The organism is Streptomyces sp. NPDC005017, assembly GCF_042873115.1.
Lineage (GTDB): Bacteria > Actinomycetota > Actinomycetes > Streptomycetales > Streptomycetaceae > Streptomyces.
This window is the reverse complement of sequence record NZ_JBIALD010000038.1, coordinates 1-53,109: the sequence shown is the minus strand read 5'-3', so window position 1 is coordinate 53,109 and position 53,109 is coordinate 1. Positions and strand designations below refer to the sequence as shown.

At 68.4% G+C, this 53,109-nt stretch carries 27 protein-coding genes and 3 pseudogenes; 12 read left to right on the top strand and 18 right to left on the bottom strand.

Annotated elements, in window-relative coordinates; all coding sequences use genetic code 11:
* The first annotated feature begins 458 nt into the window (after positions 1-458).
* Both ACFYR0_RS35455 and ACFYR0_RS35450 read left to right on the top strand, forming a co-directional pair.
* Complete coding sequence (locus ACFYR0_RS35455) at positions 459-2,951, top strand: Helicase associated domain protein (protein WP_389337717.1); 2,493 nt, start codon at positions 459-461, stop codon at positions 2,949-2,951.
* 1,109 nt (positions 2,952-4,060) lie between these two features.
* A complete protein-coding gene (locus ACFYR0_RS35450; RefSeq protein ID WP_389337714.1) occupies positions 4,061-4,966 on the top strand; it encodes a hypothetical protein in 906 nt (301 codons plus the stop codon).
* A 266-nt stretch (positions 4,967-5,232) separates the two neighbouring features.
* Here ACFYR0_RS35450 and ACFYR0_RS35445 read toward each other — a convergent pair whose 3' ends face one another.
* From ACFYR0_RS35445 to ACFYR0_RS35435, 3 genes are all read right to left on the bottom strand, one after another.
* Positions 5,233-7,272, bottom strand: coding sequence for a hypothetical protein (locus ACFYR0_RS35445; protein ID WP_389337711.1), 2,040 nt, complete (start codon positions 7,270-7,272; stop codon positions 5,233-5,235).
* A gap of 85 nt (positions 7,273-7,357) precedes the next feature.
* On the bottom strand, positions 7,358-9,388 hold the full coding sequence (locus ACFYR0_RS35440) for a hypothetical protein (RefSeq protein ID WP_389337708.1): 2,031 nt from the start codon (positions 9,386-9,388) through the stop codon (positions 7,358-7,360).
* Positions 9,385-9,939, bottom strand: coding sequence for a hypothetical protein (locus ACFYR0_RS35435; RefSeq protein ID WP_389337705.1), 555 nt, complete (start codon positions 9,937-9,939; stop codon positions 9,385-9,387). The genes ACFYR0_RS35440 and ACFYR0_RS35435 overlap by 4 nt, the downstream gene beginning before the upstream one ends.
* A 774-nt stretch (positions 9,940-10,713) precedes the next feature.
* On the opposite strand from ACFYR0_RS35435, the gene ACFYR0_RS35430 reads away from it, so the two are divergent.
* Together ACFYR0_RS35430 and ACFYR0_RS35425 are read left to right on the top strand one after the other, a co-directional pair.
* Positions 10,714-11,598 (top strand): hypothetical protein, encoded by an 885-nt coding sequence (locus ACFYR0_RS35430; protein ID WP_389337702.1) that lies wholly within the window; start codon positions 10,714-10,716, stop codon positions 11,596-11,598.
* Complete coding sequence (locus ACFYR0_RS35425; RefSeq protein ID WP_389337699.1) at positions 11,595-16,196, top strand: AAA family ATPase; 4,602 nt, start codon at positions 11,595-11,597, stop codon at positions 16,194-16,196. The genes ACFYR0_RS35430 and ACFYR0_RS35425 overlap by 4 nt, the downstream gene beginning before the upstream one ends.
* Here the strand turns inward: ACFYR0_RS35425 and ACFYR0_RS35420 are convergent.
* The 7 genes from ACFYR0_RS35420 to ACFYR0_RS35390 form a co-directional block, all read right to left on the bottom strand.
* A complete protein-coding gene (locus tag ACFYR0_RS35420; protein ID WP_389337697.1) occupies positions 16,180-16,395 on the bottom strand; it encodes a hypothetical protein in 216 nt (71 codons plus the stop codon). The genes ACFYR0_RS35425 and ACFYR0_RS35420 overlap by 17 nt on opposite strands.
* A gap of 569 nt (positions 16,396-16,964) precedes the next feature.
* Positions 16,965-18,050, bottom strand: coding sequence for a Wadjet anti-phage system protein JetD domain-containing protein (locus ACFYR0_RS35415; RefSeq protein ID WP_389337694.1), 1,086 nt, complete (start codon positions 18,048-18,050; stop codon positions 16,965-16,967).
* Positions 18,050-22,543 (bottom strand): hypothetical protein, encoded by a 4,494-nt coding sequence (locus tag ACFYR0_RS35410; RefSeq protein WP_389337691.1) that lies wholly within the window; start codon positions 22,541-22,543, stop codon positions 18,050-18,052. The genes ACFYR0_RS35415 and ACFYR0_RS35410 overlap by 1 nt, the downstream gene beginning before the upstream one ends.
* Positions 22,536-23,375, bottom strand: coding sequence for a hypothetical protein (locus ACFYR0_RS35405; RefSeq protein WP_389337688.1), 840 nt, complete (start codon positions 23,373-23,375; stop codon positions 22,536-22,538). Before ACFYR0_RS35405 ends, ACFYR0_RS35410 begins: the two co-directional genes overlap by 8 nt.
* A gap of 13 nt (positions 23,376-23,388) precedes the next feature.
* Positions 23,389-24,861 (bottom strand): hypothetical protein, encoded by a 1,473-nt coding sequence (locus ACFYR0_RS35400; protein ID WP_389337685.1) that lies wholly within the window; start codon positions 24,859-24,861, stop codon positions 23,389-23,391.
* 123 nt (positions 24,862-24,984) lie between these two features.
* Positions 24,985-28,182 (bottom strand): AAA family ATPase, encoded by a 3,198-nt coding sequence (locus ACFYR0_RS35395; protein WP_389337682.1) that lies wholly within the window; start codon positions 28,180-28,182, stop codon positions 24,985-24,987.
* Positions 28,179-29,498, bottom strand: coding sequence for an exonuclease SbcCD subunit D (locus ACFYR0_RS35390; protein ID WP_389337679.1), 1,320 nt, complete (start codon positions 29,496-29,498; stop codon positions 28,179-28,181). The genes ACFYR0_RS35395 and ACFYR0_RS35390 overlap by 4 nt, the downstream gene beginning before the upstream one ends.
* A gap of 136 nt (positions 29,499-29,634) precedes the next feature.
* On the opposite strand from ACFYR0_RS35390, the gene ACFYR0_RS35385 reads away from it, so the two are divergent.
* From ACFYR0_RS35385 to ACFYR0_RS35370, 4 genes are read left to right on the top strand one after another with little or no spacing between them, the layout of a single operon-like run.
* Positions 29,635-30,480 (top strand): hypothetical protein, encoded by an 846-nt coding sequence (locus ACFYR0_RS35385; RefSeq protein WP_389337676.1) that lies wholly within the window; start codon positions 29,635-29,637, stop codon positions 30,478-30,480.
* Positions 30,481-30,528: 48 nt separating this feature from the next.
* Entirely contained in the window at positions 30,529-31,674 is a 1,146-nt protein-coding gene (locus ACFYR0_RS35380) for a hypothetical protein (protein WP_389337673.1), read from the top strand.
* Entirely contained in the window at positions 31,671-33,179 is a 1,509-nt protein-coding gene (locus tag ACFYR0_RS35375) for a hypothetical protein (protein ID WP_389337670.1), read from the top strand. The genes ACFYR0_RS35380 and ACFYR0_RS35375 overlap by 4 nt, the downstream gene beginning before the upstream one ends.
* On the top strand, positions 33,169-34,530 hold the full coding sequence (locus tag ACFYR0_RS35370) for an AAA domain-containing protein (protein WP_389337667.1): 1,362 nt from the start codon (positions 33,169-33,171) through the stop codon (positions 34,528-34,530). The genes ACFYR0_RS35375 and ACFYR0_RS35370 overlap by 11 nt, the downstream gene beginning before the upstream one ends.
* A 97-nt stretch (positions 34,531-34,627) precedes the next feature.
* Here ACFYR0_RS35370 and ACFYR0_RS35365 read toward each other — a convergent pair.
* Positions 34,628-35,442: pseudogene (locus ACFYR0_RS35365) on the bottom strand (3'-5' exonuclease); the annotation flags it as partial.
* On the opposite strand from ACFYR0_RS35365, the gene ACFYR0_RS35360 reads away from it, so the two are divergent.
* The gene (locus ACFYR0_RS35360; RefSeq protein WP_389337723.1) at positions 35,413-35,601 is read left to right on the top strand and encodes a hypothetical protein; all 189 of its coding nucleotides are present in this window, start codon (positions 35,413-35,415) and stop codon (positions 35,599-35,601) included. The pseudogene ACFYR0_RS35365 and the gene ACFYR0_RS35360 overlap by 30 nt on opposite strands.
* A gap of 433 nt (positions 35,602-36,034) precedes the next feature.
* Here ACFYR0_RS35360 and ACFYR0_RS35355 read toward each other — a convergent pair.
* Positions 36,035-37,234 (bottom strand): annotated as a pseudogene (locus tag ACFYR0_RS35355) (IS3 family transposase).
* Between ACFYR0_RS35355 and ACFYR0_RS35350 the strand changes: the two are divergent.
* Positions 37,230-37,979 (top strand): annotated as a pseudogene (locus ACFYR0_RS35350) (ISAzo13 family transposase); the annotation flags it as partial. The pseudogenes ACFYR0_RS35355 and ACFYR0_RS35350 sit on opposite strands and share 5 nt — an antisense overlap.
* Positions 37,980-38,380: 401 nt before the next feature.
* Here the strand turns inward: ACFYR0_RS35350 and ACFYR0_RS35345 are convergent.
* From ACFYR0_RS35345 to ACFYR0_RS35335, 3 genes are all read right to left on the bottom strand, one after another.
* Positions 38,381-38,662, bottom strand: a complete 282-nt coding sequence (locus ACFYR0_RS35345) for a hypothetical protein (protein ID WP_389337664.1) — start codon at positions 38,660-38,662, stop codon at positions 38,381-38,383.
* Positions 38,659-45,246 carry a polymorphic toxin-type HINT domain-containing protein gene (locus ACFYR0_RS35340; protein WP_389337720.1) on the bottom strand — a complete coding sequence of 2,196 codons (6,588 nt, stop codon included), beginning with the start codon at positions 45,244-45,246 and terminating at the stop codon, positions 38,659-38,661. The genes ACFYR0_RS35345 and ACFYR0_RS35340 overlap by 4 nt, the downstream gene beginning before the upstream one ends.
* A 438-nt stretch (positions 45,247-45,684) precedes the next feature.
* Positions 45,685-49,161, bottom strand: coding sequence for a LamG-like jellyroll fold domain-containing protein (locus tag ACFYR0_RS35335; protein ID WP_389337661.1), 3,477 nt, complete (start codon positions 49,159-49,161; stop codon positions 45,685-45,687).
* 638 nt (positions 49,162-49,799) lie between these two features.
* Here ACFYR0_RS35335 and ACFYR0_RS35330 point away from each other — a divergent pair.
* Entirely contained in the window at positions 49,800-50,555 is a 756-nt protein-coding gene (locus ACFYR0_RS35330; protein WP_389337658.1) for a calcium-binding protein, read from the top strand.
* A gap of 16 nt (positions 50,556-50,571) precedes the next feature.
* On the opposite strand, the gene ACFYR0_RS35325 is transcribed toward ACFYR0_RS35330, so the two are convergent.
* Both ACFYR0_RS35325 and ACFYR0_RS35320 read right to left on the bottom strand, forming a co-directional pair.
* Positions 50,572-50,880 carry a helix-turn-helix domain-containing protein gene (locus ACFYR0_RS35325; protein WP_389337655.1) on the bottom strand — a complete coding sequence of 103 codons (309 nt, stop codon included), beginning with the start codon at positions 50,878-50,880 and terminating at the stop codon, positions 50,572-50,574.
* 69 nt (positions 50,881-50,949) lie between these two features.
* The gene (locus ACFYR0_RS35320; RefSeq protein ID WP_389337652.1) at positions 50,950-51,243 is read right to left on the bottom strand and encodes a hypothetical protein; all 294 of its coding nucleotides are present in this window, start codon (positions 51,241-51,243) and stop codon (positions 50,950-50,952) included.
* A 237-nt stretch (positions 51,244-51,480) separates the two neighbouring features.
* Here ACFYR0_RS35320 and ACFYR0_RS35315 point away from each other — a divergent pair, with 237 nt between their 5' ends.
* Positions 51,481-52,263, top strand: coding sequence for a DUF5707 domain-containing protein (locus tag ACFYR0_RS35315; protein ID WP_389337649.1), 783 nt, complete (start codon positions 51,481-51,483; stop codon positions 52,261-52,263).
* Positions 52,264-52,604: 341 nt separating this feature from the next.
* On the opposite strand, the gene ACFYR0_RS35310 is transcribed toward ACFYR0_RS35315, so the two are convergent.
* Positions 52,605-52,940, bottom strand: coding sequence for a hypothetical protein (locus tag ACFYR0_RS35310; protein WP_389337646.1), 336 nt, complete (start codon positions 52,938-52,940; stop codon positions 52,605-52,607).
* Positions 52,941-53,109: the final 169 nt, after the last annotated feature.

Sequence of the window (53,109 nt, the reverse complement as noted above, 5' to 3'; positions counted from 1 at the left end):
GCGCGCTTCGCTCCGCGAAGACGACGCGCCGCCGCTACGCGGCGGTTCCATCCGGCGCTCCGCGCCGGATGCGCCGGGACTCCGTCCCGGCTGCCGGACCACGGAGTGGTCCGGCGATCCGGCTGACACCGGATCAGTCTGTACCGGCCTGCTCCGCAGTCCGGTACAGGATCTGACGCACGCTCCGCGTGCGTCAGAGGGCTGGCTGGAGGGAGGGTCTGCTCGTGGTGGCTTGTCGGATCCCGACGTACTCCGGGGATCCTCTTGGCTGGGGCTTTGTGGTATAGGCCTTGTGTGTCATTCTGGCAAATCGGCTAGACTCTGGGCTCAGAGCGTACCAGGGAAGCCCCTCCGTGGGTCCGGCGTCCTCGGGTGGAGAATTCACTGAATGGTCCTTCTGCGCAGTGTCGATGAAATTCCGTCAGATGCCTTCTGTGTTTGAGGAGAGGGATTCCAGGGTGTCGAAGTTCGAGTTGAGGGCTCATCAAGTGGAGGCCGTGGATGGTGTCATGCGGTATTTGCAGCCCCCTTCCGGTGGGCACATGCCTCCCGAAGGACTTCGGACGCAGGTGATTGCCGCGACCGGGTCCGGTAAGACCCTGATCGCCGTGGAGTCCGCGCGGCGGCTGTCCGCGCGCCGGGTCCTGGTCCTCGTGCCGACCCTGGACCTGCTGACGCAGATGGCCGCCGCCTGGCGCCAGGGCGGTCGGCACGGCGCCGTGGTCGGGGTGTGCTCGCTGCGGGCGCAGGACAGTGAGGGCATCCCCTGCACCACCGACCCGAACGAACTCGTCGTCTGGACACGAGATCTGGAGACGGTGACGGTCTTTGCGACCTATGCCGCTGTCGGGCTCGGGATCCTGCAGCGGGCGCACGAGGGCGGTCTGGGGGTGTGGGACCTGATGGTCGTCGACGAGGCGCACCGGACCAGTGGGGATGCCGGCCGGCCGTGGGCTGCGGTGCACGACCAGGCGAGGGTGCCTGCGGTACGCCGGCTGTACATGACCGCCACCGCACGCGTGTGGGAAGCCGAAGGCGACGCGCCGCGGCTGGTGGCCAGCATGGACGAGGACTCCCCCGTGTTCGGACCGGTCGCCTACAAGCTCAAGCTGTCCGAGGCCATCCAGCGCGGGCTCGTCGCTCCGTACCAAGTAGTGTGTCTGGACATTCACGATCATGAACTGCACACCGCGATGGCGGTCGGCGCGGCCGGCTCCGACTACGTACGCGGGGCACGGCTCGCAGCCCTGCAGACCGGACTGCTCACTGCCGCCGCCCGCGAACGCCTGCGGCGCGTGCTGACCTTCCACAGCCGCGTCGCAGAGGCCGAAGCCATGGCCGCGGGCGTGCCCCAGGTCGCGGCACGCCTGCGGGCCGAGGACCCTGGGACGTTTCCGCCCGCAGAGCGCGTGTGGGCCGACTGGCTGTACGGCGAGCACAGCCCCGCACGGCGCCGCCAGACACTGGAATTTTTCGCCTCCGACTTCATCACCGACGACACGGGCAAAAATTCTGATATCCCGGCTGTACTGCGGGTCCTCAGCTCTGTGAAAGTCCTCGGTGAAGGCGTCGACACCGCTAACTGTGATGCCGTGGCATTCTGCGATGCGCGCGGCTCCATGGTCGACATCGTGCAAATGGTCGGACGGGCACTGCGTATCCAGCCCGACCGGGGAAAACTCGCCACACTCGTCGTACCGGTATTCCTCGCACCAGGCGAGAACCCCGACGAAATGCTGACCTCAGACGCCTACAACACCCTCACGAAGGTCCTCGGAGCCCTGCGGGCACACGACACCGACACCATCGAAGCCTTCGCCGACCCCCGCCCCCGCAGCGGCCGCTACGAGCCTTCCGACGACGAGAACGACGGGCGCGAGGACCAGGAGCAGCCCGAGACGGGCGACGAAGACGCGGGCTCTCCCAGGCAGGCCGCGAGAGAGCTGCTTAGGTTCAGCGAGGAACGCGACCCCGCCGAGATCGCCAGGTTCGTGCGGCTGCGCGTCATCGACCCCGAGAAGACCTACTGGCGGCGCGGCATCCAGGCCGCCACCCGATGGCTGCAAGAGACCGCCAGCAAGCAGCTCCGCGTGCCTTACGAGTACCGGACCCCCGACCACTGGGCCGGATCGGCCGCCGACTTCCCGCTGGGCGCATGGCTGGCCGACCAGCGCCGCTACTACAACACCAGCGACCTCGACCCGAAGCGCGTCGAGCAGTTGGAGGCGCTGGGAATGGTGTGGTCACACCACGACGTCGCCTGGGACGAAGGGCTCGCCGTCGCCCGCTCGTACACGGCAGCACACGGGCACCTGCTCCCGCCCACCCACGCCGTCTGGATGGACTACCCCATCGGCATCTGGGCGAAGAACCAGCGGGCAGCCGCGCGCAAGACCATGAAGAACGCAGAACGACGCGCCTCCGGCGAGACCGTCTCCCACACAGCGGAGCTCCCCGAAAGCCGCTTGAAGGCTCTGGAGGACCTCGATGCGGGCTGGTGCCCCACCGGGTGGGACATTGCCTGGCAGAGAGCTTTCCGCCTCGCACGCGCCCACCTGGAGGCTGGCGGCACCCTCGTCCGGCCCGCGGGCGAGGTCCACGTCCAGGGCGAAGACCTCGGCGCCTGGGCCACCGCGCAACGGCACGGATGGGACAAACTCCTGCCCGCCCAGCAATGGCTCCTGAGCAGCGTCCTTGCACTCGATGCCGCAGGTGCAGACGAACAGCCGAAGCGGCGGACCCAGGACGCCAAATGGGCTACCAACCTCGCCGCGGCGCAGCAGTACCACGCCCGCGAAGGCCACCTCGTCGTACCCAGACACCACGTCGAGCACTTGGACGACGGGACAGAGATCAAACTCGGGGGATGGCTCTCCAACGCCCGCCGCAGAGCCGCCAAGCTCACAGAGCAGCGCCGCGGCGACCTCAACGCCATCGGGATGAAGTGGTGAGGGGCTACTCAGGGGTGCACCCAGGGCGTACCGATCCTTGCAGCACTGTGGTCTGCCGCGGCTGGGACGTCTTGACGTCTTTGCCCGGCCCGTGAGTTGGCCCGGCAATACAGGTGCCGCTGAAGTACCGCCGGGCACCATCAGTTCAGTGAACAATTGTGCACTAAAATACGGCACGCAATACGCCAGCCGGAAAGCTTGGTCCGACATTGCTAATCCGCAAATACCTGCGCAATGTATTTGGGCAGCGGTAATGTAGCCGCGTCTAGTGCACTCCTGAGTGCACTAGGGCGGGGTCGCGCCCAGTGGACTCGGCACCTGCCAAACGGACGAACCCCCTGCGCCACAGTGTCGGCATTGCAGGGGGCCGCCCTCGATGGATCAGCGACCGTGCGTGAGCATCCAGACCAGGACTCCGGCGATGGTGGAGCCACCCACCTCGACGAAGAACCGGTCAATCCGGTGCCGCGCGCGGTCGCTGGCTCGAACGGCCCTGAACCGCACCCGTACAGGCTCGAAGGCTGCGACGCATCGTCGACGCGCCTTCACCCCCGTGGATCGCAGCACCAGGCAGGCGTGCCGCCAAAACGCAAATCGCATAGCTCTCCCCTCTCTCACTTCTTCAAAAAGGTTGCTGAGAGAGGGAGTTGGATCCGGGAGCAGTATGTCGGACTGTCCAGAGCCTGTACGCGATCTACGCGCAATTGTCCTTTTGTGACGAAAAGTGCTCCGGAAATGACATAAGCGAACGGCGTGGCAGGCCAACTCGGTCAGGGCCTTCTCCGGCTGAGTACGAGGGTGTGCCCGAGACTCGAGAATCCGTTCGGGCTGTCCAGAAACGATGTCGCCGTGTCTCGCAGTCCCGGCACCGGAGCACCACCGAAACCCTGCCCGCACCAATCCGGGGCCGTGCTACCCGCCTGCTGGGACAGCTGGCAACAGGAGGCCCGTTACCGCACCGACTTGCGCGACCCGGGATCCACTCCGAACCCATGCATGGAGGATGGTGCCCCGGCTCAGGGAGGAGGAGCCACATCGGCTCCCACGCCGCTGACCGCCCAGTGCCGTGAACAGTCACACGCGCGCAGCCGGCAGTCCATCATCAGGGTGTGACCTCCGACATGACGCCGCATCCCACGACCGACGACACAACCACCCGCCTCCTCGCCGGGCACGCCGCCCCGCGCCTGCGCACGGTGGATGACCACATGTTCTGCGGCAGCGAACAGTATCCGGCGCCCGGCACCTTCCGGCTGCAGCTGTTCACCGCTGTCGGCGTTCGGCCGGTGGCACTCGCAGTCCAGGCCAGGGAGAACGGGCCGAGCCTGGTCAACGGAGCGGAGAGGTACGCCAGCACCGTCTGGCGATGCCACCTGCCCGACGAAGCCGAGCCGCCTCTGTGGATCCAGCGGCAGCTGGACAATCTCGACGAGGAGACCGCTCCCTTGCAGCTCGTGACCTTCGAGGCCGCTGGCAACCACCAGCTGACCAGGCCCCGCTGGCATGCGCTCACCAACGCGCAGGTCGAACAGCTCCTGGGACAGCCGGTCGACGGTGGCCGCGGCGATGGATTCCAGCCGCCGCCCGCTGAACCCGAGGAGGTCCCCGTCTACGAGATCACACCCCTCGCCACCCTGCCCCAGTCCCGCCCCTTCCAGCAGCCCTCCTGCATGCCCGGGCCACGCAGCTGGCAGCGCATGCTGTTCTGGCGCACTCACCCGGCCCGGCCGACAACCTGCTGCTGGTACCACCAACAGGACTGGACGAGAGTGTCCGAGGCAGCCGTCGCCCTGCTCGAGGACGCCCACCGAGACGGTGTCACCGGAGACGGCATCGCCCCCTACGCGCTGGACAAGGCCCAGGCCGCCGGACTCAGCGACGCCGACATCGACGCACTGCGCACGCTGTTCGCGCCCGCCTTGGGCATCTGCGCCACCTGGGCCTTCACCAACGGCCAGCACCGCGTCCAGGCCATGCGCGACCAGGGAGTGAGCCGCACCGTCACCATCAGGTGACACCCACCAGGAACGCCGCCCCTGAACGTCAAAACCCTGTTGATCCACGCCCTTCACGCCCAGCCACGGTCGTGTACGCCGTTCGATATGCGCGCTGCTCCGGATCCGTCCCAAGGAAGCCCTGACCGACGCCGTCCATCTCGATCAACTCGGCTTGCGGCGGTGGAACGATAGGCCCCCCTCGGCAGGACGAGACCGTCCCGGATTCTCCATTCAGCTCGTCACTTGGCGCACGATGTCGGCACTGCCAGACCGTCCCAGCTCCTCTACACGTCGCTGGGGTCTCGTTTGTTGCCTTGGACGCGAACCATGATGAGGGTGCGTGGGCGAGTATCGCCAGCCGGACCCGGCAGGGTACGGACCTCGATGCACGCCGGGATGGCTGCGAGGCCCTGTGGCTTCGAGGTGAGGTCCAGGACCACGAGGAAGTTCACGGGCGGCCCGGCTACCTGGTACGAGACCGCCTGGGGCCCGTAGGTGGTGGCGTACGCGTCCCAGGAGGGGTCGGCCCAGTCCCGCTTGAGCTCAAGGGTGATGAGTTCGGCGTGCGGCTGCCAGGCGATGTCGACGCGTCCGCCGCCGACGTTGGTTTCCTCCATGCGTACGCGCAGGCCCTGACCTCGGAGGAAGTCTCTCAGGTCGCGGCCGAGTTCAGCTTCCCGCGGTTTGTCCTCGTCCTTCCTGAGCTGTCGGAGGTAGGCCCGTGCCTGCCCGCCGTACTTCTGCGTCTCGGACAGCCGCAGATCGACGAACCGGAGCAGGCGCAGGAGCATGCAGTCCACGTCGGCTGCGAACTGGCCGACGTACCCGTCGGGGCACTGTTGGTTCAGCTTGCGGTGGATGTCGCGGAATACCGAGGCGACGATGGGCACCTCGTCGACCGGCTGGGCAGCCTTCCGGGCGGCGAGCATCGCTGTGATCCGGTTGCCCAGTTCAGGCGTGTTTGCCAGCAGGTTCTGCAGGCGCTCGGTGTCTTCCGCGGAGAGTCCGAGCCCGGCGAGCGAGACGGCCGGGCGTTCAGGTTTTGGGGAGGGGGACCCACCCCCGGTTTCCAGCGACTGCCGGAGCCGGGCGGCCTGTTCCCGGACGAGGGGTGTGGTCGGGTCCTGGTCGCCGCCGGGGTCTTCGGCGAGCTCTTCGAGCCATTCGTCCAGGAGGTCCAGTCCGCCTTCGTGCGCGAGGAGGGTGGCCTCGACTCGGGGGGCGAGGAGGGCGTGCAGGCCGTGCGTGGCCACCGAGGTCGCGGATCCCGGCTGAGCGGTGGCCGGGTGAGCCGGGGAAGGGGCAAACAGATCGAGCGTGCGGTGGGCGGTGTAGACGTCCACGAGGTCGCTGATCACGCCGGCGGCGTGGAGCCAGGCGCCTGGGCGGTCTGCGTCCTGCGCGCGGGTGAGGGTGTCGAGGAGGTGTTGCCAGGCGGTGAGAGTGTCCAGGCGTGGGGTGCGCCACCCTGGTGGCAGGCCCAGGAGGTTGAGGCGGAGTTCCAGGACGGCTTCGTCGAGCTGGATTCTGGCTGCGTCGGGCAGGGAGATGCCCGCGGTGTAGGCGAGGATCGCGTCGATGGCCGCGCCGAACGCGGTCGCGTCGGGGCGTTCTTCGTCCTGGTGGGCGTCGCTGAGGCGCTGGCGGGCTTCGAGGAGGAGGGGGCGGGCGCGGTCGGTGTCGTCCGTGTGCAGTGCTTGGCGCAGGGCGAGCATGCCGAGTTCGAACGCGGCGTCCTCGGCGACATCGTCGCGTTCGACCAGTTTGCTCAGAAGTCGGGCGGGGTCGGGCGAGTCGAAGTGTTCGGCGACGGCGCCGGCGACCCTGACGGTGCGCAGAGCGTAGTCGTCATCGATCTTCGCAAGTTCCTGCTGCCGGTTCAGACGGCGCAGCCGGTCCAGGAGACCGTACTCGGCGGCGGCTCCGGACAGCACGATGCGGGCGGTGCCTTCCAGGGCGATACCGCCCAGGAGGTTGCTGTGGCTGCGGCTGGCGTCCAGCCAGATGTCCGCCAGGTCGTCGCCGAGTGCACGGACGGCTTCGGGGCATCCGAGGAGGGAGGTGACGACGCCCTCCAGGCGGAGCGGGTCCCGCGGGGCCTCAGCGGCGGTGAGGAGGAAGGAACGGGCCTCGTCGTCCTGGATCGCTGCCTGGTCGGTGCACAGCAGGGCGACGAACAGGGGCAGCTCGTCGTGGTCGAGCAGGGTGGCGGTGTCCTGCAGGAGACGGCCGAGTCCGCCGAGGTCGTCAAGGGATGGCGCGGGGGCGCCCGTGCGAAGGGCGTCCACCAGCGGTTGCAGCGGATCGGGAGCGCCAGCGGACACCGGTCACCATCTCCTCACTGCGCTCGGCGGCCTGTGGAGCATAAGGGGCCTCGCCGACGCCCGGACACCCGCTGGATTGGAGCGGTCACCACAGGCGTTCCCCGGCCGGGGCCAGGCGCAGCTGGTCCGTGGGGATGACCGAGGCCACTTCCTGGCCGCGGGCGGTGGCGATCACGACCTGGAGCTGCGGGGCCGTCCCGGTGAGCTGGACCAGGCCGTCCAGCATCAGTTCCAAGTCTCCGCGGTCGACCTCTTCGGCTCCGGGCGAGTCGATGATGAGCAGACCCGGGTGCCTGCCGACACCGGTGCGGATGCCGTGCCGCAGGAGTGCAGTGGTGGTGACGATCTTCAGGCGGAGCTGCTCGCCTTCGGTGAGGCTTCCGTAGGGCTGGTGCTGGCCGCCCTTCCACACCTTCAGGGTGGCGTTCGTGCCGAGTTCGACGGCTTCGAGCATCTCCAGTCCGAGCTGGCGGCCCATCGTGACGATGTCGTTCTGCACGGCTTGGAGGACGTCCTTGAGGGCCTGCGTGCGGCGGGCGTGGGCGGCCTTCTCGGCGGCCTTGAGAATGTCCTGGTCGCGCTGGAGCGGAGCGAGGCCGGCCGGGTCGCCGAGGTCGTCGAAACGGCCCCGCCGTTCGTCGAGGGCTCCCGTGAGCCGGGCGACCTCGAGCTCGGCTGCCTGGCGGTCGCCCCCCGCCGGGCGGGCGAGCGCGTCCTCGAGCGCGTCCTGTGCCTGGCCGAGCACGGCCGCGGCTTCGGTGGCGTTGGCCTGCTTGTCGGCCAGTGCCGTGGCCGCCGCGTCGACGGCCTGCTGGACCTGGGCGAGCGTCTCACGCAGTTCCCGGCCGTCGTCGACGTCGAGACCGTCATCGTCGGCCGCGGTGCCGTCGTACTGCACTGCTGCCGGGTGGAGTTCGGAAGTGCACAAGGAGCAGTGGCCTTCGTCTTCCCGGGCCCACTGGGCCTGGGTGACCTGCGCGTCGCAGCGAGGGCACACGGTCGGTTTCAGCGTGTGGAAGAAGGCCTTGGCGAGGGCGGCTTCGTGCGCGGCATGGGCCAGCGAGGCCAGGGACTGGCGCTGCTGTTCGAGTTCGTCGTGCCGGGTACGAGCTGCGGCGAGCTCGCGCTGCGCGGCGCTGGCCGCTTCGGTCGCCCCCGCGAGGGCCCGGTACGAGGTGTTCAGGTCGGCGGCGCTCCGGCCGAGGTCCGGCAGGGCGTCCAGCCGCTGCTGGGCCCGGTGGAGGCTGCCCTCGAGTTCGTCGATCTTGCTCTGCCGTTCGGCCGCGTCGGCCTGGGCTCGGGCCTTCGCAGCGGACAGCTGCGCCGCGACAAGCTTCTGCGCCACCGCGGCCGAGACCATCGTGGCGGCCCAGGGCGCTCCCAGGAAGAGCTCCAGGAGCCGGGTCGGCAGGGCGTTGCGGGCCTCGTTGCCCAGCAGGTGGCCCAGGCCGGAGCGGTTGATGTGCAGGGCGCTGGCGTACGCTGGCCAGGACAACTCGCCGGTCAGCGGCGGTCCGTCGACTCCTTCGGGCCGCTTTTGCTGGGTACGCAGCGGCTCCAGGCCGAGACGCTCCAGCATGAACGCGTCCATCTGCTCTTCGAACGTGGCGGCGTTGTCGAACGAGAACAGCACCGCTCCGGTGTCCTTCGAGACGACGGTCCCCGCGGGCTTGCTGCCGCTGACGGTCATCTCGACGACAAGGGTCTCGTCGTCGAGGATGAACTCGGTGCGGACCCGCCGAAGCCAGCTCTGCACGTCTCGCTGAAGCCCGCTGCGGCCGCGCAGGCACCACAGGATGATCTCCAGCACGCTGGACTTGCCGGCCTCGTTCTTGCCTGACGAGGCCAGACACCATACGCCCGGCCCCGGCTTCCAGTGGAAGCTGAAGCGGTCACCCTCCCCGTCGCCGTCGTGGCCACCGGCCGGCGCGGGGCGCACGCCTTCGAACGACACTTCGGCCACGCGCAGAGCGTGCGGCCTCGGCAGCGCTGTCTGCGGGCGCACGCCGTGCTCGGCGAGAACCGCCCTGACCACGTCCAGTTCCTGGCCGGAGACTTTCGCGATCTCCTCCAGCCACTCCTCGACAGGGCCCACGGCATCGCTGTCTGTGCTCATTGCAGTCCCTCCCGGGCCAGTGCCGCGTCCAGGCGTTCACGCACCCGCTCGGTGATCCCGCCGATCACCTCGTGCACGTGAGTGGCGGCGTACTCCGGCTGCCCGTACTGCTGTGCCTTCAGCTGGGCGCCGGTCATCCCCTCGACCGCGGCCGCCACATAGGCGGTCTGCTGGTCGTACCAGGCGAGAACCCCTTCGCTCTCCCGGAGCCGCTGGGCCTGGTCCGCTCCGGCCCTGAGGAGGAAGTAGTCCCTGCGGCGCACGCTCCCGTCGGACACACGGCCCGCGCGCCGCAGCTGGATGAGCCCCAGGTGGCGCAGCACACTCAGGGAGTTGTCGAGAGGTTCGTAGGCTCCGTGGTCATTGCGGAGCATCCGGTAGGTGTGCAGTTCCGGCTCGCGTTCCTTGAACACGGCACGGGCGTCGAGCAGCCGCTCCTTCGGCAGGCTGCCGTCCGCCCACCTCGAGATGATCAGGTCCGCGAGGTAGTCGGGGTTGCGTACGAGGAAGTCCAGCTTCTGCAGCTTGCGCTGGGACTGAACCGCCCGCACGGCAGTGTCCGGCACCTGCGGCCAGTCGGCGCAGGGATCCCCCAGTCGGTCCAGAATGAACAGAACGCGTACCGCCGTCTGGCCTGGTGTCGGCGAAGGGCCTACCGCCATCACCCCCTTGGAGCGGCCCGGACACCCGGACCGTGTCACTGATTGCTGATCATCCGTCACTCACCCTACAAGCAGACATCGCCCGGAGTCCCTCCCGTGGCGCAGTCCGCTCAGACTCCCAGGAGATTGCCGCTCCCCTGCGCACAACTGTGGCTGTGCCCAGCGCCTCTGTGCCTTGAGGCTCCGGTCCGTCGACGGCAAAGTAGGACCCGGCCGCGGTCCAGAGCCATGAGAAGATCGGGATCGGCCGAGGCGGAGCCCGAACAGCGGCGCCCATCGGCCTGTGCCGATCGAAACGGCATCGGACGGTCGCGGTATCGGGCATGCGCGGGAGTACGGGGCAGGCGCCGATGCCGCGAGCACGGTCTGCGGGAAGCTGGCCAGCATGGCCGCCGGTCTGGAGCGACCACCCGCAACTTGTCGGCCGCGGCGCGGGCGCAGCACAGGGTGCTCAACGCCGTCGAGCACCCTGTCAACTCGGCCACGCTCTCGGCGAGGGACTTTCGGGACTCCGGCCGATCGAGCGACAAGTCCTGTCTGGATACAGCACAATCATAATCCGGCCGACGCCTCGGAAACCCGGACCATGTGCCAATCGTCGACGGTAACCGGCAATGACCGACGGATGCCGACACGGAACGGGCTGGGCAGACTGGGGAACGGATGCGGGCAGCGGAGATCGTCGGGGTGCACGGGATCGGGCAGTCCAGGACCTCAAGGGAGCAGTTGACCCGGGACTGGGGAAAGGCGCTCGGGCGCGGCCTCAAGGAGTTCACGGACCGGCCCCACCGCCTGCCCGTGCTCCGCACCCCGCACTGGACTTCCCTGCTCGCCAAGGGCACGGACCGGTTGGGGCCGCAGGACGACCCCTACAGCGCGTCGATGACGCCGGCGGAGGAACAGTTCGTAGCGGAGGCCCTCGGTGACGTCGTCGGGCCGCAGGACCTAGCCTATGCTGAGGAACAGCCGCTGGCCGTACTGGGCCCGCCGAAGCTCTGGCCGACCCGGATCACCCGACTGCTGATGGCCTATGACCACCGCTTCCCCGGCGGCGGCGGGCAGTTCTTCGTCCAGCGGATGCGGGAAGTCCGCTCCTATCTGACGGAGCCAGACTTGGCCGTCAAGGTCCGCGCACTCGTCCGGGACCACATCACCCCGACCACGTCCGTGGTTATCGGCCATTCCCTCGGCAGCGTCATCGCCTACGACCTGTTCCGCCACGAGGACGACGCCGCGGGGCGACCACCCGGAGATGTCTCCGGGCCCGGCGTCCACACCTTCATCACCTGTGGTTCCCCGCTGGGTATCCCCTCGGTGCGGCGGCTCATGAAGATCGAGGACGGCGACCCCCTGCGCCTGCCCGACCACGTCCGGTGGATCAACGTCTACGACCCGGATGACGTGGTCACCGGCGGCGCAGGGCTGTGCCGGGTGGCGCCGGGGCTGGTCGATGCCTCGGTCCGCAACGGCGTGGGCGACCCTCATAGCGCTGTGCGCTACCTCCGCAGCGAGCCGGTGGCCCGCGCAGTGGCGGGCGGTCGGCCATGACGCCCGATCCGGTCCCCGTCACATGCGCCCGTCGCCTCCTCGTCATAGCCGTCACCGAGTACGACGACGGGACCCCGGCACAGCAGCAGGAGTTCAGCACGGGCGTCTCGACGCAGGTGACCGTCGTGGAGGGCTGGTGGGCCGATCCCGGCCTCGACGACGGGCGCCGCTTCGCCCTCGCCCAGCCCAAGCAGCTCCGTGGCCTGAGGGACCTGCGCGAGTTCCTCCTAGACGAGGAACTCGCCGGGGTGGACGACGACGAAGCCCTCGTTGTCTACGTCACCGGCCACGGGCTGGCCCCGGCCAACTCCCCGCAGCACTTCCTGCGCTTGCCCGACTCCTACGAGGACCGGCCGCTCAGCACCGCCTTCCCGACCGCCGAACTGATTGCGACCGTACTGGACTCCCAGGCCACGCACGTCCTGGTGATGGTCGACTCCTGCTTCTCCGGCCGGCTCGAAACCGAGCTCAAGGCCAACCTGAAGGCGCTCCGAGAGGGGCGCCGCTCGATCGGCTCGCTCGTCGTACTCGCGGCCGGGAACGACGAGAGCAGGCCCCGGCTCGGTCAGTTCACCAACCTGCTCCGGGCCGCCCACGAGCACTGCGCGGACCGGGCCAACGGCTACGCCGGGTCCCATCTCAGCTGGCAGGACTGGAAGGGCATCGTCGGCGCGGTATTTGACGCGAAGACCATGGCCGACGTCCACGAGATCTGGCCGACCCCATCCGCCACGGTCCAGAGGGCGCACCAACGGCCGAGCCCCTGCCTTCCGAATCCTGGCTACGCGGCCGTCGAACCCGTACTCGGTGCCTCCCTCCGCCAGGTCGGGTGGACCCGGACCGAGCTGGACACGTACTGGATCTCGCGCGCCGCCGGTCAGCCGGGAGCCAGCGGCCCCGGCTGGTACTTCACCGGGCGCACCGGGCTGGTCAAGCGGGTACTCGCGTTCCTGGTCGGCACCGAGAACGTACTCGTCGTCACCGGCGAGGCCGGCTCGGGGAAGTCCGCCTTGCTGGCCCGCATCGTGACCCTCAGCGACGCCCGATTCCGCGCTGACCCGGACTACGGTCCGCTCATCGCCGACATCCCCGAGGAACTCGACGTCCCGGTGGGGTCGGTGGACGCGGCCGTCCTCGCCCGCAACTCCGATCCGGACGAACTCGCCCAGACCCTGTACGAGGCGCTCGGCGGCTCCCACAGCACGGCGCGTACGGCACGCACCCGGACGGCGTCCAAAGGGCCGGTGAAGCCCCTGGACGAGGGTCCAGTGGTGGCCCTGTGCAAGCTCGTAGGGGAGCTCGCCCTGCTGCGGGGGCGGCCCCTGACCCTCGTGGTCGACGGCATCGACGAGGCCAGGAACCCGACGCGCGTCATCACCGATCTGCTCCGCCCCCTCACTCAGCTGCACATGGACACGGGCGGATGTCCCGCGGTCCGGCTGCTTCTGGGCGTCCGCAGCCCCAGGGAGTACACGACGGCCGCCGAGGGCAAAGCGCGGCGCCCCTCCACCTCGACCCCCGCGGCCCCTTCCACCGACCTGCTAGGGCTCCTCATCCGGGCCACTCACTCCGGGAACCTGATCCGCACGGACGACGTCGAGGCGACCAGGGGCGACATCGCCGCGTACGTCCGCGCGCTGCTCCGGGCCCCGTACGAAGGCCAGGGCGACACCGAGGAAGGGCGGCCGGAGCTCCCGGGGCTGGACACCGCCCAGGCCCAGCTCCGGTACCAGCACCGCTCCCTGGCCGCAGCGGTCGCCGAAGAGGTGTCCCCGTCCTTCCTGGACGCCCGGATCGCCACCGAGCGACTTCGCTCGATGCCCGTCCTGCCAAGCCCCGACGACTCTCCGTGGCGCCGGACCCTTCACGAGGGGACCGAGGCACTCCTCCGTGAGGACCTCAGTGAGGTGGCCCACTCGCACGACACCCCGGCCGAACACCTGATGGTCGTGTTGCGGACCGCCGCGTTCGGTCAGGGGGCGGGACTGCCCTGGGCCGACATCTGGCCTGCCGCGGTGCGGGCGCTGTGCCCAACCCCCGTGGCCGACCCGGACGCGGTCATCCGCCAGGTGATGGCCAGCCGGCTCAACGGCTACCTAACCACCGCGGTCGAGGACGAGCGGACCGTGTACCGGCCGATCCACGAACGGATCAGCGAAACCCTCCGAAACTCACCGCAGTTCCTCCTCGGTCTGCCGGACACGGACCCGGCGGAGCGTTTCCCCGAGATCTCGATCACCGCCACACACGCGCAACTCGTATGGGCTTTCGGAGAGCTACTCCCCCCGGCCCCGGACCAGCCCCCACACCCGTACCTACGACGCCACTTCATCGCGCACATCGCGGCCGCCGGACTGGTCGACGACCTGCACGTCCCCTGGCGGTTCCTGCCATGGGAGACGAGCGGCACGGTCCGGGCAGCCCTCGGGCTCCCCGCCGACTTCCACACCAGTGCCGCGCACCTCGCCGCGTGGGCCCGTATCGAAGCGTTTCTGGGCGATGCAGGAGCGGCGGCCCGGGCTGACAGTCTCCGCCTGTCCCTCCTGGGCACGGCTGTCGGGCGTGGTGCCGCAGGGAACATGGTCGCGACACGGCCCCTACCCGGCTACCGCTCCGACGTCACACCGCGGTGGAACCAACTGCGGGTGCCCGACAACCTCTTGGCGCGTACATCGACCCCACTCGCCTCGCTGGTGTCCTTCACCCTTCCGGACGGCACCCCGCTCGTCGCGGCGGGCGACCAGGGTAGTGAGGTGCGCGTGTGGGACCCGCGCACGGGAACAGAGTTCGGCCTGCCCTTCCGGCCAGGCCCGTACATACGCGCCCTGGCCGTGCTGACCGCCCCTGGGGAGAACCCCTTGCTCGCGGTGGGCACCGCCCACGGCGTCTGGATCTACGACCCGCAGAGCGGCGATGCGACCCGGCTCCCGGTGACGGGAGCCGTGTTTGCCCTCGCCGCCTTCAGGACCAGGACTGGACGGGTCCGACTGGCCGTCGGAACCGGCGCGGGACTGATCACCTGTGATCCCTTCGACTTGGAGACACCGGTCGTGCCCATCAGGCCCCTAGACGGCGTGATGGGCCCCTCGGTCAAAGCGTTGGCGACGTTGCAGCTCCCCTCGGGAAGGACACTTCTCGCCGCGGGCGGCAACACCAACACGTTGGAAGTCTTCGACGCCGAATCGCTCGATGTCGTCACCGTGGTGCACGGGCAAGGCAGGGGAGTGGTCGCGCTCGCCCTGTACTTCGACCAGCAGGACCAGCCCCGGCTCGCTGCGGCTTCGAGCACGACGCGCAGCGTGCGCACCTACCACGCGCTCACCGGCGATGAGAACAAGGCGGCGCGCATCCCGCGGTCGGCGGCCTCCCTCGGGGTCTACCCCCATCCGGGTTTCGGAATACTGCTGGCACTCGGCGGCGTTGACGGGGGGCCCGTGAGCCTCTGGGATCCGGCCACGGGGGAAGAGGTGTACGCATCCCCGCCCGACCACACGGGAAGGGTCAAGGCCGTAGTCGCGGTCGATACGGGACAGCGGATGCCCTTCGTGGTGTCCGCATCGTTGGACCGGACGGTCAGGATCTGGAACCCTGGCGGGCGCACGTCGGAGCTGGAACTCGATCTGGAGGCGTCGGGAGACGGCTCCCTTCTAGCAGTGCTCCCCGGATCGGACGACGGCCCCAGCCTGCTGACACCCGCCCGTTCAGGTGCCGTCAGCATCCGGTCGGCGGTGAGGGGGCAGCCGCCGCGTACGCGGCTGCATCCCCGGCAGCTGACGTGGCCCGCCGATTGGGGCTGCGACACATTGACCGCCCTGGCCACCCACGTCTGGCCGAACGGGTCGGCGTCCGTCGTAATCGGCCTGAAGAACGGCCTGATCGGCCGCTGGGACGAGCAGCGCGGCTGGTGGTCCCCTCCGGTGGATCAGAGCTGGCATGCGGCGAGCGTGCGCTCTCTCGCCACGCTCTCCCTCCCCGGTGTCGACGACGTCGTTCTGGTCATCGGCACCAGCAAGGGAAGCATCTGCTTCCATGACCTCGCCAGCGGCGAGCAACGCTGGGAGACTGTCCGCGGCGACGCAGCCGTGCGCGCCCTCACGGCTCTGCCGACCGAGACGGGCCCGCTCCTGGCCTTCTCCAGCGGCCGTACCGTGCGGTTCAGCCGTGTCGGAGCGCCGTCGCACCTGCGCCTGCCCGGCCGCACGGGCCCCGTCCGTTCGCTCGCCGTCTGCCCTGCGGAGGACGGCAGTTCCCTGCTGGTCACTGGCGGCAGCGACGGCTGCGTCCGACTCTGGTCCCCGGACGCTCCTCAGACGGAGGCGTACCCCGTACTCGCGGGGCATCACGGCCCGGTCTCCGCCATCGGCCTTCTGCCGCCCACCCCCACCTCGCCGCAGCCGCTCCTCGCCACCGCGGGTTTGAGCGACACCACCGTGCGCCTCTGGGACCCGTGGACCGGGGAAGAGCTCATGCGGGTGGTCACCGGCGCGCCCCTCACTTCCCTTTGCGCCCTGCCCGACGGCAGCATGCCGGACACCACGGACCCGGCGATCGCCTTCGGCGGACCAGCGGGCCTGGCAGCCCTCACCGTCCGCCGCTGAGCGACTCCGCGGCCGTGGCCGCACCGCCGGCCCTTCGGCTGGGATGCGATGTCCGCTGCGGTGGCAGGATCCCGGGCGCGAGTCCGAGATCGCTCTTGCGGAGCAGGCGCAGGGTGTACGGGAGTTCGCGGGCAAAGCGGCGGGCGTCGGAGACCAGGTGAAAGTAGACCAGCACCTTCTTCAGTTTGTGCTCGGTCATAGTGCGCAGGACGGCCAGGTGCAGGACGGCGGTGCAATGCACCCGGCGCATCTGTCGGTGCCGGCCAAATTCCCTCACGGCTGGGAAGCCAACCAGGTCACCGAGGGCCTGCCCGTTGCCGCCGGCGAGAGGAGCGAGCACCTCCCCTTGTGGGCCCGATGAGGTTCGGCGGCAGCCCGCCTACCCCCGACGCGCGCTGCCGCTTACTGACGGGCCGTCAGGCGCCGTGCGTCAGCACGTTTTTACGGCGTACTGACCGCTCACGAGGTTGGCGTTGATGTATCCCGAGCCGGAGCCGTAGTAGACGGGCGAACCAGCGGTTGGTCCCGTTGGACCATGCTCCGTCGGCCCACCAGATGAGGACCACTCCCCCGGAGACGTACCCGCGGTAGCCGTTCTTCCATTGGTCCGAGTAAACGGATGCACCGCTGGTCGAGGCGCCGCTGGCCTGGGCGGGCGCGGCGAGGGCCACTCCTGTGCCGCTCAAAGCGGCGATGGCTGCGGCGGCAGCCACAGCCCGACGAGCGCGGGCGAGCTTCAGCCCAGGAATGCGTAGAAGGACTCGCTCATCACAGATCCGTGCGCCAGGAATGGTCGCGCCGTAGCAGCACGGTTCCAGTAGCCTCCTGGGCCAGCCGATTCCCGGCGACGAGGATGTCAGCTACCGGGCGACGGGCGGTTTTAGGTAACCAGGAAACGCGTCGTTCGGCGACGAGAGGTTCAACTCGCTTCGGGGCCGGTCCTCGGGCGTTGTGTCGGAGAAGGAGCCGGTAGAGGCCGACGGCGGGACGGACCGGCGGGAGTCCCAGTGCTGCGCTGGACACGTTGGCCCGCTGCGGGATTGTCAGTCCGTCATCATCAAGATCGCCGTAGTAGGCGATGTCCGTGACGCCGTCCAGCCTCGCGATTCGGGCGATTGAAGCCTCGAAGGCGTGGCCGCCGCCGAACGCAACCCAGCCAACTCGCCCGCAGTCGCCCGCCAGCAGTGTGCTGACGGTTTCAAAGGTGTCGCTGTTCTCGATCACCAGGAGGGTATCACCCTCACCAACGCATTCGTAGGCCAGTGGCGGCGGGATCCGCTCGGCGAAGAGTGTGGCCAGGGTGAGGCGGCCGGGCGCGAACAAGGTGGTGGCGGCGAGCGCGTCAAGGCGCTTCTCATCACCGAAGATCTCCAGGGAGCGCTCGCGCATGGGGACGATGGTCCGCCGGTCATCGTCGCCGTCGGTGTCGCGCAGCCATCGATTGATCGTCTTGAGGACATCGATCTGAGTGGTGGTCAACTTGTCGGCGCTCGCCCAGGAAAGCTCGCGACGCCAGACGGCTGGTGTCGACGCGCGCGCGGATTTGGACTCTGGCTTGAGCGGTACCGGCAGACGGAGCCAGCGGGGCAGCGGCGGCTGTGCGTCGTCCCACCCGTCACGGCTTCGCGGCAACTCAACCAGGTGATGGTCAGCGAGCTCATCGAGTAACGCGGAGAGGACGGGACGGCCTTGTGTGGTGCCGGCCGTCCCGGGGCATGCCTGGTCGAAGGCTGCAAAGATCGTGGCCTGTTCGACACGGCGTTGCGTCATCGAGCTCAGGGTTGCCGCCAGGCAGGCCGCCGATTCCGACAAGGGTTGCCACTCGGCTTCCTCGGCGCCTGGGTCGTCGCTCATCAATCGTCGTCCATCTCGCTGTAGCTCTCCTGCTGTGTCTCCTCGCCGACGCGGGGCGTGGTTTCGGGGTCGCGTGGTTTCACCAGCAGCCGTGCGGCGGAGACTCGGTGGGTGGCATGGTCCTCGTCCGGCATCGTCTCGTTTGCGAGGCGATCGGTGACGTGCAGGTGCCGTATCCCGGTGCGCTGGTCGGCGTCGTTGCGCAGCCGGATGCATAGGGGGAACGTGGCCAGCACCCGGTCCTCCATGTTCCCGGTGGTGTAGATCAGCTGGACGCCGAGCGCGGCGGCCATGTTCATCTGCAAGCTCAGCAGGTAGTCGGCGCTGGCCTTGCCGATCGGGTTGTCCAGGATGAGCATCCCGCCCAGGCGGCTGGTGCTGCGCGCTCCGGTTCGTGTACTGCTGCGTAGTGCGGCGAGGGTGCAGTACAGCATGATCGCGCCGGTGAGTTCCTGGCCGCCGGAGAACACCTTGCCCATCTCGCTGATTGACGCGTAGTCGGCGCGGCCTGCGGAGTCGGGCTTGAGGATCTCCACCTTGAAGTCACGTGGTACCGCGGCGCCGACACAGCGCAGAAGGAGGTCACGGCCGGGGAGGTTCGGCTGAGCGCGGGCGTTCTCGTCCAGGGTCTCGGCGATCCGTACGGCGAGGACCTGCGGCTCTGGCTTATTGAATCCGATCTTCAGGATCCTGCGTCCGGCCCACACTCCGGCGCCTTCGGGGAGGCGGGAAAGCCGTTCGGCCTTCTCCAGCAGGGACAGCGCCTCGCCGGTGTGGTGCTTGAGCTGGTCGATCAGCAGTTTCCGGTGACGTTCGGAGTTCTCCAGGTCGGTGGTCAGGCTCGCGGTCCGCCCCATCAGCTGGACCGTCCACTGGTCGGCGCGCTGGATCAGCGACGTTTTGTCGATCTCGGTGAGCTGCTTGTAGATCGGCGCCTTGAGCTTGCCGAACCGGTTGTGGTTGGCGATTTCGCGGAATTCGAGAACGGCATCGTCCACGGCCTGGTTTGCTTCGTGCAGCTGGTCGGACGCCGTGCCGTATGTCTCAGTCGCCGTATCGGCAGCCTGCTGCGCTTCGTCGGCGGTTCCCACGAACGGTGCGGAACCGGACGGCAGCTCCAGTTTGCGGACGGCGGAAGCAAGGCCGCGGTGGACGACTGTCATCTCGCGAGCCGCAGCTTCGGCCTGGTGGAGCTTGCGCTCGGCGGTCTGTTGCGTCTCAGAGGCTGACTTGAGCAGAGCCTCAGCGTCCTTCAGCGCGGCGGCTGCCCGTTCGGTGAGCATGGTGCCTTCGGCGGGGTTCGATGGCGTCCAGTCGGCATCCAGGCTGGACCAGGGCATCCCGTTTCGCTGGCCGGCGGCGGTTGCTTCCGCTTGCAGTTGGCCGCTCCGCTCGCTACGCCTGCTGTGCTCGGCCTCCAGCGTTTTCACGGCGCGGCCGAGTTGCCGTTTTGTGGCCTCGATGGTTTCGGTGCTGCCGGCCTGCGGAGAGGAGGCCAGCGCTTGGGCCCGGACCAGGATGTCGGCCGGTTCGTCGAGTAGTTCGGCGTCAAGATCCGATGCTTCCTTCTGCGCCTGGTCGACGCGCCGACGCAGGTCCTCGCCGACTTCCACGGCGTGGAAGCCCTCCGCCGCTTCCTGATAGGAAATGTCCAACGCAGCCAGGTCGGATTCGCCCTGTTCGTGGCTGAGTGGCTGATTCCCGTAGATGACTTTTTTGAGCCGGTCGGCGTATGAGGCGGCGTCACGGCGGAGTGACTCGGCTTGCACCGCGTATTCGGTGGCTCGGTTGCGCAGTCGCTCGGCTTCGCCGCGGCACTCCTGGGCTGCCGCGTGATGTCCTTCGGCTTCCGCTTCGAGTGTGCCGATCTCGGCACGGTTCTCGTCGGCCTCCGCGACATCGGCCGCGAGCCGCCCGAAGAAGTCGGCGATACGGGTAGCGTCGGCTGCGGCCTCCTCAGCATCTGCAGCAACGATGGCACGCTCGTCGAGGGTGTCCACGGCCTGGGCGTAGGCGTCGCGGGCGGCATCGAGTGCGAGCTTGGCCTCGGCGGCTGCGGTTGACGCTGTTTCCGCGGCGGAGCGCAGCCGGTCGGTGTGACCTTTCGGGTGGTCGTGCAGCCAAGTGTCGAGCCGGTTCTCCAGCTGGAAGGCCGCTGTCCGACGTTCGGCGAGTTCGTGGAGGGTGTGTCTGCGGTTTTCGATGCGGGCTTCGGCCTGCTCCCGCAGGCCAGCGGCGGCTGTCGGATCGTGCAGAGCGAGTGTCGCCTCCACGACGAACCCGATGCTGGGTTCGTTCGGTGCTGTCTGCAACGACTCGGCGGTGGTGACGAGCACTGCCGCCGCTGGCAGCAGTTGTGCCTCGGTCAGTGCCGTCCGTGCCTTTTCCAAGGCTTCCTGGTCGGCCACCACGATGCCGTCGACCAGCGCGGGGTGGGCTTGGATGGCCTCGGCGTGCAGGCGAGGGTTCACCAGCTGTTCCAGTGCCCGCCAGCCCGAGGTCGCGGTGATCTCGTGGTCTGCCAGCAGTCCGAGCAGGTTCTCGACGGCCTGACGCGGTGGCATGAGCGCTTCGTCGTCGACGGTGAGGGCCTCGATCAGTCGCTGATCCGCCCGGTTGTCGGCGGTCAACGCGTCCAGCCGGTCCCCGGCCGATGCCTGCGCCGCGGTGGCCAGGTTACAGAGCGCGGATGCGTTGTCTTCCAACCACAGCGCGGGGTCGCCGCCGGGGACATCATCGTCGCCGTCGAGTTCGGCGAGTTCGCGCAGCAGCGTCTGGGCGGCGAGTGCCCCGGCGGCGATTCCCGTGTCCTCGACCGCCCGTACTGCGGCCTTGGCTGCCTGCCGGGCCTTCACCTCGGGTTCGATCAGCTGTTGCGCGGCCTGGTCGAGCCGGCGGGCTTCCAGCTCGAGTTGCTTGTGGGCGTCGCGTTCCCGCGTCGCCTTGATCTTGCTTTCGTCGGCCTTGTTACGCAGGCGGGCTTCGGCTCCGGGAACGGATTCGCCTTCCTCAAGGATGCCGTGATCCCGCGCCTCCTTCACGCGGGAGTCCACGTCCTTGACCTGTTTGGCCAGCAGCTCGGCACGGACGGTATGCGAGGTGGCCTCTCGTTCGTCCTGCCCAGCGCGGCGGTCGGCCTCGGCCGCGTCCGACTTGCCCTTGGCGCTCTTGTGGTCGAGGGCCTCGGCCTGCGTCGCGCACCGCTGACCGGCGCTCTGGAGGGCACCTGCGAACCGAGCCCCGGCCTTATCGCGACGTAGGCGGGCTGCACCTGCGGCCTGTTCAGCGGCATCCAGCAGCTCGCTGGCGACCTGGTACTTCTCGTGCGCGGCGGCAGCTTTCAGCACCTTGGGGACGAGCGCCCAAGCGGCCAGCTCCGTGCGCTCGCCGGCAAGCCGGTTCTCGGTCTCCTTGGCTTCGGCACGCGCTCCGTCGCAGCGAAGGAGGAGGGTTCTGCGCCGCACCTCCTTGTGGAGCAGGTCGGCCTGCTCGCGAAGCTGTTGCCGCCCTGCGGCGTTCGTCTTCGCGGTCAACCGGTCTTCACGGTGCTTGCGCAGCACGTCCTCCGAGCGCTGGACAGACTCCTGCACCGCTGCCGCGAGCTGTGCCAACGCCGTCGCGGCGTTCTGGGCCGCCTTGGCTGCGGCAATCTGCTCGGTGTGCCGTAAGGCAAGGCGCTGGGTGGCTGTCGCCGTTGCTGTGGAGAAGTCGCGGTCCAGCAGCAGTTGTTCGCGCCGCCCGATGTTCCTGGCATAGGCCCCGAAGGCGCTGCCCAGCTCAGTGAAGTTCTCGGCGTCCAGCGCCTTGCTCAGCAGCCACTCCACGAACCGTCGGCCGGTGGTGGTCTTGAACGCCTCGGCCGCGTCCCCCTCGTCGACGTTCATTGCCTGCTGGACCGCGAAGAGATCTGGCTCCAGGCCGAGCCGTCGCAAGTGGTTCTCCCACTCGCCCTGCCGTTTCTCGATCTCCACGTGCAGCGCCTTGTCGGCAGCGTCCAGCCGTTTGAGCGCATCGTGAAAGGAGTTCATCGGCAGCCGCCGCCGGCCCTCGGCAAACGGCAGCGTGGCCAGGGTCGTGACTGCGTTGGGGTTGAGCGAGTAGAACAGCCGCTCGACCCTGTCGTCCGTGGTTGGGGCCAACACCTGTCCGGTCACCAACGTCTCACCGGTGCGGACATTGACCCATTCCAGGACCACATGTGACGGGGCCGCCGCGGACACCACGTAGGCGCGCAGCGCCTCACGGCCTTTACGGGACTGCCGGTCGGGCAGCACCGTGGACAGCAGCATCCGAATGAATACGGACTTTCCGCCTCCGTTCTCCAAGACGAGCAGTGTCGCCAGCGCCGGACGCCTAAACAGCTGGCCGGCCGAGGGGATCAGAGTGCTGGTTGGGATAGGGGGGCCGCCGTTGGACAGATCCAGCAGGACGTCGTCATAGCGGGCCCCGGTCGGGCCGATGTTGTACAAGCGGACGCGGTTGAGCTCATACATTGCTGGGATCAGGCTCCTGGTCAGCTGGCGGCAGAGACGGGGATGCCACGGTGTCGGCCGTATCAGAGGATTCGGCCTCCGGGCTGCTGAACGAGGGCTTGCCGCCCAAATCCACCGTGCCCCCGAGCGCGGCCAGTTCGCCGAGCATCTGCTGTCCGGCCAACTCCCGCACCTGGATCTGGTACCGGGCCGTGGTGGTGTAGGTGCCGCCGTTCTCCCTGCCCGCGCGCCGCAGCATCCCGTTGTCCGCGAGGTACTCGGCGACCCGCTTGATGATCGCGTGCCGGCTCTTGGAGTGGGCTCGGTCGTCCTCAGTGAAGGCCACCGGGTTGCGCCGCTGGTAGTAGCGCCACAGCTGGATGAGGTCCGGGTGGTCGACCGGAACTCCATCGTCCGTGTCGGTTTCGGCGGCCCGGCGCTCCAGCTCCTTGGCAGCCTGCTCGACCATCGCGTCGACGTGACGGACCGTGACGCGGCCGATGTGGGCTTCGTCGTCCAGGTCTTCGGGCCGGTAGTAGGCGAGGGCGGCTATGGCCAGGTGGGCCAGCGCCGCGATCGGCCGGTCGGCGGGCTTGCTGATGTGGTCGGCGACGCTGACCGCGAACTGTGTTTCGGCGGTCGCCCCGAGCACCAGCCCGGCCCGCGGGTCGACCGCGATGACCGTCAGGTCGAAACCACGCGCGGCGGCGTGCAGCAGTTGCGCGAACGCTGGATCGGTACGGCAGCGGCCCACAAGCGCGGCGTACTCAACGTTGCGTCGGGGCGTCAACCCCGCCTGGAAGCCGAAAGCAAGCAGCCGGCTCACTGCGGCCATGTCGTTGACGTCGGGCACGCCACGGCCTCCTTCAGGCGTTCTCGGTCGATGGGGCAGCGGCCGCCGGGATGCGGAATACCAGCAGGTCGTCTCCGGCGAACACTTCGTCGTCCAGCTCGCAGTCGTCTGCCAGGGCGGCCAGCATCGTGCCGTGCTCGGGGTCGGGGCGTGGCGCTCCGAACAAGCCCAGCACGTGCAGGGCGAGCAGATGATCGAGGTTGTCCCGAGCAGCCTTCGCGGTATGACGGCGTGCTGCGTGCAAAAGCTCGGACAGGCGGACGCCCTCGGCGTCGGTATGCTCCAGCAGCGAGCCGACGGCCGTGTACTGCTCGTCGCGGAACGCAGAGACGTCTTCGGCGCTGGCGAACTCGGGGTCGATGATCAGACTGTCGTCGTCATCCTGCTCGGCCGGCAGCGTCATCAGGCCGGCGATCAGGTCGGGGAGGTAGACGATCGCGGGGCGGCGAGGCGGCGTCGCCGCTGTAACGAACCCGTCCAGCAGCGGATATGCCTGCCGTATCGGCAGCTCCAAGGCCGGCTCCAGCAGCTGGTGCTCGAGGTCGACGTGGGACCGGCTCGGGGGCGGCACGAAGGTCTGGCGTTCCTGCTCGGCCCGGAACCGGTCGCCGACCTCCTGCAGGTTCGCTTGCAGTGCCGCGTGCCTGCGTAGGCATTCCTCGAGGATTGCGATCAACTCGGCGGCCTGGGCCGGAGTGGCGTCCTCGGTACTGTTCTCCATCATCCGGACCAGGTTGTCCTTGATGGTGCTCTCGGCGCTGATGCGGTCCTCGATGTGTTCCAGCGCTTCGGTCTGCAGGCGCTGCACGTCACGGTCCCAGTCCACCGAGCGGATATCCCGGCGCATCCCCTCCAGCCGTGTGCGGATGTACTCGACGTACTGCACGGTGCGGCGCAGCGCCATCTCCGCAGCGCGATGGGCGTCCGTCAGCCGTCCACGTCTCACCAGGGCTTCCAGCTTGGCGTCGGCGGCGACCTGTTCGGAAGCGATGTCGATGTCCACCGCGCCGACCAGCACCGCAATCGCCTCGTTGGAGGCACGAAGCCGTGGCCGTCCATCATGTCCGGCGACTTCGCGCAGCAACTTGAAGGAGAAGCGGTGCGAGGCGTACGTACCGTCTGAGGCGATGCCGTAGACGTGGCTGAAGTCGCGGTCGACTGTCCCGACGTTCAGCAGGCTGTCGAGGACCCAGCGGGCCACGTCGGCGTGTTCGTCGTTGTCGCGGTCCGGTATCTGAAGTCCTGCCACGCGCGCCACCGCGCTTACGACGTCCTCGTGACGCGCACCGTCCTCGAAGTCCATCTTCAGCGTGACGGTGTCGATGGCGGTGAGCGCCAGTTCCTCCATCTGGTAGCCGCTCCAGTCTCGCGAGGTAAGTAATGGCTTGCGGCGTTCCAGGTCGAGGACCGGATCGGCGACCGCGAGTGCCTTCACCCGTGTGGCCAGACCCAGGGTGTCGCGGCCGCGGACCCACGCTTCAGACATGCAGTTTCCTTCCCACCCCGTTCAGCGCAGTCGCGATGATCAGGGTGAAGGGTGCCGTTGGGTATCGCCGGGCTGGAGTGCGAGCGTATGTAACTATCGGATTGGCCGGACCCATCGAAACCACTATTGGGCCAGTTTCTGCAGGCCGCTGGCTAGATCTGCCTGCACCAGCTCGTCCCGTTGGTCCGGTGTCAGCCAGCGCGCGGAGGATCCAGCAGCGTTCCGCCGCACCCACAGCACGTCATCAACGGCCTCGGCGACGGCGTGCAGATGACTGATCACCATGACGAGGCGGTCGCCGTCGGCCTGGGCGCGCAGCACCTCCAGGGTGGAGTCCAGTGCGGTGGTGTCGAGGGCTGCGAAGCCTTCGTCGAGGAACAGTGAGCCGAGACTCGGCCCGCTGCGGGCGTGCACTTCGGCGAGCGCCAAAGCCAGGGCGAGCGACGCCAGGAACTTCTCCCCGCCGGACAGCCGGTTCGGCTGGTGGACAACTCCGGAGCTGCGGCTGACGATGTCGAAGCTGTCGGCGAAGCCGAATCGCATGTCGGTCATCTGCCCGAGCAGGTCGCTGGCGACGCCGAGCAGCGCACGAGTGCGCAGCGTGGTGAGGTGGCCGAGGAACTTGGCGTCGACCAGTTCGCGGCGCAGCACGTCCAGCGCCTCATAGCGGGCCTCCCCGGCGGCTATCGCAAAGTCCAGGTCAGCGGCTGGCTTGATCAGAACCTGTGCCTCACGCTGCTTCCTGTGCTGGTCCTCGACCTCTCTGGCTGCTGTCGCAGCCGCGGCGACGAGAGGGTGCAACACCTGCGGTGTCGTCAGGTCGGCCGCGGGGTCGAAGCCGTCGACATCGGCGAGCGCGGCGGCGTGCTCGCCGAGCCCGGTCAGCGCGGCGGCAGCGCGGGCCGCGCCGGCTGCGGACACCTCGGCGAGCTTGTCGCCCAGCCTCGAGGCGGTCTTCGACAGGTCGGCGGTGAACTGGCGGATCTCGGCGATTCCCGGCTCAGCGGGGGCTTGCGGCATCTGATACGGGTCGGCGGCGCCCAGATGCGTGATCGCCTGTGTGACGGCCTGAGCCCACACGTCTAGGGCGCCGCGCAGCTCGTTCAGCGGCCGTTCCACGGCAGTGCGGTTCTCCTGGTCGAGGGCGCGCTGCAGGTCGAGGACCGCGTCCTTGTGCGACCGCTGCGTTTCCCTCTCATCGAACAGCCCCTGGATTTCGGTCAGGCGGGCGGCTACGGCAGCGGCAGCGGCGGCCGCGTCATCTGCGCTCACATCGATCGCTTCGCCCGGCAGCATCGCCTGGATGCGGACAGGCAGCGCGCGGACCTCGGCGGCCATCCGGACCACGGCGCGGGCGTGCCGCTCGGAGGCTGCCGCGGCGTCATCGAGGTCGCGCTGATGCGAACTCCTGCGCCCTGCCAGCGCCTTGCGTTCTGCTTCGATCACGGCGGTGCGGCCATGCACGTCGCTCTGCAGCCGTTCGGCGTGCACGGCGGCTGCCTGTTCGCATGCGGTGACGACGTCAGTGATCGGCGCTGTGTACCGCTCGGAGGATTGCTCCAGGTGTGCGGCGCCGGCGGCCGGCACGGCCAGGGCTGCTGCGGCCGCGGTCAGCGTCGCAGCAGCTGATTCGGCGTCGAAGTCTGCCTTGGTTGCGGCGGCCAGGGCCGCGAGGTCCGCGAAGGCGCGCACTGCGTTTGCTGTGGCGTCTTGTGCCTTGTGCTGAGCGCTTTGATGCTCCCTCCCGCGTTCGGACAGGGCCTCCTCGGCCGCGGTCACGGCGGCGCGGGCTTCAGCGAGTCGGCCGGCGGCCTTGTCACGTGAGGCCTTCGCCTCGCGCAGCTGCTCTCTCGCGGCGGCCAGCTCGGCCGTACCGGTCTCGGATGCGGGTTCGAAGTCGGCCGGAAGCTTCCGCCGGCACACGAGACAGTCGCCGCCGGGATGGAGTTCGGCGGCGATCGCGGCAGCCTTGTCCCGCAGCTGGAGCGTCTCCAGATGCGTCTCGGCGTTCGTGACGTCTTTCTCGGCTGTGGCTGATTCCGCTTGCAGCGGGCCGACATCCTCGCAGACAACGTCGCGTTTGGCCACTGCGGCGGCTTGATCGCTGGCGGTGTCGGCGACGCGGCGGACGGCCGAGATGGCAGCGGTGATCAGTGTACGGACAGTGGTGGCGCACGTGCGGATCTCTTGGCTCGCCTCCGCAGCGGCACGGGCTGCCTCTGCCAGGGGTTTGGCGTGGTCGGCGCGCTTGGTCAGCTCCGCTTCGGTTGCGACGATGGCGGCGCTTTCGTTGGCGAGTTGTTCGGTGAGTGCGGCAAGCTGGTCGCGTTCGCCACGGTGTTCCTCGGCGCGCTCCGCGAGGGTCTCCAGGACCACGGCGGCTTTGCCGAGGGCGTCCCGTCCTTCTCCGCCTGTGTCGGCTGCCGTGATCGCTGCGGTCAGTTCATCTTCCCGGGTCGCGGCCTGGGCGGCGCGCTGGTCCAGGGTGTCCCGTCGTGAGGCGATAGCGGCGGCGACGGGCTCGAGTTCGTCAAGGACGGTATGGGCGTCGGTCACCGTGCGCGCGGACAGGGTCCGGGCAGCGGTGGCGGCTGCTTCGGCGACGGCACGCGCTGCGGTGGTTTCCTCCTGCAGCGCTGTGATGCGGTCGATGGCGGTGTTCAGGCGTTCGGCACGGGCTGCGGCTGCGTCGGCGGCCTTGCCGGCTTCTGCCGCGGCCTGCTCGGGGTCCTCCGGCATGACGGCGCGCTTGACCCTGGCATCGCCCAGCAGTCCCTTGAGCGTCAGGCAGTGGCGGGCGGCCATCTGCTGGACGGACTCCAGTGATTCGGCGCCGAACAGTTCCCGCAGCCGCTCGCTTCGCTCCCTGGGGGCGGCGGTGAGGAGCTGGTCGAACTTGCCCTGAGGGAGCAGCCCGACACGCAGGAACGTGTCGTAGCTCATCTGCAGCACCGTTCTGATGCGGGCGTCGACGGCGCTGGCGTTGTCGATCTCCTCGCCGGTATCCAGGTTTTTGAGGTGGTGCCGGCCTGCGTTCGCGTTGGTGGCGTGCATGGTGCGGTGTACGTGCCAGCGCTGCCCGTCGTGCAGGAAGGTGAGCTCGACGCTCATGGCCTGCGCGCCGTCCGCGATGAGCTGCCGGGGTTCTTTGGCATCCCAGGAACTCTTGCGGAACAAGGCGAAGGTGATGGCGTCCAGCAGGCTGCTCTTGCCGGCGCCCGTGTCGCCGAGGACTGCGACCAGGCTCCTGCCGGTGAACTCGACGGTGACCGGGGTGGGGTAGCTGCGGAATCCGGTGAGGGAAAGCGCCAGCGGTCTCATCGCGCCGCCTCCGATCCGGTGCTGTCGGCCAACAGACCCGAGCGGTCGACGCCGTCAAGGGACAGGCCTGCGATGGCCGCGGCCAGCAGTGTCTCCTCGCAGCACGGTGCGGGATCTTCGGGATCCGGTTCGGCTTGCAGGTGGGCAAAGGCGGCCATGACGCGGTCCAGAGCTGGGCCGGTCGTGCCACGGCCGGGCAGGTAGTCGCACAGCAGGTCCTTGATGTCGGGCAATTCCCCGGCGGAGGCCTCCCGGTCTAGCACGCGGCCGGCTACCCCGGGGCGGCGCTCCTCGATGTCAACGATCGTCGCCTTCGGCAGCATCCTGGCGAGAGTCTCCGGCAGGAACGCACTGGAGGCCTCGACGTTCACCACCGCTTTCACCCAGGCGTCTCCGACGCGGCCGGCGCGCTGCACGATCTCTTCCAGAGTGCCTTCCAGGCGGATCAGGCGGCGGCCGGAGGTCAGGGGTACGAGTTCGATGCGCGGGTTGGCGCCCGGGCCGACCTCGGCGAGTACGACACTCTTGGTGTCGCCGCTCTCGCCGAAGTCCATCTGCAGCGGGCTGCCGGCGTAGTAGGCGGGGAACCCGGCACGGCCGACGGGCTGCGGCTTGTGAATGTGGCCGAGGGCGCCGTAGGCGACGTCGGGCAGGTCCCCGGCTGCGGCCGCGTACTCAGCGCTCAAGGAGATACGCCGCTCCGAGTAGGAAGGGGTGGCCCCTTCGATAAACAGGTGGGCGGCGAAGACCAGGACGTCCCGGGCACCGCGGCCGGCGGTCAGGCGGCGGTAGACGTCGGCCTGGACGGTGCGCATCCGCTCGGCGTAGGTCGCGGTGGTCAGGGCGGGGTCGGCGAAGTCGTAGGTGAACCGGTTGGGATGCAGGTACGGCAGCGCGCCGATGCGCAGCGTCAACTCCCCTTCCTTGGTGGGGTATTCGGCGACGAGCAGCCGGTCGGGGCGGGCGTCGGTAGCAAAGCGCACCCGGACCTGGTCTCCTTCGCGGGTGCCCATGTCGTTCAGGACGAACTCCAGGAACGCCAGGACGTAGGGGGTGTCGTGGTTGCCGGCGACGACGACCACGGGCGCGATCGCACCGAGGCGGCGCAGCGCCTGCGCGGCGCGCCGCATGTCGTCCAGGCTCGGCCTGGGGCCGTCGAACAGGTCACCGCTGTGCACGATCAGGTCGGGGGCGAAGTCGGCGGCGATCTCGACGATCTCGTCCAGGACGGCGTCGAACTCGCCGTCGCGTCGGTGGTGGCGGCCGATCTGGCGACCCAGGTGCCAGTCGGAGGTATGGAATACGCGTCCCGTCACGGGGTGCCTCCAGGAGGACGGTCTGCAGGCCGACGCGGGCTGCGCCGCCGCGGGTCGGAGGTTCGGTGGCAACGACTGTACACACAATCTCAGGAAGAAGTCTGGAAAACTCTGGAAGTCTGGTAGCGTCTGGGTCATGAGTGATCCGCTGGACGCCCTGGAGAAGAGCATCGGCACCCTGCGCCGCGCGATCCGCGACGCCTCCGCCGCCGGCGACACCGAGCGTGCCGGCGAGCTGCGGATGCAGCTGCGCCGCGCCGAGCGGGCCTGGGACGCCCTCATCGACGCCGACGAACCGGCGGCCGCGCCGCCCCGCCCCGCCCCGGAAGCAGCCCCTGCCGCCCGGGGGGCGCAGCTCCCGGCGCGCGAACACGTCCACCGCGCCCTGATGCTGCTCGGGACCCCGGCCGCCCCCAAACTGATCGTCGGCGTGCACGAGGCGTTCTTCCCGGGAGAGCTGTCCGCGTCTAAGCTCTCCAGCCTGCGCCGGGACGAGGAGCGTTCCTACCGCTCAAGTCCGGGTGCCCGCCCGTACTACCTGTGCCCGGCACTGGCGCACGACCTGCTGACACCGGTGCGGGCACTGATCACCATCAGCACCTGGACGCTGGAGCAGCGCATCATCGGCCCGCTGTCACCGCGCGTGGACTTCCTCACCAGCGCGATCAGCATCGCCGAAGCGGTGCACACCGCAGCCGAGTCCACACCGGACGGGCCCAGCCCGGAGGCCCTGCGCCTACTGTGGCGCTTCGCCGTCAACATCCCCGACGCCATGCCGAGGAACGCCTCCGGTCACGAGGGCGCGCTGGAACCCCAGCAGGTGATCGGCGCCGCCCAGGCCGAACTAGACGTGCATACCGGCACCGACCGCGCCACCCGGGCGGCAGTCGCACGGCGAGCCCGTAAGTCCCTCGGGGACGACGGACAGCTGTTCGGCGCGCCCCTGCAGGGCGTCACGCATCTGCGGTCGGCCCGCGCCTGACTCCCGTCTCCCCGCAGCCCCTTCTCCTCCGCAAGGATCTACGAGACCGTGAAAAACCCAGTCGACGACCGCCTCGACGCACTGCGCGGATCCGCGAAGCGCCTGGACTACAACGCCAGGTCGCTGGCGGCCCTGGAGAACAACCCGCGCTGCACGCTGCGGGCCCTGCTGGACGCCTCCGGCTCCGACAAGGCCGCGATCGCCACACACGTCGGCCATCCCCCGTCCTTCGGCCAGTCCTCCTTCGCCATCACCCGCGGCAACGCCTTCGAGGCGATGGTGAAAGACAACGGCTGCGCGGAGCTCCTGCGCGTCCTGCGCGAGACCCTGGAGCTGACACTGCCGGAGGTGGGCTACGAGGACCTGAACGACGTCGGCGGCGACGGCCGCTCCAAGCAGCGCCACGAGCGCACCGAAGAGGTCCTGCTGCAGGCCGCCCGGGGCGAGGGCTACGCCACCTTGTTCGACCACCCGATGCTGCGCCTGCTGATCGGCGGGCACAAGGTGTACCTGGAGCCCGACCTGGTCGCCCTCCGCATCGACGGGCGCTTCCACGTCGTGGAGATCAAGAGCTTCCCGATCATCGACGACCAGGCAGACTCCACGCAGGTACGGGCGGCGACCACACAGGCATGCGCATACATCATCGCGCTGCGCGACCTGCTCGGGCGGGCCGGCATCGGCGAGGAGGCCGTCTCCGACACGATCGTGCTGGTCGCGCCGAAGGACTTCACCAACCGGCCGACCGGCGCGTTCGTCGACGCCCGCAAGCAGGTGGCCGCTCTGACCCGTCAGCTGTCCCGCATCGAGCGCATCGGAGACCTGGTGGACCTGCTCCCCGAGGACCTCACCTTCGATCTCGACCCCACCCCTGACAAGAACAAGCAGCCCCGGCGCCCGGCCGAGGAGCTGACCGAGGCACTGGATCAGGTCCTCGTGGCGTACCGACCGGACTGCCTGAGCCACTGCGAGATGGCGTTCTACTGCCGCTCCCGTGCCCGAGCGGAAGCCTCGCTGGATGTCCTCGGGCCGGCAGTGCGCGAGCAGTTCGGCGGCATCGACACCACGACCATGGTCATGGGACTGGCACGCGGAGAACTGACACCGAGCGAGGACCAGGTGGAGATAGCCGCGGCCCTACGGCACGCCGCACGGCTGCGCGCAGAACTGGAAGACCTCGGGGGTGCGGCATGAGCACGCTGTCGGCGCTGGCACACGTGCAGGCGATGGAGACGATGCAGGCGGTGCCCCGGACCGAGTTCCGGCACTGGCACCTCTCGGGCCGGCCACTGGTGATCGTCCCGCTGGCCATGGCCGGAGAGGCCGGGGCTCCCCTGGCCGCCATGGTCGGCTCCGCCAAGAGGAACGGAACCCTGCTCGTCGTGGCCCAGCCCCGCAACCGCGACCAGCGGTTCGCGTTCGCCGCCGACCTCGGCCGGATCGTGATGAACTACATCGACTCCTTCCGCCAGGACCGCCGCGGGGAAGGCGAGCGTTCCCGGTACACCGACGCGCCTCAGATCCTGGTGCCCAACGCCGGCGGTGTCAAAGCCCTGGCCGACCTGGGCCGCATGTGCCGCTTCCGCGCGACGTCCGGTCCCTACGCGGTGCCGGACGTCGTACCGGAGTTCGGCATGTGGCTGACGTTCCTGGTCGACAGGGCCGAACAGGCCAGCACCTCCACGATGCTGCCCGTCACCGCAATGCTCACCGAGCACTGGGCGACCGGCCAGAGCACGCTCGAGGATCAGAACCTCGCCTCCCTGATGGCCTGGATCGCTCCCCCGCCGGGCCTGAGCGTCGAGCAGGCCATGGCCGATGCCGAGAACCCGGACGTGTGCCCGCCGGCGGGCCCGTCGACCTCCCCAGAGTTCGACAACCGCGACCTGGCCCCGGCGATCAGAAGGTTCGACACGGCCCACACCCTCGGCGACCCGCATGCGCTGGCCGCCGCCGAGACCGAACTGCGGGAACTGATCGCGGGACAGATCCAGCCCACCTGGCGCATGGTGTGGCAGGCCATATCACTGCTGCGCTCCGTGCCCGAGGCACCGCGGACCGCCAAGCGCTTCGAAGGCGACTGCAAGGCCTTCACCAAGTACTCCGACTACCGGGACTCCGACGGCCTTCCGCAGCGCAAACGGGACAACGCGATCGGTGCGGCCCGGCGGCTGGGCTGGCTGGAGCACGCGCTGGCCGAATTCGAGTCCGACATGGCGTTCGACGATCGGTTCGTGCTGGCCGATCGGCGCAGCGCCGGGGAGGCGTTCGCCGGGACGGTCGTGGAGGCCGACCCTGGCCGAGTGGTCACCACGGACAAAAACAGGCGTGTGCCGCGGCCCCGCGTCACCGTCCGCACCGAGGATCCCGTGCGCCTGGCCGCCGACACCAAGCTGATCAGCCCGTCCCTGCCGGCCGGACACAAAGCCATGATCGTCTCCGTCCTCTCCGACGGCGGCACCACACGGGTCATGGTGGAGATCACCGGCGGCATGGGACGCAGCCGCGTCCCGCAGCAGGGCACCGTCCCGGAACTGGGCCAGCGCATCGCCTACCTACCCGATCCGGGATGGCGCCCAGCGCCGCAGTTCCCGGCCTCCGACGCCACCCCGTGGACACACAGTGCCGCCGACGAGAGCGGCACCGACTCCGTCATACCCGAGGACGCCGCCGCAGAGGAGTGGGGCAATGAGGACTGACACCAGCGCGACGCCCGAACCAGCCGCACCCAACCCTGCAACGGCCGCTGCCGCTGCCACCGAGGCGATCCTCACAGACATAGCCGACAGGCGTCACAGGGCCGTGATCGTCGACTCCCCGCCCGGCGCTGGCAAGAGCACTCTGGTGGTCCGCGCCGCCCAGGAACTCACCGAAGGCGGCGAGCGCCCGATCGTCGTCGCCCAGACCAACAACCAGGTCGACGACCTGGTCGTACGTCTGGCAAGGGAGCACCCCGGCATCGCCGTCGGACGGCTGAGTGCCACCGGCTACAACCCGCCGCCGGTCCTGAATGCCCTGACGAACACAACCGTCGGCCGCACCCTGGCCGACCTGGCCGGCTGCCGGATCATCGTCGCCACCGCAGCCAAGTGGGCCACCGTCCGCGACGCCACGTTCGGCTGGGCGATCCTGGACGAGGCCTACCAGATGCGTTCGGACATGCTGCTGCAGATCGTCGAACGCTTCGATCAAGGCCTGTTCGTCGGCGACCCGGGCCAGTTGGACCCATTCACGATCGTCGGTACCGAGCGCTGGATCGGGCTGCCGCACGACCCCACGCAGAACGGCGTCAGCGTAATGCTGCAGCACAACCAGAACATCCCCGTACACCGGCTGCCGGTGTCCTGGCGCCTGCCGCTCTCGGCCGCACCCACCATCGCCCAGGCATTCTACCCGTTCACCCCCTTCACCTCCGGAACTGGCGACGACACGCGTGCCCTGGAGTTCCGCACCGCCGGACTCGCCCGCACCGACCTGGACGAAACCCTCGCGGAGGCCTTCACCACCGGCTGGGCACTGCACGAACTGCCCCGCCGCCACGTCCCGCGAACCGACACCGAGACCCTCCAGACCGCCGCCGACCTCGCCGGTCGGCTGCTGGGCCGCGGAGCGGTCGCCACCTGCGAACGCCACCCAGGCGGCCGGCCCCTGGAACCCGGCGACATCGCCATCGGCGTCGCTCACCGCGACCAGGCCGACTTGGTCCGGACCGCGCTGGCCCGGACAGGCAACCCCAACGCGCCAGGCGTGGCGGTGGACACCGCGAACCGGCTGCAGGGCCGCGAGTTCGAAGTCGTCATCGTCGTGCACCCGCTGTCCGGCCGCCGAGACGCCACAGCCTTCCACCTGGAAGCCGGACGACTGTGTGTCCTCGCCTCCCGCCACCGGCAGGCATGCATCGTTGTCACCCGCGAAGGAATCGCCGACCTCCTGGACAGCCACCCCTCGACCGACCCCGTGCATCTGTCCGTGCCCGCCAAATTCCCCGACGGCTGGGAAGCCAACCAGGTCATGCTCGCCAAACTCGCACTGCATCGTGTCGCCGCGTGACTTCGACACAGGCACCCCGGCCCACAGGTAGGTCGGTCGTCCCACGACGACCACGGTGGCACCCACAACCGTGAAGCGCTGGCTCGATGCGCGTTGGTCACCCAGGGGAGCCGTCCGGATGGTCCGGAATCCAGGACAGGCCGCCGATGTCAAGCCGGTGGCGGGTACGGGTGACGGCGACGTAGGCGAGGCGGGCCTCGCCGTCATCGATGGGACCGGGCACCGGGCGGCCGTTGTCATCCTGCTGGTCGCTGTCTTGGGGCGGGGTGAAGTCGTCGGCGATTTTCACTCTGGCCCATTCGCGTCCCTTGGCTTTGTGGGCGGTGGAAACGGTGACTTCGGCCTGCTGTTCGGGGACGAGTTGGGCGACCGCGGCCAGGATGGCGTCCGTGCCGTGGGTGTCGACCAGGTCGACGAACGACTGCAGGTCACGTCCGGCCGGGTCGTGGGCGGCGTAGTCCTGCAGTTCGCCCCAGGAGGGGAACAGGAGCAGTTCGGGGTGGGTGGTGCGGCGGCCGTCCTTCAGGTCACGGGCGGCCTGAGCCAGAGCGCGCAGGCTGTCTCCTTCCCCGGCCAGCCCGACCCGGTGTCCGGCGGCCAGCAGGTCCATCGCCTGGGCCATGGCCCCGACGTTGGTCCTGCACAGCACCGCGTCGGGCCGGGTGAGGGGACCGAGTTCGGTGGGCACCGCATCGGTGCCTGTGAGGCGGAGGGGGGCGCCGGCGATGTGCAGCCAGCGGTTGGCCTCTTCGGCCAGCAGCGGGCCGAAGCGGAAGGACCGCGACAGGGCAAGCTGGGTCCGTCGAAGCCGGTCATGACGTCCTTGGCGCCCCGCCACTGGTAGATGGCCTGCGCGGAGTCGCCGACCATGACCAGCTGGGCGTGCCCACGCTGAGCGAGGAAGACCTGTTCACTCTCCTGGACGTCCTCATGCTGGGCCGCACAGGTCCGCAACCCGCCGCCGGCTCAGGCTCCCCCTACCACCTGGTGCCCACGAGACGCTCCCTCGCATTCGACGAGGTGTTCGGAACCATGCAGCGTCGGCACACCCCCCAACTCGGCGCCGTCTGACCCGGTCGGCAGCGAGCCAAGCAAGGCCGCTCCGTCTTCTACACCGCCCTGGAGATCGCTGAGGCTGCCCTGCGGGACGAGTCAGAGCCACTGCCCTCCGCCTGACAACCACTCTCGAGCGAGAGCTGCGTTGAACACTCGCAGGCCCGAGGTGCTCAACTGCCTGATGCCACTGTGCTCGAGCGTCAGGCTGCACGGGATGCTGCAGACTCGGGATGCAGATGCCGTACGGCCTGGCGACGGTCCGGTGACGCCGACAAGAACAAGTAGCCACCGGGCGCCTCCGCGGAACAGCACGCTTGTCCACCAACCGTCGACGCATCAGGGATTGAGCGACGCGCGGCACTCCGACACCTCCAGCGTCTACTCGACGCCCAGGATGTCCACGACGGCCCCGACGTCAGTATGAACCGCCCTGGGTTCGGTAGAGACGTCAGCTTGTGGTTGTGACCTGGGGTTTCGTGAGTTCCGTGTAGTAGTTGGTCTCGTACTCGACAGGTGGGACGTGGCCTATCTCACCGTGGAGTCGTCGGTGGCAGTACCAGTCGATCCATTCGGCGGTGGCGAGCTCAACCTGGGAGAGGGTCTTCCAGGGCCGCTGCGGTTTGATCAACTCCGTCTTGAACAGGCCGATCGTGCTTTCCATCAGGACGTTGTCGTACGCATCGCCGACAGATCCGATCGAGGCGGCGATGCCGGCCGCGTCCAGGTGTTCGGCCAGCTTGAAACTGGTGTACTGGCTGCCCGCATCGCTGTGATGTATCAACTCGCCGCGAGCATAGGGATATTCATCGCGGTCACGCTGCCACAGTGCCATCTCCAGAGCGTCCAGGACGAGCTGGGTCTCCTTCGACGTCGCGGCGGACCAGCCGACGATCCGGCGGGAGAAGGTGTCCACCACGAAGGCGACGTAGACCACCCCGGCCCAGGTCGCCACGTGCGTGAAATCCGCGACCCAGCTCGGCCTGCTGGTCCGGAATCGTGGTGAGGACCCTTCTACCGCGGACTGCGCCGGCTATACCCAGCTCGCGCATCAGCCGTTCGACGGTGCAGCGAGCCACCGTGTGGCCCTGCCGGCTCAGCTCCCGCCAGATTTTCCGGGCCCCGTAGACGCGGTAGTTGGTGGTGTGGACCTGGCGGATCAGCTCCTTGAGTTCCGCGTCCCGCACGGCACGGGCAGACGGGGCAGCCAGGCGTTTCTTGTGGGCGTAATAGGTGGAAGGGGCGATCTTGCAGTCGTGCCCGGTGAGGGTTCTGCAGATCGGCTCGACGCCGCCGAAGCGGTCCCGGTGCTCGTCGATGAACGCTACGAGCGCGTGTGTGGCCGGTCGAGCTCGGCCGCGAAGAAACTCGCCGCGGCCTTCAGGATCTCGTTGGCCCGCTTCAGCTCGGCGTTTTCCTTCTTCAACGCTTTGAGCTGGGCGGACTCCTCCGTCGTCGTCCCCGGACGCTGCCCCGCGTCGATCTCGTGCTGCTTCACCCAGTTCCGCAGCGTCTCGCGGGAGCCGATGCCGAGCTTCTCGGTCACCGCCTGCAAAGCGGCCGTCTCGTTCGGGTGATCGTCGCGCACCTCGGCGACCATGCGCACCGCACGACGGCGGAGCTCAAGCGGGTAACGGGAAGGTCGTGCCATGACTCGATCCTTTCATGAAATCGAGTCTCCATTCGAACCGGGGCGGTTCAAACACCGGCTGTTCTCCCACATCACGATGAACTGGCGCGGCAGACCGTTGACCAGCCATGAAGTCATCGTGAACAGCGTCGCCGCGACCACCACCCGCACCGGGCTGACCGTGAACGCCGATCTCGACACCGGCACCTACCCCACCGGTGTGAGGGTCGGTGACCGACAGATGGACGCATTGCCGCTGGACCGGCACGCCTGGCACGGCGACTGGAACTACACGCTGCGGCCCGAACCCTACGCCGAGATCAACGAAGCCCCGGACCCCTTCGACCGGCCCAGCCCCGACCTCGCCTGGCTGCGGCATCCGGCGTTCACCGGGCTCGACCCGGCAGAGTGGGACACCCTGATCACACGGCTCCTGACCCTCCACGACACCCAGCGCGAGGGACAGCTCGACCAACGACGCGGCCACCGCCCCCGCGTCAAGGGCGACGGCACCACCGGCCGCCGACCTGTCCTCACCCTCGCCGTCCTGCTCCACCAGCGACTCGGTCTCCCGCAAACCGTCATCGCCCGGCTCTACGGCGTCACACCCTTCACCATCAACCGGCGCATCCGCGACGTCCGCCAACTCCTCCAGGCTGCCGGCCACACCATCCAGCCTGCCGAAAACCAACTCCCCGACCTGGACGCCCTCCACGACCTCGCCACCAGCCACGGAATCACCACGGAGATCAAAGCTACGGGTTGATGATCTGCAAGCCCTAACGCACCGGCGTTGCACTCAAGGGGACGCCATCGGCCGCCCACTCGGTGCTGGCCGCAGCGCTGACGAAGCTCGCGGTCCTGGACCCGCCCGCCCACGGCAACCTCCTGCGCGTCCATCTGCCCGCCCGTCGCGTCACCCATCTCAGGCCCTGCATCGCCCACCCTCTTGCGCAGCCCGGACGCTGCGGCGCCCGTAAGTGAAGAAGGTTCGTGCCACCCATGGCAACCCTCAACGCGGACACCCTCCGGCAGCGCGGCTGCCATCCAGTAGCACCGAGCCATCTCCCACGACGCCGATGGCCCGACGAGGATCTCGTGGGGCCACCGGCGTCCGGCCACGTTGCCGTCAGCATTGCCGTCAAGGGCGCGAAATTGCACCGAGAATTACCTACCCAGAATACGCCGCATCTTCTGGGCGATCATTCCTGCGGCGACTCTGACTTCTTCATCTCCAAGGAGGCCGCCTGCGATTTCTTCTTGTTCCCCGCAATAGTCACAGGCTACATGGAACAGCTCCTCCGCAAGCTCAAATTCCTCGACGGAAGCGAACGACTCGGCGTAGTGCTTGTGCAGAGGAAGCAATACAGCCTCGAATTCCGACGGGGATATTCTCTCTTCCGCTACAGCAGAGGCGAGGACCAGATAAGGATCGAGCTTCGCCGTCACAGAACACCATCCCTCATCAGGTAGTAGAACTGGTCAGTCCCTATTTTCGACTTCCAGGCTCCGAGCATCTTTCCTGAATCTGGGTCGACTGACACATGCCTTCCGGTCTGCATATCCACGTAGTGGATGGCTGGCTGCTTCCTGAATGTCCCACTCATTCGGATATTACCAGGGTTCCGCGTAAATTCCCCTAGCATCTGGGCATAGGCTTCCTTGTTCACCCGAGTATCCGTCGTAGGCCAGTCGAAGTCGGCAGCGTGCTTGAAGTGATGGTTGAGCCTATTTCTATCAATCCAAATCGAACCACACCCGGGGCCACTGTTATGCACCAGTACCGGCGTTTTACCCGCGAGTACATAGTACGTGTGAAGGTCATCGACGGTGAGATTGTAGGTGCGGGCCGGCCGGGAGAAGGCGCGATTGGCGATCACGACGACGGTGGCCCCGGCGTCCGTGAGCAGGGTCATGCCCGCTTCGAGGTCTGCCGCGTCGATCCAGCGCCGTTCCGACGGCGACCAGAACGGGTGCTCGTGAGTGGCGGTCAGTTTCTCGATGCCGCCCCTTGTTGCGATGGAAAGCTCGTTGAAGTGCTTGTCACCGTCGGTGACAATGAGGCTTGTGACACGTCTGGACCCCGACTCCCCCGTATCGGGGTCAGTGGCCTCTATCTCGTCTCCGATTTCGATGTCCTCGATGTCCTTGGTGGTTCCGTCGGCCATGAGGACATCCGTCCCAGCCAGGAAGCATCGAACGCAGCCACTTATCGGAAATCGTGTGCGGTTTGGGGATCGGGTGCGGAAAGGTGTGTGACCTAGTATCGATGCAGCGAAGCTCGGTATCTGATAGGCGCCACTTTCTGTGTTGTAGCCATGACTCGCGACCCACTGATCGAACTGTGTTCCGTAGTCACAGCCTGGTGCGCCCGCCCCGCCATTCCAGCAGTCGTCGTCCACGAGCCAACCGAAGTATTCGGCTGTGTGCGGCACATTACTGACTACACCGTAAAACACCTCACCGACGCCGGAGCAGACACTTGACAGAAAGCCCCACGAGTCACAGTCCTTCGATCCCTTTTGTTTGCCGTTACTCGTCTTGGATGATGTGCCGTCCTTGTCACCAGTCCCCGACTTCTTGCTCCCAGAGCTTCCGCTCGTGGAGTAAAGGACCTCACCGTCATCGCCGTAGCAATTCGACGTGGTGCACCCGGGTCCGTTGTCAGCGGTCCATACGGTGTCCTCGCCATTCGCACCGCACCCGTCGCAGAACAGTCCACTTGGGTCACTGCCTGTGACGGGGTTGTTGTTGCTGTAGGCGTAGCCGTTGATCTGCTGGGGGTCTTTGAGGTCGCCGATGGGGTCGACGCTGATGAACCGTCCGGTGGTGGTGTCGTACTCGCGGGCTCCGAGGTGGGTGAGGCCGGTGGGGTCTTCGGTGCCTGCGACGAAGCCCTTCTCGCCGCGCCAGGTGGCGGGCTTGGTGCCGCGGTCCTCGCCGAAGGGCTCGGTGGGGCGGCGGGTGAGGCTCTGGGTGGTGGCGTCGATCTGGATGTCTGCGGTGCCGTGGTGGTCGGTGGACAGCCACGTCAGGCTGGTGGGGGTGCGCATCGCCACGGTCTGGCCCGCGTGGGTGTAGTAGCGGGTGGCGGTGACGTTGCCGCTGGTCTTGTCGAGGCGGAGTTCGGTCTCGGCGAGGTAGAGGGTGGTGCCGGTGGCGTCGCGGCGGATGAGCCGGTTGCCGTCGCCGTCGTTGAGGAAGGTGGTGGTGGAGCCGCTGGCTTCGGTGACCTTCTCCAGTTCGCCTTCGACGTCCCAGTCCAGGGTCTGGGTGGTGCCGTTGAGGTTGCGGGTCTTGGTGGCTCCGTTCTCCCAGTAGGTGTAGCTGTCGCTGGTCCGGGTGCCGGAGGCCAGGCTGGTGACCGTGTTGTCCAGGGCGTGCGGGCGGGTCTGGCCGGTGGTCTTGTAGGTGTAGTCGGTGGTGGCGGGGCCTCCGGTTGCGAGGTGGTCGGTTGCGGTCTTACGGTTGCCGGCCGAGTCGTAGGTGAAGCTCTGCCAGTAGGGTGCGCGGCCGCCGGTCGTGCTGGTGGTGGGGGCGGTGGTGCAGTCGCCGGTGGCGGTCCAGGCGGTCTTCAGGCGGCGATGGCCGTCGTACTCGAAGCACTGCTTGTCGCCGGGGCTGGTGGAGCGGTCGTCGATCTCGGTGGGGTTGCCGGCTTTGTCGTAGCGGTAGTAGATGTCGGCGTCGGTGCCGGGGTGGGTTTCGGAGACGACGGTCTGGCGGGCCAGGCGCTGGGTGCCGTCTTCGTAGGCGTAGTTGACGTCCGTCCAGTCGGCGGTGGTGGACACGCCCAGGGTGGTGCGGATGTGCTCGCCGGCCGGGAGGTAGTCGGTGTTCTGGACGAGGCCGGTCAGGCCCTGGAGGGTGTCGGGGAGCCGGGTGGGGGTGTAGCCGTAGGTGAGGGTTTCGGCGGCGAGGCCTCCCATGGCGGGGATGGTGCGCTTTTGCAGGGTGCCGTCGAGGTTGTAGGCGTTGTTGATGGTGTAGTAACCGGCGCCGGCGAGGGCGCCTTCCTTGGTGCTGATCGTGTACTGCTCTTTCAGCACACGGTAGAGCTTGTCGTAGGCGGCGTTGGTGAGGGCGTAGACGTCGCCGGTCTTGCCGCCGACGTAGCGGATGCTGGAGGTCAGCTGGCCCTTGGCGATGGTGTCGTAGGACCAGCGGGCCAGGATCTGTGCGTCGGACGGGATGGGTACGCCGTTGACGACGGGGACGGCGCCGTCGGTGCGGGCGGTCTGGCGGCCGAGGTCGTCGTAGGTGTAGCCGACGGTCTTGTTGCGGGCGTCGGTGGCAGCCACGACCTGGTCGAGGTCGTTGTAGGTGGTGGTTGAGTCACCGGCGTCGGGGTCGGAGGCGCTGGTCTGGCGGCCGAGGAAGTCGTAGCGGTAGGACCAGGTGTTGCCGTCGGTGTCCTTGACGATCTTCAGGCGGTCGGCGTGGTCGTAGAAGTAGTCGAACTTGGCGTAGTCGGTGCTGACGGTGTTGCCGTTGTACTCGCGCTTCTCGGCCAGGCGGCCGCGGGCGTCGTACTCCTCGCGCACCGCGGGGGCGCCGTCGGGGGGCACAACGGTGGTCGCGTTGCCGTCGTAGGTGGTGGTGGTGCGGGAGTGCTCCTGGCCGTTGACGAGGATCTTGTTCACCGTGGGGCGGCCCGCGCCGTCGTAGGTGGTCTCGGTTCCGGCCGGAGCGGCGGTGGCCAGGTTCTGCAGCGTTCCGCCAGGGGCGGTGGTGTCGATGAACTGTGCGGCGGTTTCGACGGCGAGACCGCGGGTGTCGTACTTGGTCTGGGAGATCACCCGGCCGGTGCCGCTGGCGGCGGGCACCTGAACCTGTCGCGGGCGCAGCAGTGCGTCGTAGATGGCGTACTGGGTGAGGTAAGTGGTGCCGTCGTTGTTCAGGGACTTGGTGGCGACCCAGGAGGCTGCGCTGGCTTGCACCTTGTATTCGAACTTGTGGTTGGGGGTCTGTCCGGCCGCACGGTCGCGGTCGGCCAGCCAGACGTCGGTGAGGCGGCCGAGGGCGTCGTAGGCGAGTTCGGTGCGGTTTCCGTTGGCGTCGGTGCGGGCGAGGTCCACTCCCCAGTCGGGGGCGTGCTGGGCGGTGGCGGTGTGGCCGGCGGCGTTGGTGGTCACGGTCTGAGTGACGGGGCCGCCGGTGGCCGGGGTGTAGTCGATATGCTTGGTTCTGGTGCCCTTGGTGTTCCAGGTGTCCGTCGGGCGGCCGAGCGTGTCGTATCCGGCGGTGGTGACGGTCTGGTAGCTGCCGCTGGCGTCGGGGTTGTAGCCGGTGAGGCGTTCGGTGCGGGTGGCGTCGCCCTTGGTCGGGGCTGTCGCGTAGGCCTGGCCGTCGTAGGAGATGCGGGTGTCGGAGACCAGGTCGGTGGTGTTGGGGTCGTTGGTGCGGCTGGTGGGTGCGGTGCAGCCGGCGGAGACCTTCTCGACCCGCTTGGGGTAGGTCAGCATCCACGCGGTGTCGTTGGTGGCGTACCAGGTGCGGGTGCAGTCCTTGGCTCCGCCAGCATCCGTCTCGACCGTCAGCGGCAGGCCGCTCTTGGTGTCGTAGGTGGTGGCCGTGGTGGTCGTGATCGTGCTGCCGCTGTTCAGGCGGGTGCGCCTGGCTTGGGTGCCGGTGCGGACCAGGTAGCCGTTGACGGTGCCGTAGGAGTGGGTGTCGCTGGACTTCTTCACCGAGAACGGTGTGGTGACCGTGGCGGTGACCTCAGGGCCGGTGGTGCCGTTGTAGCTGATCTGCTCGCGGAGCTGGCCGGCGAACTGTTCGGAGTCGGTCTGGGCCACACCTTGCGAGTCGGTGATCGTCTCGCTGCGGGTGGTGCCGTCGGCCTGCTTGTCGCCGTGCATGCCGCGGTAGTACAGGGAGGTGGTCTTGGAGCGGGTGCCGGAGGCTTCGCCGGTGGTGGTGGTGACGGTGTTGTAGCCGCGCCAGATGCCCCAGGTGCGGTACTTCGCCAGCGAGATGGGCGATTGGTCGTCGTACGCCCAGGCGCCGCCGCCGGTGTAGGTGTAGTTGGTCTCCTTCAGGGGGGCGCCGCCGGTGGGGTCGGACTCGGTGACCTGGGTGACGACGTACTTGTGGAAGAAGTCGGTGCGCGGCTGCGGGTCCGTGCCACCGGTGGGGTTGGTCGGCGGGATCCACTTGACGGGGTAGCAGCGCTTGGTGTTCTTGTCGAGTGCGGTGGGCAGGTTGGTGTCGGCGATGCACTCGGGGGCGGAGTAGTTGACCGTCATCACCGAGCCGGTCTCGGACTTGACCTCGCGCACGCGCCATTTGATGTAGGGCACGACGTCGTCGCCGGTCTTGTCGACACGGTTGTGCATCTGGACGCCGGTGAAGGTGACGGCAGGCAGGGTGATGGGGGTGGCACCCGACTTGCCGGTGTGCTGGATGCTCTTCAGCCACAGGCCCGCCGCGGAGCCGTCGCCCGGATCGGGGAAGGAGTGCTCCATGTGCCAGGCGTTGACGTCGCGGTAGTCGGTGTCCACGCCGGTGCCAGTGCCCTTGTACACCTGCGTGGTGACGTCGGTCAGCCGCTTGCGGGTGAAGAACGACGGCGCGTTACGGTCGGTGCACACGGTGCTGGCGGCACAGATCTGGTCGAACGGCACATCGGGCCAGGCGGCCTTGTTCGTCTCGGACAACGTGGCACAGGTTTCCCCGCCCGTGACGGGCAGGCACCGTTCGGCGACGCTGAACTTCACACGCGCGGCCGGGGGCTTGGTGTAGACGGAGTCGGAGCGCTGGCCGTAGTCGATGCGGTTCAGCCAGCCGCCGCGGTGGTAGTAGGTGCCGTTGCCGGTGGAGGCGTTCTTGGCGTAGTAGTTGCCTTCCTTGGAGTACCAGTAGCTGGTGACGTTGCCGTGCGGGTCGACGACGTAGTCGAGGTTCCAGCGCCAGGCCTGGAGCTTGGCCCGGTTGGCGAAGCTGGTGCCGGCGGAGTAGCCGGGCTCGCCGGTGTCGTCGCCGAAGACGGGAACGACCCAGACGGAGTTGGTGACCGGGTCGTCGGCGGCGGTGCCGTGGTCGGACCAGCCGGGCAGGCGGTTCTTGCCGAACACGTACTGGGTGCCATCCGTTGCGGTGATGGTCCAGTGCTCGCCCTGGTCGCCGCCGGTGCCGGTGTCGCCGTCGTCGCCGTTGACCGCGCCGGTGGCGAGGGTGACCTTCTCACCGTCGTCGTTCTTCAGGTGCCAGCCGTTCGCGTCCTTGATCAGCGGGCTGGACTTGCCGTTCAGGACGACCGAGGCGTTGTGCTCCTTCCAGCACAAGTCCATCTTGTCGTTCTGGCCGTCGTCGTCGCAGGAGGCGTAGGAGCGCTCGATGTACGAATTCGGTACATCGAAACCCTCTCCCACCCAGGACGGCTGGCCGGAAGTCGCGGAGGTGCGTCCGTCGACACTCTGCGCGGAATAGCCCAGCGACACAGACGGGCTCGACCCGGCCGGGGCGGGGACCGCGTCCATGGGGTAGGACCAGGTGAAGTCGCCGTTGGAACCGCCGCCCGCCCAGGTGGAGGACACCGACAGCGGGGTGGCCGTGTAGCTGCCCTGGTCGGAGGAGGCTCCCGCGGCCAGCGCCACGACCGTGGTCGTCGCGGCCGCGCTGGTGGCCTGGCGGGTGGTGACCTGCGTGGTGAGGGTGCCGTCGGCGGTGTCGTTGCTGGTGGGCAGGACCCTGGTGGTGCGGCACTGCGGCTTGCCGGGCGTGGTCAGCGCGCATGCGGGCAGTTCGACGGCGCGCAGGCGCGAGGCCCAGGCGCCACCGTAGGCGTTCGCGAAACCGCTGTAGTCCACGCTCAGCGACAGGCTGGAGGGAGCGGTTCTGCCGTCGGCACGCTGTACGGACAGCACCAGGCCCTCGATGCCCAGCTTGCCCGCCAGCCTGCGGTCGGCGACGGTCACCTTGGCCCGGGAGGGGGCCCGCCCAGCCGAGGCCGGCTTCGCCTTGGCCTTGGCGGTGGTCCGGGACTCGGCGGGGGCGGCCAGACTCACCGGCAGGCTGCTCGCTTGGGCCATGCGGCCTGCGGCTGTGGAGATTTCGACGGTGGCGGAGCCGGGGGTGGGCCAGAGGGGTTTGGCTGCGGCCTGCTTGCGGGTCCTGGCTGCAGCTGCGACGGCCGGGTCGGTGCTCTTGTCGGCCTTGGCCTTGAAGACGGCCGCCCTGCCGTACTCCGGCTCGGGCAGCTTCGTGTGGCTGCGGCCGGCGGCCTCCTGGGCGGGGGCGGCACCGAGCAGGGTAGCGATCACGGCTGCAGTGACAGGCAGACTGACCGCTGTCAGTCTGCGCCTGCCCGCACGCTGCCATGACCACGAGGACAGCGCGAATCTGCGCCTGTTCACAGTGGGGTTCCTTCAGTCGTCAAACGAAACGGTGTGCCAGGCCGGGAACGGCCCGGCACACCGCAAGGGATCACCGCTGCACCCCACGAGGGTGCAGCGGGTGTGAGGTGTCGGTCAGCCGATGTCGATCGGCGGCTCGTCGGACAGCGACAGCTGAGTGATGTCCTGATCGGACAGCACGCCGGCGTAGACGCGCATGTCGTCCAGCAGGCCGGGCAGCCCGTAACCCCAAGCGCCGTTGTCGTGGCGGCGGCCGTAGCCCATCATCAGCGAACCCGTGGGCTGGAAGAGCTTGTCGACCAGGACGCCTTCTTCGGCGCCCTGTCGTTCACCGGTGATGTACAGCTTGGCCGACTGGTTGGCCGAGTCGTACACGCCGACGACGTGGACCCAGCCGCCGGGTGGGTTTACCTCGTCGGAGGCAATGGTGGCGCCGGGGCCGCCGAGGACGTCGGTTTCGTAGGTTCCGAAGTTCCAGGTGCCGGCGGACTGTCCTGCCGACTGTGCGTACCACAGGCGGTAGGAGTTGCGCTGTCCGCCGGGGTGGGCGAACACGGTGGGTGCGTAGGCCCGCGTGGTGTCTTCCAGGCTCTGGGTGTCCAGGTTGACCCAGCCGGCAACGGTGAAGCTGCCGGACTCGTCCACGGGGACGGTGGCGGTGAGGTGGCCGCCGGACGGCTCGTGGAGTTTGACGACGTTGCCGTGGCCGTAGTCGTCGGTCGTGGTGAAGGTGGCGCCGGGCTGCAGAGTGGCGGTGTGGCCACGGCCGGTGCCGTCGGCGACGGTCGTCGTCCCGGAGGTGTCGTCCATGGTCCAGTGGGCGAGCAGTTCCGGTCGCGGCTGACCGGTGGCCGGGTCCTCGATGTTGACCAGCGAGACCAGTTCGTCCTGGTAGACCACCCGGTTGTAGGCCTGGATGTGGTCCAGGTCGCCGCTGAAGTAGGCGGCCGGGCCGGCTGTGCCCTTCATCCGGCCGATCTCGAAGGGGCCGTTCGCCGCCCACGGCGTGGTGTAGGAGGCGGAGGCCTCCAGGCGGCCATTGACATAGAGGCGCATCTCTTGTGCCTGCCGGTCATAGGTGGCCAGCAGGTGCGTCCACGCCCCGACCACCGGCGACGTCGTGGACGTCGCCCGCACGATCGTGACACCGGATGAAGCGTCCTGGTCGTAGCGGTTGAACACCCACTTCCCGACCGAGGGGGAGTAGTACAGCGCGAACGCACCGACGTTGACGCCGTTCTGGTTGGCGATCGTGCTCATCAGATCGGTTCGCGACAACCTCGCCCAGGCGGAGACGGAGAAGCTGCCCGTCGTGTCGACGACCTTGCTGGAAGTGGCTGCGTAGCTGGTGCCCGTTCCCTGCCAAGCGGCCCCGTTACGGCCCTTCGCAGCCCACGACGCGGTGTCCAAGGCAAGCGGGTGGCTTGTGTCCTGGGAGTTGGCCGCGGTGGTGCCGGTGTTCTCGTTAAGCTGCCACGCCGCAACCGGCTCCGCCGGCTTGGCGACGTTGAACAGGTAGTCCTTGGTTGTCCCCCGGTTGCCTGCGGCGTCATAGGCCCACACACGCAGCCAGTTCGTCAGCCGCTTGGTGGGCGTTACGGAAACAGTGTGGCTGTTCGTGTTCGCGCTGTAAGTCTTGTCGTCGATCGTGATGCCGTTCAGCTGGACGATGTAGCGGCGTACGTCCGTAGCACCAACGGTGATCTTGAACTGGCCGGTCAAACCGACACTGCCGGCCTCCGGTGATCCGTCGCAGGTCTCTCCCGCACACTCCGGGTAGACGTTGTTCACGGACGTCACGGTGGGCTGAGGCGGCCCGAGGCTGTCGATCTTGAAGTAGCAGAACGCCGACCAGGGCCCATACACGTACTCTGTGGTCCCGCCGTAGGTGACCTTGTACTGAGTACGGGCGCGGAAGTGATACGTCTGCTGGTTGGCCAGGGTCGGCTGCCAGGTGCCGGCGGTTCCGCTGGCTGTCCACGTCGAAGGCCGGTGGGGCGTGGGAGACGTGCTGCTGCCGGTGTACAGCTCGAAGTCCGGGCGCAGCACGGCCTGCGAGCCGTCAGCGGAGGTGGGGGTGGCGGTGAACCGCGGGGTGGTGTCCCGGATGTAGGGGGCGGAGCTGGAGGCCGAGCACGAGGTGTTCGGATCGGCGATCTTGACGTAGGACGGCGCGGCCGTCGGGACGGTCACATAGGTGATCGACAGCTTCGGCATGCGCTCGGCCGAGATGCGGTCGTCCTTGGGGGACATGAACTGCTTCCACGCCAGCGGATCGGTCTCCGAGGCGCGCAGTCCCAGGGTGGTGGTGGTGCTCTTGGCCTTGGCCGTGTACGTCACGGCGGCGGTGGCGTCGAATTCCACCGAGCCGTCCGGGCAGGAGGAGGAGAAGCCCTTGGCGGCAGACACGGTGTCCACCAGCGCCTGCCACGACGGCTGGCTCGACCACGTGCGGGCCGAGCTGATCGTGGACGTGCGCCACAGCTGGATGTCCTGCTTAGTGCAGTTGGCCGACCAGATCTCGTACGCCGAGAAGTCGGCGTCCAGTATCTTCTTGCCGGCTACCGCCCGGGTGTCGAACTGGAACAGCGAGCGGGACTTCTTGTTGTCCACGTACGCGTCGTAGCCGACGCCGAGTGCGTGGCTGGTGCCCCAGAACGAGGTCGTGGAAAGGTTCGACCACAGCGTGGTCCAGCCGGTGAGCTTGGCGGACACCGTCGGCGGGTCGATCACGACCGGGTAGGAGGTGTCGGGGTGGTTGAGGAAGTCCTGGTCCGGCACCACCGTCAGCTGGTCGGCGGTCAGGGTGGCGTCCGCAACGGCCGTGCGGGACTGGGCGTCCGGGGTGACTGCCTCGACCGGGTCGACGTCAGCGGAGGTGTCGGCGTCATCCGCTGAGCCGGTCGAGCCCATCATGGTCGTGGGGCCGGTCGGGGCGGCCGCGGGGCCGGAGTCCCACATCAGCGGTGAGGCGCTGACGAACGCGGGCCGGCCGCCGTCGTCGACCAGTGCGGTGACACCGCCGCTGGTGCGAACCTCGAGCCCCTCGGTGCGCACCGGGTAGTCGATCGTGCCCAGCGCGGCCGCGGCCTCGGGCGTGTGCACTACCAGGTTCTGCGTGAATCCGTCCGGCAGAACCTGCACCACCAGGTCCACATCCGGGCGCACCTGCCTGTAGACGGCGTGCGAGCCGTCCAGTTCAGGCTTCGGGAGCGGCCACGGCGAGAACACTTCGTAGGCACGGCCGTCGCGCTGGAACCGCACCAGCGGCTCCTCGCTGCCGCCGCCCGACAGGGCCACATCGTGCGCGGCCTTGGGCTCCAGAGAGCCGTCGGCCTGCTGCACCAAAGTGGTGTCCACCGGCGTCCACACGCCGTTCTTGCGGACCCGCTCGACCACCGCGGAGGACTCCGCGGTGAACGTGCCGTCCGGGTTCGCGAAGACCTGGTTCGTCTCCGTCGTCCAGCTCGCCACCGCGACCCGCTGACCGGTTGCGACGGCCTGGCGGGAGGCCTTCTGCTCAACCGACTCCGCCGGAAGGCCGTCGTCCTCCCAGGACGACAAACCCTTGGCCTCGTCCGTCGCCGACACGGTGGAGGTCCCGCCGATGCCCGTGTCAGCACCACCGCCCCCCTCATCCGAACCTGCCGCCGCTGTGCTACCGCCCAGCACGCCGGCGATCACGGCCGCCGACACAACGGCCCCCATCGCACCTGAGACCGGCCGCCGCCAGCGGCGCCGGTACTCCCCCACTCTCATAGTCCAAACCCCAACTACCCGCGAAAATGTATAAGTTGAGGCAGGTTAGGGATCGGGTAAGGAAACGATCAAGGGGAAGGAATCAGCCCAAGTAGGCGCTTGTATGAACGAAGCGTGACGGCAGGTCAGCTGTGAAAAGAATCGCCGATGTTCCATACAACCATTACCGATCTTCGTCACAGCAAACACAAAGGTCCGCCGGGGAGCGGGCCCCGGCGCACTCAGAGGACGCGCCGGTACCTCAGCATAGAAACCAACGTCCGCATGCATCCGCCTTGTCGGCAGCTGACACCCGGCTCCCTCGTCGTCGATGCAAACGAGCGAACTCCACCCCGGCTGGCCGCGGCCGCCTGGCGAGACGAAGTTCCACCGCCCGATGGTCGGCCGCGCGGCGGCTAGCATCGCCCCGCTGCTTCGGTTCTCCCTGATCATTTAGCTCAGGGCCGTGCGTTTCATCTGAGGGGTTACACATGGGCAAGCGTGCCGCCGCGACTGTCGTCGCCTCACTCACGATCCTGTGCCTGAGCGCACCGGCGGCTGGCGCAGAGACCCGCCTGGGCGACACGCAGATACTCTCCGCGTCCGTCAACGGCGGCAGGGCTCTCGTGATCGGCACTGCCGCACAGGCGTCCTTCCCCGTGTCCGTCACGGCCAGTGACCCGGACGGCATCGACTACATCGACGCCTGGCTGTACCGGGGTCCCAGCACCGCACCGACGGCCGGCCTGGCAGCGCCGAGCAGCCCCGTGTGCACGGCGGTTGACGGGACCACCACACGGTGCACCTTCGGGTTCGTCATGGGCGAAGGCTGGCTGCACAACGCCGACGCCGGAACCTGGCGCCTCCACGTCAACGCGACGGCCAAGGACGGCGACTACCACCGCAAGGCAGCGGCGTCCGTCAGCGTGCTCCGCAGCGCGAAACTGACCGCCAACGCCGCCCCCGAGCCCGTGGCCAAGGGCAGACCGATCACCGTCACCGGCGCCCTCAGCCGCGTCAGCTGGGACGACTCCGCCTACCACCGCTACGCCGGCCAGCCCGTACGCCTGCAGTTCCGCACCCCCACCGGCACCTACACCACCGTCAGGACCGTCACCGCCAGCTCAACCGGCTATTTGAAGACCACCGTCACCGCCACGCGTGACGGCTACTGGCGCTACAGCTACCCCGGCAACACCACCACCGGCCCCGCCAACGCCCCCGGCGACTACGTCGACGTACGGTAACCCCAAAACGGGCGGGCTACCGGAGAACGCCTGCAAGGCTGCGCGGGCCGGCTGCGATCCCGGCGTCTGCGCCGACGGCGGATCCGACTTCGCCGCCCTCGAGGAACCGGCCCGCGCAGCCCTCACGAAGCACCGCCGGCTTCCCAGCCATGCGTGGCAGGCCCCCTGGCACCAGCTCTGCTCCCAGCTGCGCGAACCGGTTCCCGCTCAGCCTCGGAAGCGGCATAGGCCCCTGCGACCGCAGGGGCTGCGGACCGTCCTCGTCCCATATCTGCCGCCACCGCTGTACCGACCGGACACTGACCCGCAGGTCCTTCGCGATCACCGAGCTCGCCTCGCCGTGGGCGAACCACTCGGCCGCCTGAGCCGCAGCTCCTCGCGGAACTGCTGCCGTTTAGCTTCTGTAGGCGTTGTTCATCAGATCCTCGAAGGACCGGTAGCGGACCGCGCCGGGCAGCCAGTGGGCGGCGTACCAGGCTTCCCACTCACCGTCGGCGGTGACCACGCACGGGTTGAGAAGATAGACGTCCGTGGCTTCCCGTGTATGACTGATCTTCAAGGTGTGCGGCAGGTACTCGGGCCGCAGCGAGACCGGGTCCTGGGCGTCGCCGTAGACGAAGTAGTCCTCGTCGTCGACCCGGAAGTCGGCATCCCAGGCGGAAAGGCCAGCGGCCGCCGACCGGGTCATCCGGCTGCCTCGTCGGCATGGGGCCCGTGGGGGGCCGGGCGCGCGGGATATCTCCCCCGGGACGACGGCCGGGGCTGCCCATCAGCATGTCTCGGCAAGCCAGTGCAGCCACTGTCAATGAGGCGTACAACCATTCATCCGTGCAGTCGGTCTGATCACGGAGTCTCCACGCTCGCCCGCTGTCGCGGGCCTGCCCGAGGCCTTCCTTGCGACAGGCCCCTACACCTGAGGAACCACATGCACAGATTTGTCACTGCGGCCGCCGTGACGACCTGCACCACTCTGGCTCTGGGCGCTCTCACCGTCCCGGGCGCGCAGGCTGCGACGGGGCCGACGATCACCAAGGTGGTCGTCAACGCGGGCAGGAACATCGTGGTCGGTCCGAGCGCTGCTACGACCTTCACCGCGTCCGTGACCGGCTCGGACCCCTCCGGCGTCATCTCGACCGGGCTGTACCTGTGGTACGGCAGTTCCCCCAGCCAGTCAAAGGGCCAGATCGACATCGTGGGCGAGACGAAGTGCACCGTCGTCAGCACCACGACGACCACCTGCACCTTCTCGCTCCAGGTCATGGCAGATACCAGGGGATACGGCAACTCGGTGTCCAACTCGCTCGCGGGCAGCTGGCACGTCTCCGCCTGGGCCTTCTCCAAGAACCGCGTACAGACCGTGGACGACACCTACACCACGGTCAAGATCCAGCGGGCGGCCCGGCTCACCGTCAACGCCGCTCCCGAGCCGGTGAAGAAGGGCAGGACTGTCACGGTCACCGGCGCGCTCTCCCGCGCGAACTGGGACGCCCACAAGTACGCGGGCTACGCCGGGCAGTCCGTCAAGCTGCAGTTCCGCACGAGGTCGAGCACCTCGTACACCACGCTCAGAACCGTCACGACCAGCAGCACCGGCACTCTCAGGGCCCTCGTGACCGCAACGGCCGACGGCTACTACCGGTACTCCTACGCAGGCAACTCGGTCACCCCGGCGGTCAACGCCACCGGCGACTACGTCGACGTGCAGTAACAGTGTCGTCCGCTCGTACGGTCACCGGTCGCCCCAGCCCGGTGACCGTACGGCTACATCTGGTGAAGCAGGTGACGGGTGTCAGGGGCGCCGTGGCACCCGGCTTTTCGCGTGTGGTGCCGGCCGACGAGCCGGGGACCCTTGCCGCCCGTCGCGAGATCAGTGACGTAAAGGCCCGTGAGCAGGAATCCGAAGAGGAAGAGCAGGCGGGAGGCGCTGCCGAAGGCCGGCTATCGTTTCATGCGGACTCCTCCAAGTGCAGGGGCTTGAGGCGAGGGGGCCCGCCGATGGCCGGAGGGCGGCCAGCAGCAGACCGCTCCTGACCAGTTAGTTTCAACCCGTCAGGTGCTGAGCGAGCCGCACGCCAGTCGGTAGGCTTCCTGGATCCAGGGCTCTTCGGTGCGGGGCTCCACGCCGCAAGCCAGGGACGCACCTCTGTCGCCGAACCAGGTGGTCACACTGCCGTAGACATCACGGCCGGGGCAGGTGATGGTGAAGCTCGCGTCGACGACCTGGACTGCGCCGGCCTCCCCCAAGCGCCCCGCGTGTCCGAGGGAGTCCGCCTTGACGGGGTAGCGCCGGCGATCGGCGGACTCCTCACCCGGCGCAGCCAGTTCCTCGACGTCCCACCACTTGAGGTACCTGGCGAGTGCGGCAAGGACCTGACGCTCTGACACTCGGTCGTCACTCGTGCTGATCTGGGGCACCATGTTGCGCACCAGGCCCGGGTGGAACGTGACCCAGCCGTCGTTCTTAGACGCCGTTTCTAATGGCGTGCTCGCTCGTTGAGCCGTGCATGACTGATCTAGTGGAGCGGTTGGTGCCGGACGAACTGTGGACGCTGTT

Excerpts from the sequence above, each read along its gene's own strand:
- ACFYR0_RS35340 (WP_389337720.1), bottom strand. The coding sequence starts at position 45,246 with ATGGCCCAAGCGAGCAGCCTGCCGGTGAGTCTGGCCGCCCCCGCCGAG.
- ACFYR0_RS35315 (WP_389337649.1), top strand. The coding sequence starts at position 51,481 with ATGCACAGATTTGTCACTGCGGCCGCCGTGACGACCTGCACCACTCTG.
- ACFYR0_RS35400 (WP_389337685.1), bottom strand. The coding sequence starts at position 24,861 with ATGTCTGAAGCGTGGGTCCGCGGCCGCGACACCCTGGGTCTGGCCACA.
- ACFYR0_RS35385 (WP_389337676.1), top strand. The coding sequence starts at position 29,635 with ATGAGTGATCCGCTGGACGCCCTGGAGAAGAGCATCGGCACCCTGCGC.
- ACFYR0_RS35425 (WP_389337699.1), top strand. The coding sequence starts at position 11,595 with ATGACGCCCGATCCGGTCCCCGTCACATGCGCCCGTCGCCTCCTCGTC.
- ACFYR0_RS35410 (WP_389337691.1), bottom strand. The coding sequence starts at position 22,543 with ATGTATGAGCTCAACCGCGTCCGCTTGTACAACATCGGCCCGACCGGG.
- ACFYR0_RS35330 (WP_389337658.1), top strand. The coding sequence starts at position 49,800 with ATGGGCAAGCGTGCCGCCGCGACTGTCGTCGCCTCACTCACGATCCTG.
- ACFYR0_RS35420 (WP_389337697.1), bottom strand. The coding sequence starts at position 16,395 with ATGACCGAGCACAAACTGAAGAAGGTGCTGGTCTACTTTCACCTGGTC.
- ACFYR0_RS35430 (WP_389337702.1), top strand. The coding sequence starts at position 10,714 with ATGCGGGCAGCGGAGATCGTCGGGGTGCACGGGATCGGGCAGTCCAGG.
- ACFYR0_RS35320 (WP_389337652.1), bottom strand. The coding sequence starts at position 51,243 with ATGACCCGGTCGGCGGCCGCTGGCCTTTCCGCCTGGGATGCCGACTTC.
- ACFYR0_RS35370 (WP_389337667.1), top strand. The coding sequence starts at position 33,169 with ATGAGGACTGACACCAGCGCGACGCCCGAACCAGCCGCACCCAACCCT.
- ACFYR0_RS35415 (WP_389337694.1), bottom strand. The coding sequence starts at position 18,050 with ATGAGCGACGACCCAGGCGCCGAGGAAGCCGAGTGGCAACCCTTGTCG.
- ACFYR0_RS35440 (WP_389337708.1), bottom strand. The coding sequence starts at position 9,388 with ATGAGCACAGACAGCGATGCCGTGGGCCCTGTCGAGGAGTGGCTGGAG.
- ACFYR0_RS35395 (WP_389337682.1), bottom strand. The coding sequence starts at position 28,182 with ATGAGACCGCTGGCGCTTTCCCTCACCGGATTCCGCAGCTACCCCACC.
- ACFYR0_RS35375 (WP_389337670.1), top strand. The coding sequence starts at position 31,671 with ATGAGCACGCTGTCGGCGCTGGCACACGTGCAGGCGATGGAGACGATG.